This window comes from Pseudomonas sp. HC1(2025) (assembly GCF_058742075.1).
In genome coordinates this window covers 3087185-3144855 of record NZ_CP196017.1, presented here as the reverse complement: position 1 = coordinate 3144855, position 57671 = coordinate 3087185, and the positions used below count along the sequence as shown (strand labels likewise).

Below are 57671 nucleotides of genomic sequence, written 5' to 3'. Positions count from 1 at the left end.
TGGGCTTGACGTAGGGGCTGAGCTGGAAGGCAAACAGGCGGTAGTTGTCGCTATCCTGGCGCCGATTGCCACCGGCCAGCACGAACGGGTTCTCGATCTCGGCTTCGATCCAGCTGCGGCTGGCGCCGATATTCAAGCCCAGGTAATCGCCATATTTGAGGTTGTGCTGGCTGAACAGGGTTTTGGTGACCCAGGTGCTTTCGGCGGTGTAGGGCGCTACCGACTCGGCGTACAACCCATGCCCGGCCGGGAACATCGCCGGCAGGCTCAACCAGCCGTAGTAGTTGGAGTATTGCGCGACGCCCGGTTGGCCGATCCACGCGCCATTGCCGCCGGCCGGGTTGGCACCGGTCAGGCCCAGCAGGTCGCCGGGGTTCTTGCCGGACGGGTTTTGGGTCAGGTCATAGGCGTTGATGGTCGAGCCGAAGCTGTTGTTGGCGGCAATCGACTGGTTGGACTCACGGCGGTAAATCAGCCCGCTGTTGCTGTCATCGCGCAGGGTCCAGGGGCCGAGGCGGGTTTCATTGCGTGAGCGAAACTCAAAGCGGTTGTCGAAGATATTGTCCTTGGACTGCACCTGGAACGCACCCACCGCGTTGGTGGTGTCCCGGGAGCGCTGGTAGAACGTGCTGTTGGCGACGGTGATGGTCGGCGACAGGTCGGCCTCGATGCGCAGTTGCGTGGTAAAGCGCCGGGAGCTGCTTTCGTCCTCCTTGCGTTGCCCGGTTTGCGACGATAACGAGCGTTCGCCATTGCCTGCCAGCGTGGGGTCATATACCCAGCCGCGCAGGCTGCCGGGGTTGGCCTGGGTGTTGGGCGAGGCATTCTGGAAGCTGCCGTCGACCACGGCGTATTGGCCCTGGGCATTGCGCTGGCGCTGCACCCAGCCCAGGGTCGGGGCATCGGCGGCCCCCGAGGCCAGGACCGGCGACCACAGGGTGTTGCCGTTCTGGATAATCGGTGTGGCGCGGCCGGCGTAATACTTGCCGTGGTCCACCAGGTCCTGGGTTGCGCGGTTCCAGCCGTGGGTGATGTTGTAGTCGTAGTAATCGTCGTAGCTGGCGTTCCAGTCCACCCGCACATTGTCATTGCGCCAGGCCAGGGCACCGTAGAACGCGTCGAAATTGTTGTCGACGTTGTCGTAGAAGTCCTCCTGGCGCTGCTTGGTGATACTCAGGCGATAGGCCAGGTTGTCGCTGAGCGGGCCGGTGTTATCGACACTGAACTTGCCGCTGCTGCGTGAGGTGCCATCGGGTATCCACGAGCCCACTTCGCCGCTGAGCCTGGTCTTGAACTGGTTGAAGTCGGGTTTCTTGCTCAGGTAGTTGACGTAGCCGCCACTGCCGGACACCGAGCCATAGGTCACCGACGAAGGCCCGGCGACGATATCGGCGCCTTCATAGGCGTTGAAATTGGCCGGATGGCGCACGCCATAAGCGCGTTGGCCATCCTGGAACACTTCCGAGCCCTGGGCGCGGAACTGCGGGGCAATCCCGGCGTTCTGCCCACCGCCGCGGGTGATGCCGGGGGCATATTTGACCAGGTCGTCGGCGCTGCGGATCGAGTCGTTGGCCAACTGCTCGGCATTGATCTGCACAACTGAGCGTGGCGTGTCGAGCACCTTGGTTTCGGTGCCGCCATAGACCGAGGTCGGTGGGCGGGTGGGCAGGGCGTCGTCCTCGGACGCGCTGGCACTGGCCTGCACGGTCACGGTTTGCAGTTGGGTATCGGCGGCAAAGGCCTGGATTGGCAGGCCTGCCGCCAGCAGCAGGGGTAAACGCAAGGCGATAGCGTGCATGGCAAAAATGCCTCATCAAAAAATAAAAGGATGGCCCCCTGTAGGAGCCGGCTTGCCGGCGATGAGGCCCTTGAGGTTTGCTGTGTTTTCAAGGACGCCATCGCCGGCAAGCCGGCTCCTACAGGGGCGTCAGGCGCTGTCTTTGAGCCAGAGTTTTTCAAAGCGCCAGGTGCTGAACAGCGACTCTTCGGCCTGTGCGCCGCCAACGCGGGTGGACACGCCGTCGAGCAGGTCGGCATAGCCCCAGATCAACATGCCACCGCGCTCGTACTGGATCTGCTGCACCTGATGCACCAGTGCCTTGCGTTTTTCCAGGTCGGGCTGGGCCATGGCGGCCAGGAACAGTTCGCTGAACTGCGGGTCGTGGAAGTGGGTTTTATTGGACACTGCAAACGGTGCATCGGTGTGAATCGCACTGGCGAGGAACGGCGCGCCGATGCTGCCGCCGGTGCTCAGCGCCCAGTCGTTTTTCTGCGGGCCCTGGAAGGTCGCCAGGTCCACCTGCTTGACCTTGAGGGTCACGCCAATGCGCTTGGCTTGTTCGGCCAGCACCAGGGCCGAACTCAAACCGGTGCCGGGCGTGGTGATCAGCTCCACTTCAAGGTTCTCCTGGCCCGCTGCCTTGAGCAGTTGTGCTGCCCGTTGCGGGTCGTAGGGGCGCGGGCCGAGGCTGTGGTTGAAGGTCGGGTCGCTGGGCGCATACAGGTCATTGGCCACCCGGCCCTGGCCGTTGAGGGCGCGGCGCACCAGTTCTTCGCGGTCGGCCATCAGGCGCAAGGCTTCGCGCACCCTGGGGTCGTTGAACGGCGGCTTGTCCAGGTTCATATCGAACGACAGCCAATTGCCGCTCACCGATTTGATCACCTGCAGGCGCGGGTCCTTGGCCAGGATCGGCAACTGCTCGGTGGGCAGCACGTTGGCCATGTCGATCTGCCCGGCGCGCAGGGCGGCCAGGCGTGACACCTGATCCTTGAAGTCGATGATTTCCAGCTCGTCGGCGTAGGGCTTGCCATCCTTGTAGTAGTTCTCGAAACGGGTAAACAGCGAGCGCTGGCCGGGGGTGAAACTCTTGAGTTTGTAGGGCCCGGCACCCACCGGGTTGGTGACGGGGTGGTAATCCACCGGCACGATCCCGCCGAAGTTGACCCAGGTTTCCGCCAGCGGCAGGTAGCTGCGCCCGTCGCGAAAGCTCAGGCGCACGGTACGGTTGTCGAGCTTGACCAGGTTGTCGCGGTCCACCCAGTGCAACAGCGCGGCATAGGGCGAAGCCAGCTGCGGGTCGGTGAGGCGGCGGATCGAGAAGATCAGGTCATCGGCGTCGATGGTCTTGCCATTGTGAAACTCCAGGCCCGGGCGCAGGCGCAGGGTCCACGCGCTGGCGTCGGCATTCGGCTCTGCCAGCTCGGCCAGGGCCAGGCGCGGTTGCATCTGCTCGTCCCATTCCCACAGTTTGCTGTACAGCGCAAAGCCGCGCACGATGCCGCTGCCAATGGGCTTGTGGGCATCGAGGTTGCCGCTCTGGTTGCCGTCGAGGATCCCCAGGCGCAGGCGCCCACCGTAACGCGGCTGGTCATTGGCAATGCCGGCTGCCGGTGTGTCGGCGGGACCGCAACCGGCCAGCAGCAGGCCCCCGCCGACGGTGGCGCTGTAGCCGAGAAAGTCCCGGCGGCTGAGCAGTAAGGTCATGGTGTCAGGCTCCGCCATTGGCCGAGTGCAGCGCGCGCACGGGTTCCGGGGCGCGGCTTAGTTCGGCGCGTTCATTGCGAAAGTGCGGCAGGATGTGCTCGCCCAGGCGATAGGCCTCTTCCAGGTGCGGGTAGCCGGCAAGGAAGAACAGGTCGATGCCAATGGCGTTGTACTCACGGATCCGCGCCACCACGTTCTCGTAGCTGCCCACCAGCGCGCAGCCAGGCGGGATGCCGATGTAGCCGAAGCCAGTCCACACATTGGGATGGATAAAAAAGTCCTCGAAGCCCTGGGTTTCGTTTTTCTCGGCAAAGCCTTGCTCGTAGCTCAACTTGCGCGCGGTGCGCAGGCCCGCGTGGGCGGCCACGGCCTTGACCGCGCCACGGGCGATGCCCTCGTCGAAGAAACGCTTGGCTTCGGTGCGCGCCAGTTCCTCGGTTTCGCGGGTGATGACGTCAATCGATAGGCCAAAGCGGATATCCGTGCGCCCCCACCTCAAGGCGCGCTCGCGCAAGTCTGCGATCAATGCCGCGATTTCATCGGGATGCTCGGCGCGCATCAGGTAGAAATCGGCATGCTTGGCGGCAAACTCGCGGGCGGCAATGGACGAGCCGGCGGTGCAGATCAGCGGCAGCTCGGCCTTCTTCAACGGCCCGCGCAGCCCGCCACCATCGGCCTTGTAGAACTTGCCGTCGTAGTGGAAGGTCTCGTTGTGCCAATAGCCCTTGACCACATCCATAAACTCGGTGGCGCGCTCATAGCGTTCGTCGTGGTCGCTGAAATCGCCGACCTGGCGCTGGATGGCGTCCGAACCGCCGTTGATGATGTTCCACACCAGGCGGTTGCCGGTGGCGCGCTGGTAGGTGGCAGCCTGTTGCACCGCGACCCACGGGGTGTAGTGGTAGGGCTGGAACGCCGTGACAAACTGCAGGGTGCGGGTTTCCCGGGCCAGCAGCGAGCACACGGTCCACGGTTCTTCGCCGGTGGGCGCGTTGACCATCAGCGCGCCGCCAAAGCCATTGATTTCGGCGGCCTTGGCGATTTGCCCGAGGTAGTCGATATAAGTGAAGTGATCGCCGACGCTGAAGCCGGACACCGCGCCGGTACTGGCGCCGCCCCGATGCCAGTCGCCACGGTTGCGCGGGTCGCCGGGCAAAAACTGGGTCTCGCCGTGCAGTGGCAGGCGGGTGAAGAATTCGATGCTCATGAAAACCTCCGGCTTATTGCACGCTGGGATTGCAGATCGGCGTGATCGGTTGGTCGTTGATGACCTTGTGGGCGAAAGGCACGGAGTCCTTCAGCGAGGCATTGACCGTCGGGCTATGGCCCAGACCCTTGTACAGGTGGCCCTCGACGATGGAGCCGGCTTTGCACGCGTCCTGCATCAGTGCCACTTGGGTGGACGCCGCCGGGGTCTTGTCCTCGGCGCCGGTGCCGATAAATACCGGCTGTGCGGTTTTCAGGGTGGGGTACGACACTTGCGCCAGCCACGGAGCGAGCTGCTTGCCCTGGTAGTCCTTCTTCGCGTTGGCCGGGGTCAGGCCGATGCCTTCGACGTCGCTGACCAGAGCCGCGAGGCAACTGGTGCGCGCCTGCTCGAACAGCGGCAGGGCCTTGTCGGTATAGAAGTCCCGGGGGTCGATGCTCGGGTCATATTGCTGGGCCGCGAGCAAGGTATAGAAGCCGTAGGCCAGGGACGCGTCGACCTTGTTGGGGTCCTGTTCACCCACGTTTTTCGCGCCGACGGTGTAGATCACCCCGGTGCCGATGCTGCCCTTGACCCCAAGGTCGGGCGCATAGGTGGCGGCATATGCGGCCGAGGCAAACGCGCCGGCGCCGCCCTGGGACTGGCCGACAATCAGCACCTTGTTCGCCAGCCCAGGCACACCCGCCACCACGGCCTTGGCCGCATCGAGAATGCCGTAGGCGGCCATGCGATTGTTCAGCAACGGATGCCCGCCGGGGACGCCCAGGCCCTGATAATCGGTGGCGACCACGGCAAACCCTTCATCCAGCCAGCGGCTGAGGTACTGCACGTCACGGTACGAACGGCCCTGCCACGACGGCGCGCATACATCAGCGACCCCGACCGTGCCATGCCCCCAACTGGCCACCGGCCAACCGCCGGCCGGAGCCTTGCCCTTGGGCAGGAACAGGGTGCCGGAGACCACCACCGGGGTTTTGTTGTCGATGCCATCGGTGGAGGTATAGAGAATGCGCTGGGCACTGGCGGCATTGGGCAGGCTCAGGGTTTTTTCCAGGGGTTCGCTGCGCAGCAGTTTGCCGGGGGTGGCCGGGATGACTTTTTCCCAGGTGTAGAACGCCGAGACACGGCCATCGCCTTGCAGTGGGTCGGGCTTGGGCGCGTGCACGTCGGCCGCCAGGGCGCTCATGGACAGTGCCAGGATGCTGAGGCCGAAGGCGAAGGAGCGGGGCAGATTCATCGGTAATTTCCCTATCAAGGTTGGGTGCTGACCTGGCCACGCAGGGCAGGCCAGTAGTCGGTGAGTTGCAGGTCGATCAGGGCCTGGCGGGTAAAGCCGGTGGCCAGGGACGGGCTGATGTCGTAGTGGTCGCGGATCAGGTGGTTGGCCAGGGCGTAGGCCGTCAGCGCCTGGTAGTGGGCCTTGAGCTGCGCGTCGCTTTTCGGCGCCCAGCGTTCTTGCCAGGCCACCGGGTCGTCCTGGTCGTCACGGCGCAGCACGCTTTCAGCGGTGCCGGCGCGCGAAGACAATTGGTAATAGGCGTCCTGGTTCTGCGTCTGGGAAATCCACCAGGCAGCCTTGACCCAGGCCGTGGCGAGCAATTGGGTGATATCCGGGTGCTGCTGCACAAAGGCGTCGGTGCCCCACAGGTCGGAGATCAGCCGCCAGTCGTTGCTGCCTTGCTTGGTCGACCAGATGATCTTGCCCACGCCTTTGTCTTCCAGGGCATAGGCCTCGCTCAACAGCACCGCTGCATCGACCTTGCCGGCCGACACCGCCGCCGCGCCGACTTGCGGGTTGAGGTTGGCAATCTTGAAGTCGTCGAGCTTGAGGCCCTTGCTCGCCAGGAAGTTACTGAAGGCAAACTCCCAGGGGCGGCCACGGTGCAGGGCCAGGCGCTTGCCCTTGAGGTCTTCGATGCTGTTGGCGCTGGAGCCTGCGGGCACCACCAGGTAGATGTTATTGCCGCTGCCGCCGGGCACGATCAACTTGCCCGGCACGCCACCGGCTCCGGCGATCACCGAGGGCAGGTCACCGCGCACGGCGAAGTCCAGGGTGTTGTTGCTGAAGCCTTCGTTGATCTGCGGGCCGGCGCCGGCGTGGGGCAGGGCGATCCATTGCAGCTTGACCCCGCGCTCGCGCAGTTGCGTTTCCAGCCAGCCATCCTCGATCACCCGCCCGGCGATCCCACCGAATACCGGCTTGCCGCCCTGGGTGTAGGCGACGATGGCGATTTTTACCGAGGCTGGCGGCTGCGCCAGCGCGAGCGTACTGACCAGCACAGCGAACAATGCGGCGATCCATTTATTCATCGAGATTCCCCTGCCAATTTGAAGACCTGCCCTGGTAGAAGCCCGGCTTGCTGGCGATGAGGCCGTTGAGCCTTGCAGCGTTTAACCGCACGCCATTGCCGGCAAGCCGGCTCCTCCAGGGGAGGGTGTTGGCAGGGAGAGAGCAGATTGCATGCCAGCGTCGCTCGAATGCCCTCAGAGCCCCAACAACCGTGGCCTTTAGCGTTTACCGCGGGGCGCTGGCGCACGCCCGGTTGTTGATGGATAGACAGGCAACTGCTGGCCGGTTGCTGCTCCAGCAGCAGCCGTGGCGTGCAGTGTTGGTATATGCGATGTGGGAATATATAAATACGAATTAATAATTAAATGGTCTAGAAAACTTCATGCACTATTGAGCACGCGCTTTTACTGCCAGGAATGCACCATGTCGTTGATCACTCATCCCAATGCCCGCGAATTGACCAAGTCGGTGCGTGCCACCGTGCTGGTGTTCAAGGACCCGCGCTCCCAGGAATTGCTGGCGCGGATCGAGCGCCTGGCGCCCAGCGAGGCCAATACCTTGATCATTGGCGAAACGGGCACCGGCAAGGAACTGGTGGCGCGGCACATCCATAACCTGAGCCGGCGTGGCCGCGAACCGTTTGTGGCGGTGAACTGCGGGGCCTTTGCCGAAACCCTGGTGGAGAGCGAGTTGTTCGGCCATGAAAAAGGTGCGTTCACCGGCGCCACCACCCATAAGGCCGGCTGGTTCGAAGCGGCCAACGGCGGCACGTTGTTCCTCGATGAAATTGGCGATTTGCCGTTGAACATGCAGGTCAAGTTACTGCGGGTGTTGCAGGAGCGCGAAGTGGTGCGCCTGGGCTCGCGCACGCCGATCCCGATCAATGTGCGCCTGGTGGCCGCCACCAACGTCAACCTGGCCGACGCGGTGGTCGCCGGGCATTTTCGCGAGGATCTGTTCTACCGCCTGCACGTCGCGACCATCCGCCTGCCGCCACTGCGCGAACGCCCCGGCGACATCCTGCCCCTGGCGGAGTTTTTCCTCGAAGAACATTGCCAGCGCCTGGGCTACAACCGCGCAAGCCTGAGCCCGGAAGCCGAGCGCAAAATGCTCGAGCACAGCTGGCCGGGCAACATTCGCGAACTGGAGAACGCCATCCACCACGCCTTGCTGGTGTGCCGCAACCAACGGGTGCAGCCTGCGGACCTGCACCTGGTGGACATGCGCTCGTCCGGCATCCGCCAGGACGAAGCCAACCACGCCCTGCCGGCCCCCAGCGGCCCGGTGGACCTGGAAGCGGCGCTCAATGCACTGTTCGAGCAGAACATCCCGGACCTTTACGAGCACATTGAAGAAACCGTGTTTCGTGCAGCGTATCGCTACTGCCATGGCAACCAATTGCAGACCGGGCGCTTGCTCAATATCAGCCGCAATATCGTGCGGGCGCGGCTGGAGAAGATAGGGGAGTTGGGCAAGCCGGCGTTGCTTGAGGGGCAGTGATGAGGTTGGGCCGCCTGGCAGCCGAACCTGTGGGAGCGGGCTTGCCCGCGATGGCGGTATTGGTTGACTGACCGCTATCGCTGGTAAACCCGCTCCTGCAAGAGGGATGCAATTTTGCATTCCCCCAGCCCTCAGAAATCGGCAATAAACTGCACCCCACCCACCACCGCTCCACGGGTTTGCGTCACCCCACCCGGATATTTCACATATTGCAGGTTAGGCCGCACCATCAGCCATTGGGTGGCCTGCACGCCGTAGTTGACCTCGTAGCTGTATTCGCGCCGCTGTTCAGGCAGATCCCCTATGCCCGTCACACCCGTGCGTGCGTTGAGTGCCTGGGTGTTGTCGGTATAGCGGTCACTGACCTTAAGTTTCGACGCACCGACGCCAAAAGTGTCATGCGGCCGCGCGTCGAAGGGGCCTCGGTAGATCAGGCCGACCTGCACCAGGCTCTTGATCATGCTTTTGTCCGGGTCGTTCATGGCAAGGTTGGCAAACACGTTGAGCCCGCGTTTGTCGTTGCCATCGACAGTGGTCAGTTGCTGTTGGCCCGACAACCACCAGCCGGCATTGCTCGAATACATCCGGTAGGGTTTCTGGCTGCTGGCTGCATAGTTGCCGTCAGCGTCCTTGAGCATGTCCTGGGTGTCGGCATTGGCGTAGTAGTAGCCGGCGTGGTATTCCGAACTGAGGCCGCCGATGCGCCCCTTCCAGATGGCTTCGACAGGGAAGCTGGTGCCTTGGGAGCCGCTGATGAACGGCTTGAAGCCATTGCTCGCCTCGGCGTTGCCAGGGTTTTTGTCGTAGGCGCCAACCTGCACCGCGAACACGTCGGTGAACTGGTATTTGGCACGCACCGCCCATTGGCTGATGGGGAAACTGTTCCACACGCCATTCCAGTTGCCTTCCTGGGAACCGCACAGGGTCACGTTCTGGAACTCGCAGGGGAACTGGTCAAAGTCCTCGCCATGGCCGAAGCGCCCCAGTTTCACGGCCAGCTTGCGCTCGAAGAACTTCTGCTCGTACCAGAACTGTGACAGGCGCCAGGCATTGCCGCCGCCGAACACTTCCATGGTCGAGGTCAGGCCGGTGGCGTCGGGGTGATGTACGCGGTCATTGGTAATGTCCTTGCCATGGCGCTCGCCGATGCCGATGCGCAAGGTTGCGTCCTGCCAGCCCCAGAGTTTTTGCAGGTCCATGGTTACGCCGAGGATCAGTTGATCGCTCCAGCGCGCAGTCATATGGGAGTCATAGCCGCCGCCGAGGTTGGAGCCCACTTCGCCGACGTATTTGAGGGTGAAGTCATAGCCCTGTTCGGCGAGTTGCGGGCGCAGGCCGTTCCAGTCGCCGAGCATGGCCGGGGAGCCAGGGTCCAGCAGGCCGGCGCTCAGGGCGCAGGTGGAAACCGTGCTGCATAGCAGGGCCAGGGGGAGGTTGATGCGCATGAGTGCTCCTTGGTTTTATTGTTGTTATCCGGGGTAAAACACAAATTCCAGGTACACACAGACCTCCAGTGTGGGAGAGGGCTGGCTCGCGATGGCGGTGGTTCAGTGATGAATCGGCTGACTGACACACTGCTATTGCGAGCAAGCCCGCTCCCACATTGGATCTTTGGTGTGTGGGGGCGGTGTCGGGGGTTACTGCAAGTTGACGAACAACCCGCCATCCACCAGCAACGAGGCGCCGGTTACGTAGCGCGCCATGTCCGAGGCCAGGAACACGATCGGCCCGGCGACGTCGTCCGGTTCGCCCAGGCGGCCCAGGGGTGTGCGGGAGGTCATGTAGGCGAGTTTTTCTGCGTCAGCCAGGTCTTGCTTGTTGATGTCGGTGGCGATGGTGCCCGGCAGTACCGAGTTGCAGCGAATGCCATAAGGCCCCAGGGCGATGGCGCAGGATTGCATCAACGAATGCAGGCCGGCCTTGGTCGGGGTGTAGTGGGTCTGCATGCCGCCACCTACCAGGGCGCTGATGGAACTGACGGCAATGATCGCGCCGCCACGGCCCTGGTTCTTCATCTGGTTGGCCGCCGCCTGCACGGCGAAGTAGGCGCCGTTGAGGTTGGTATTGACCGTCTTGAGGTAGACCTCGCGCGGCATGTCGAGGAACGAATGGAACGGGCAGATCCCGGCGTTGTTGACGAACACATCGACACTGCCGAAGGCCTCGACTGCCCCCGCCACCAGCTTGTCGCCGGTGTCCGGGTCGGCGGCATCACCGCCTACTTCAATGGCCTGGCCACCGAACGCGCGGATCTCCTCGATCAACGACAGCGCGGCCTGGGTGCCTTGCGTGCTGGCGCTATGGCCGATCACCACACGGGCGCCCTGGCGTGCACATTCGCGGGCGGCAGCGCGGCCGATGCCACGGGAGGCGCCGGTGATGATCACGGTTTTGTCTGCTAGCAACATGGGAAATCTCCTGGAAAAAATATAACGCTGTTGTAGGAGCAAGCTCGCCCCGACAAAAAGGCATTGCGGCCTCAGCCGAGGTAATTACCGTAGCCAACCATGGCAATGGCGCCGAGGATCACCGCGATCCCGGCCACCAGCACGCCCTTGTTGGCCGTGCTGGTGCCGTGCCATTCGCGAAAGTAGAGGCCCCAGCAATTGGACACAATGATGATGAAAGACATGTGCAACACCCACGAGCTGGCGTCGTTCTGCAGGCGGCTTTCGCCCATGCCGTAGAAAAAGAATTGCAAGAACCACAAGGTCCCGGCGCACGCCACCAGCAGGTAGTTGCGCAATAGCGGGGCGTTGCGGTCGGTGTAGTTGTGGAACGTGCGGTTGCGCCAGTTCAGCCACAGGCACCAGATGCCGTTGGTGGTCAGGCCACCCCACATGATCACCATGAACGTCACGTTGTTCTGGAACAGGCTGTTGGCGCCATGTTCCACGGCGGCGGCGGCCAGTGGGCGCCCGGCGGAAATACCGTAGCTGAAGCAGGCGCTCAACACCCCGGAAATCACCGCCACCAGCATGCCCTTGCCCAGGGCGAACTCGCTGACGCTGGCGAACTTTACCGCCTGGGACACTTCCCGTTCCTTGATCAGCCCGGCCTTGCCGCACACCGCGATGCCGATCAGCGACACGGCCACGCCCCACAGCACCCAATGCCCGCCTTGTGAGGCAAGCATCGAGGTCAGGGTGCCCTCTGTCTCGTGGGTGAACAGGTCGCGGTACAAGGCGGGCATCAGGGCGCCGAGGGCCGAGGTCAGGCCCATGATCAGCGACATGCCCAAAGACAGCCCCAGGTAGCGCATGGTCAGGCCGAACGTCAGCCCGCCGATGCCCCACAGCACGCCGAACATATAGGTCCAGAGCAGGGTGCTGGTGTCGGCGTTGCGCAGGATTTCGACCCAGCTGGGTACGGTCAATTGCGCGGCAATCAGCGGCACGATCAGCCACGACACCAGGCCGCCGGTGATCCAGTAGCTTTCCCAGGCCCAGCCACCAACTTTTTTGTAGGGGATGTAGAAACTGCCGGAGGCAAAGCCACCGATCAAATGCAGAATCACACCGAGGAGAATGATTTCCACGTGTTCGAATCCTTTTTATTGTTGTGATGAGGAGCCAATGGCTCAGTCGGGCGTAAGGCTGAACATCGGTTCAAGATCCACGCTGACCGGTGCGTTATCCGCGTGGCTGGGCATGATGTCTTGCATGTATTGCCACCAGCGTTGCATCAGCGCGGTACCGGGCAGGGCGTCCAGGCCGTGCTCATCGGTATGGGTCAATACGGCGAACAGCGCGTTGGTGGACGCGTCGAGGAAGATCCGGTAGTCCAGCACGCCGGCATCGCGCAGGGCCTGGGCCAGTTCCGGCCAGATCTGCTCATGGCGCCGGCGGTACTCGGCAGCCATGCCGGGGTTGAGGTTCATGCGAAAGGCACGGGTCGGCATCAGAGGCCTCCAGGTGGCAGTGTCGGGCTGTAGATACGCACGGCGTTGTGCAGGAAGAATTTTTCCTGCACGGCCTGGGGCTGATCAGCCATGCAGCGTTTGACCAGGCCCAGGGTGGTGGCGAAATCGGCCAGGTGGTCGCTGTTGGGCCAGTCGCTGCCGAAGAAGCAGCGGTCTTCGCCAAACGCGTCCCACAGCACGGCCAGGCGGTCGTTGTAGAACGCGGTGTCGACGATCAAGCCGTTGGGCCCGTGCTGGGGGATTTCTGCCAGTTTGGCGAACACATTGGGCCGTTCGGCCAAGTGCAGCAGGTCGGCGTGGTAGGCCGCTTCCTGGCCCGCAGGGACCTGGGCATTGGGCAGGTGATCGACAATGATGCGCAGCTGCGGCAGGGCATCGCTCAGGTGCAGCAGGCCCTTGATCAATCGTGGCTCAGGGTTGGCGCTGTCCAGGCACCGCCCGCAATCGGCGAGCTGGCGCAGGCCGTCGATGAACCCTGGACGGGTTTGGTCCACCAGCAAATCACGCTGCCACAGGTTGCCGTAGCGCAGGCCCAGGAACAGCGGCTCGTAGGCGAGCGCGGCAAGGTCGCCGGCAAATTGTGGGTGCAGTGGGTCGAGGTTGCCGACAAAGCCAAGCATCCGAGGGTCACTGCGCAGGGTTTGCAGCAACCAATGGTTGTCGTCGCGCCACGGGCTGGCTTCCACGGCGATTGCGCCGATCACCTGGTGTTCGGCGGCCAATGCCCAGTAATCCTCGGGCAGATGCGCGGCGTACAAACGGTTGCCCGGCTCGGGCCACGGGATGCCCTGGGGGCGGCGTGGGTCGAACAGGTGCAGGTGGCTGTCGATGATCGGGCCGTTGTAGAGGTTGGCAATGCTCATTGCGTAATCCTTGTTGGAAGGGGTGGTTGTTGGGGCCGGCACTCGCGTGTCGGCGCCCGTTGCCCCACCTCAGCTCTGCAGGTACACCACATGGGTATGGGTGTATTCGTACAGGCCGTGCTTGCCATCGGCGCCGCCGATCCCGGATTTGCGCACGCCGGCATGGAAGCCCTGCATCGCCTCGAAGTTCTCGCGGTTGACGTAGGTTTCGCCAAAGGCCAACTCGCGCACCGCATGCATGGCCTTGCCCAGGTCACGGGTGTAGATCGAGGAGGTCAGGCCATAGTCGCAGTCGTTGGCCAGGGCGATGGCTTCGTCGAGGTCGTCGATGATTTGGACGGGCAGCACCGGACCGAAGATTTCTTCGCGCATGATATCCATGTCGGCGCGGCCACCGGCCAATACCGTGGGCTGGAAGTGAAAGCCTGCGCCGAGGTCGGCAATCTGTCCGCCCGTGACCAGGCTTGCGCCCTGGGCGAGGGCGGTGCGCACCTTGCGGTTGACGTTGTCCAGGCCCTGGCGGTTGATCAGCGGGCCCATCTCCACATCGGCCTGGGCCAGTGGGTCGCCGTAGCGGGTGGCGGCCATCGCCGCGCTGATGCGCTCGATAAACTGGTCGGCGACGCTGCGCTGCACGTACACCCGTTCGGCGCAGTTGCATACCTGGCCGCTGTTGATGATCCGCGAATCACGGATGGCCTTGACCGCCAGTTCCAGGTCGGCATCGGCCAGGACAATCGCCGGCGCCTTGCCACCCAGCTCCAGGTTGAGCTTGGTGATGTTGGGTGCTGCGGCGGTCATGATCCGCGAGCCGGTGGCGACGCTGCCGGTAAAGCTGATCATGTCCACGCCCTTGTGGGTGGTGAGGGCGCCGCCGACCTGGCCGTCGCCACACACCACGTTGAACACCCCCGCCGGCAGGTCGGTCTCGGCCACCAGCCGGGCGAATTCAAAGCAGTTGTTCGGCGTTTCTTCGCTGGGCTTGATCACGATGGTATTGCCGGTCAACAGCGCCGGGGCCATCTTGCGGGCGATGAGGAAGAACGGGAAGTTCCACGGCAGGATCCCCGCTACCACGCCCAGGGGCTTGCGGAACAGGAAGATGTTTTCGTTGGGCCGGTCGCTGGTGATGATCTCGCCTTCGATGCGGCGCGCCCATTCGGCCATGTAGTCGAGGTAGTCGGCGGTGAAGTTGACTTCAACCTCAGCCAGGCTGCTGATCTTGCCCTGTTCCAGAGTGATGGTGCGGGCCAGGTGGGCGACGTTTTCCCGCAGCTTGGCGGCGATGCGCCGCAAGTGCCCGGCGCGTTCGATGGCCGGTTTGCGCGCCCAGTCCTGTTGCGCGGCGCGGGCGGCGGCCAGGGCCTGGTCGACATCCTCGGCAGTGGCGGCCGGCACTTTGGACAGCAGCGCGCCGGTGGCGGGGTTGAGCACGTCGATGTGGGCGCTGCTTGGAGTAAAGCGGCCGTTGATGAAGTTCTGGTAGACCGGAACGGATGACATGGCAGGCTCCTCAGTATGTGCGCGACGGCGCTTTCGCGTCGGCGGCAGGGCGGTAGCGGGCAAGGGTGCTCAGGGCGCTCTGGCGCAGCAGGCTGATATCGATCGCCACCGCAATGAAGCGACAGCCCCACGCCTGGTAGCGGCGCGCGTCTTCTTCATTGGGCGCGAGGATGCCGCAGGCCTTGCCCGCCGCCAGGGTGGCGTTGACCGCGTGCTGGATGCGTTCCTGCACTTCGGGGTGGCCAGGGTTGCCCGCATGGCCGAGGCCGATGGACAGGTCGGCGGGGCCGATAAAGACCGCATCCACCCCTTCGACTGCGGCAATCGCCTCGACGTTTTCCACGCCCAGGCGCGACTCCACCTGCACGATCAGGCACAGCTCCTGGTGGGCGGTGGTGAGGTAGTTCTCGACGCCATCCCAGCGCGTGGCGCGGGTCAGGCCGCCGCCCACGCCACGTATACCGTGGGGCGGATAACGCATGGCGCGCACCAGGGCCTGGGCCTGCTCGGCGGTTTCGACCATGGGGATCATCAGGGTCTGCGCGCCGATATCCAGCAGTTGCTTGATCAGGTTGGCATCGCCGCTGACCGCACGCACCACGGGCGCGGTGTTGTAGGGCGCCACCGCCTGCAATTGGCTGAGCACACTGGGTACGGTATTGGGCGCGTGCTCGCCGTCGATCAGCATCCAGTCGTACCCGGTACTGGCGAGGATTTCCGCGCCGTAGCCGCTGGCGAAACCGGCCCAGATCCCGTATTGGCTGGCGTCCTGGCGCAGGCCGGCCTTGAACGCGTTATGAGGCATGTGCATGGCGAGGCTCCTTAGCGGTTATATGGACGATGCAGTTGGCAATCAGGGTTCAGGTCTACGCCGAAGCCTGGCTTGTCGAGCACCGACAAACGCATGCGGCCATTGACCGGGACCGGTTCGCCGAGCAGTTGCGGGTGGAACATCGGCACCACTTCATCGGCCTTGGGCGCCATCATCAAAAATTCGGCAAACGGGCTGTTCTGGCGGGTGGCGACGAAGTGGTAGCTGTAGACCGAGGAACCGTGCGGCACCACCATGGCGTTGTGCGCATCGGCCAGGGCGGAGATTTTCACCAATTCGGTCAGGCCGCCGCACCAGCCCACATCCGGCTGGATAATGTCGCAGCAGCCCATTTCCAGGAGCATGCGAAAGCCCCAGCGGGTCGCTTCGTGTTCGCCGGTGGTGACCAGCATGCCCTTGGGCACGTTATTGCGCAGGGCCGCATAGCCCCAGTAATCGTCGGGGGACAGGGCCTCTTCAATCCATTTCAGGCCGTATTCGTGGGCGCCAATCGCCAGTTTGGTGGCGTAGTTCAGGTCCAGGCTCATCCAGCAGTCGAGCATCAGCCAGAAGTCCGGGCCGACCCGTTCACGCATGCTCGCCAGCTCTTCGAGGTTCTTGCGCAGGCCTTCCTCACCTTCGGCCGGGCCGTGGTGCAGGGGCATCTTGCCGCCGATAAAGCCCATCTTCTGCGCCAGGTCCGGGCGCGCGCCGGTGGCGTAGAACTGCAATTCATCGCGCACCGCGCCGCCGAGCAATTGATGCACCGGTTCCTGGCGGATCTTGCCGAGCAGGTCCCACAGCGCCAGGTCGACCCCGGAGATGGTGTTGATCACCAGGCCCTTGCGCCCGTAGTACAGGGTGGACTGGTACATCTGGTCCCAGACTTTCTCGATATCGGTCACCCGCGCGCCCTCAAGGAAGCGCGCCAGGTGTTTCTCGACGATATAGGCCGCAGGCTCGCCGCCGGTGGTCACGGCAAACCCGACAGTGCCGTCGCTGGCTTCTACTTCCACGACCAACGTGCCGAGCACGTTGATGCCGAAACTGCGGCGGCTCTGGCGGTACTCGGGGTATTTGCTCATGGGTGTGGCGATGTGGTCGTCGATCCAGTGGCCGTCGGCCTGGTCGTGGTAATCCGCGCCGCCGCCACGCAAGACAAAGGCGCGCACGTGTTTGATGGTGATGTTGCCCATGGTGTGACTCCTGGAGTTAAACAGTGGCCGGCGTGTTCGACGCTGTGTGGCCGGGGGAGTGGATACCCAGCACCAGCAATGCAGCCAGTACCGTGGTGGCAGACAGTAGGTACAGGCCGGCTGCCGGGGAGTGGAAGGCGGTTTCCGCCCAGTTTTTCAGGACCGGCGCGATAAACCCGCCCAGTGCGCCAAAGGAGTTGATCAGGGCAATGCCCGCCGCCGCCGCGCTACCGGCCAGGTAGCTGGAGGGGAAGGTCCAGAACACCGGCTGCACCGCGATGAATCCGCTGGCGGCAAAGCACAGGGCGAGCATGCCCAGCAACGGGTTGGCGAAGGTGACCGAGCAGGCGATGCCGGCGGCGGCCATCACCAGGGTCAGGGACGCGGTACGCCGGCGCTCGCCGCTGCGGTCCGAATAACCGGGGATCCACCACGCGGCGAACAGCGCGCAGACCCAGGGAATCGCCGAGACCAACCCGACCATCAGGCCGACCTTGGTGCCGAGCAGGCCACTGACCTGGGTTGGCAGGTAAAACACCACGCCGTAGACACTGGCCTGGATCAGCAGGTAGATCAGGCACAGGTACAGCACCGACGGCTGGCACAGCACGCCGAGCAGGCTGCGGCCATGGGAGCCTTTGTGCTGGTCTTCTGCATCCAGCAGGTCCTGGATCTGGCGGCGCTCTTCAAGGCTCAGCCACTTGGCGTCGGCGGGGCGATTGTCCAGGTACCAATAGGCCCAGATGCCCACCGCCGAAGCCATCAGGCCTTCCACGGCGAACAGCCACTGCCAGCCGTGCAGGCCGCCGAAGCCGTCCATTTCCAGGAGCAGGCCAGACAGCGGGCTGCCAAAAATAAAGGCCAGGGGCGCGCCAAAATAGAAGAAGCCCATGGCCTTGCCACGCGCGGCCTGGGGAAACCAATAGGTGAGGTAGAGGATCACGCCGGGGAAAAACCCGGCTTCGGCCACGCCCAGCAGGAAGCGCAGGATGTAGAAGCTGGTTTCGTTATGGGCAAACACCATGGCCGCCGAGACCAGGCCCCAACTGACCATGATCCGGCACATCCACAGGCGGGCGCCGACGCGATGCAGGATCAGGTTGCTCGGTACTTCGAGCAACGCGTAGCCAACAAAAAACACCCCGGCGCCAAAGGCGAAGGCGGCGTCGCTCAGACCGGTGTCGGCCTGGAAGGCTTGTTTGGCGAACCCGACGTTGGCGCGGTCGAGGAAGGCCATGATGTACATCAGCAGCAAGAAGGGCAGGAGCCGCCAGGAAATCTTGGCGAGCAGGGACGCGGGCAGGGTGGTCATCTGGAAATCCTTTTGTAAGGCTTTGTTCTTATGGGCCGGACTGTACGGCGGCCGAGCAATGCGCTACAAATCGAATCTCGCTTACAAGCGATAACCTCAGGGTATCGATAACAAGGAAAAAAATGAGTAGTCCGCTGATTTCCCGCAGCCTGTTCAACCGCCTGCGCTACAAGCATCTGCATATGCTGGTGGCCTTGAGCTCCAGCCAGAACCTGCACCGTGCCTCCCAGGCCCTGAACATGTCGCAGCCGGCTGCCACCCGCATGCTGCGCGAGATCGAGGACATGTTTGCCTGTGACCTGTTCGAGCGCCTGCCCCGTGGCATGCGCCCGACGGCGCTGGGCAAGGAGTTGATCCGCTTTGCCGAATCGGCCCTCAGTGGCCTCGACCGCTGCGCCGAAGACCTGATGGCGCGCCAGCAGGGCGGTTATGGCTACCTGGCAATCGGCACCATCATGGGCGCCGCGCCGGACCTGGTGATGGACTCGATTGCGCAGATCAAATCCCTCAACCCGCAACTGCGCATCCGCATCATGGGCGACACCAGCGACCAGGTGATCCAGTTACTGGAACAGGGGCGCATCGACCTGGCCATCGCCCGGCGCAACGCCGCCACCGACAGCGAACACTACAGCTTCGAGCCGCTGGGCAACGAGCGCTTGCTGGTGGTGGTGCACGCCGGGCACCCGCTGGCGCAGCGTGCGAGCCTGCCGTTGGCCGAGTTGGTCAGCGACTGGCCGTGGATCCTGCAACCGGAAAGCAGCCCGGCACGCATCGGTTTTGACGAAGCGTTGCAGCACCTGGCCCTGCCGCTGCCGGCGGACATCATTGAATGCAGCTCGGTGTATTCCATGCAGCAACTGATCCAACTGACCGACGCGATCATGGTGCTTTCCGAAAGCGCACTGCGCGATTACCTGAAGATGGGCCTGGTGGTGCAGTTACCGGTGGAGCTGGAGGTGACGCTTGCGCCATTTGGCATCTTGCTGCGCAAGGGTGAACCGGTGAGCCGTGAGTTGGGGTTGTTTATAGATTTGCTGCGTTACAAGGCCAGGGCGCTTGATTAACCGCCTCCGCCCGTCTATCCGGGAAAAAGAACATGGTATGCGCCAGGGATATTAAATAGAATGAATCTCATTTGAGACTCACTCGCGCCGCCCAGGGTTCGCTTGCCATGAATGATGCTGTATCGCCAACGATCACCGCCGAACCCAGCCTGAGCACCTTGTACCGCGACCACCGCAGCTGGCTGGAAAGCTGGCTGCGCCGGCGCCTGGGCAATGCCTGGGATGCTGCCGACCTGAGTCAGGATACGTTCCTGAGGGTACTGGCCAGCGCCCAGCCGGTGGCGCAATTGCAGGAACCACGGGCCTATCTGGTGACAGTGGGCAAGCGCCTCCTGGTCAATTTTCATCAGCGCCGCAGCCTGGAGCAGGCGTACTTGAATGCCCTGGCACGCTTGCCCGAAGACTGCGCTCCCTCGCCGGAGCAGCGTTGGTTGCTGCTGGAAACCCTGCACGCCCTGGACGAACTGCTCGACGGCCTGGCGGCCCCGGTGCGCCGGGCGTTCCTCTGGAGCCAGCTCGAAGGCCTGGGCTATCGGGAGATTGCCGAGCGTCTCAAGGTTTCGGAACGTACGGTCAAGCGTTATATGGCCCAGGCCTACGAACATTGCCTACTGGTGGAACTGTGAGCCGCACCGCACCGGATGTAGCGCGGGCAGCCGCGCAGTGGTTGGCGTTGCTGGAATCCGGCACGGCCGGCGAGCGTGACCATGACGGTTTGCAGCAATGGCGCGACAGTCACCCCCAGCACGAACAAGCCTGGCAAAAGGCGCAGTTGCTGCGCCAGCGGTTTGCCGAGTTGCCATCCTCCCTGGCCATGGCCAGCCTCGACCGCCCGCAACCTGGCCGGCGCGCGGTGCTCAAGCGCGCCCTGGGCGTGGCGGCACTGGTGCCGGCGGCCTGGTTGCTCAGTCGCCAGTTGCCCATCGACGTGTGGCGTGCCGACCTGCATACCGCCACCGGCGAGCGCAAACGCGTGCCGTTGGCCGATGGCAGCGCCCTGCAACTGAACACCGCCAGCGCGGTGGATGTGGACCTTCCTCGGCGACGCCTGACCCTGGTCGATGGCGAGATGGCGCTGAATGTGCCTGGCCCGTCGGCGCTGACCGTACACACCCGCTATGGCCAGGTCATCGCCAGCCAGGCCGAGGTTTGCGTGCGCCAACTGGCGGACGCGTGCCTGGTGTCGGTGCTCAAGGGCCAGGTGCAAGTGCAAGATGGATCGGGGCGTAGTACCTGGCTGCACAGCGCGCAACAAATACGCTTACAACCGTCGGGGTTGGGCGCGCCGCTGCCGTTCGACGTGCTGCAACTGGGCTGGCGCGATGGGGTGCTGACCGCGCAGAACCAAGGGCTGGGCGATTTCCTGCGCGAGCTGGATCGCTATCGCCCGGGCGTGCTGCGTTGGGACCCGCGCCTGGAAACCCTGCGCGTGACCGGCAGCTTCCGCCTGGACGACACCGACCGCATCCTCAGCCTGCTGGCCACCACCCACGGGCTACACGTGCAGTTCCGCACCCGCTATTGGGTCACGCTGGCATCGCGCAAAACTCCGGTTTGACCAGGCCCCAATGTGGGAGCGGGCTTGCCCGCGATCGCGGTGCATCAGTCACCCCATGTATCGACTGACACTCAGCCATCGCGGGCAAGCTCGCTCCCACAGGGTAAGACCGTGTCCCTTTTTTTCGTCTCGCCTGTCATCCAAGGCAAGTGAACGAAAACAGAGAGCCTTTTAATGCCCGTCGTCCCGCCATCGTTGTTGCGCCTGAGTCTGGTGCTGAGCCTGAGTGCCAGCCCGTTGTTCATTCCTGTGAGCTGGGCCGAGGACGCGGCCCGGCGCAGTTACCAAGTGCCCGGCGGCAGCCTGGGCAGTGCCTTGACCCGCTTTGCCGGGTTGGCCGGGGTCAATCTGTCGGTGGACCCGGCCCTGGTCAGTGGCCGCCAAAGCGCCGGGATCTCTGGTGAGTTTGCCGTCGAGGAAGGTTTTGCCCGGCTGCTGCAAGGCTCAGGCCTGCAATTGCAGGCAGTGGGGGAGCGTGCCTACACCCTGATCCCCGCCCCCCAGGGCGATGCCTATCAGTTGCCAGCCACCTCGATTCTTGGGCTGGCGAACACACCCGTCGCCCAAACCTACGCCGGTGACCAGGTCACGCGCAAAGGTGCGCAGGGCATGCTCGGCGACGGCGATTTTATGGATACGCCGTTCAACCTCACCTCCTATACCGCCAAGGCCGTGAAAAACCTGCAGGCGCGCACCCTCGGCGAGATGGTTGCCAGTGACCCTTCGGTGCGCATCACCAACCCGGCGGGTGGGCGTTTCGAGCAGTTCTCGGTGCGCGGTTTCAGCTTGTTCAACAGTGATGTGTCCTACGGCGGCCTGTACGGCGTGCTGCCGACCTACGCCATCGACATGGAAATGGTCGAACGCGTCGATATCCTCAAGGGCCCCGGTGCCTTGCTCGGTGGCATTGCGCCCCGGGGCAGTATCGGCGGCGGGATCAATATCGAGCCCAAGCGCGCCGCCGACACACCGCTCACCGAGTTCACCGGCAGTTATGCCTCGGCCGGGCAGTTCGGTGGCGCGGTGGATATCGGCCGGCGGTTTGGCGATGAGCAGCAGTTTGGCGTGCGCTTCAATGGCGTGAAGCAAGCCGGCGATACCGAGTGGGACCATCAGGAGGTTGACCGCGAAATGACGGTGATCGGCCTCGACTATCGCAAGGAGCGGGTGCGCCTGTCCCTCGACCTCGGGCGCCAGGAACGCACCGCCGATGCACCCCAGGAACGCGTGGAGATCGCCAAGGGTAGCGTGATGCCCAAGGCCCGCGATATCCGCGACAACTTCGCCCAGTCCTGGACCTATTCCCATACCAAGGACACTTTTGGCGCGGTGCGTGGCGAGTTCGATGTCAGTGATTCACTGATGGTCTACGCCGCTGCCGGCGCACGCAAAGGCAACTACGACTTCCTGCGCCATGGCGTGCAGGCGACCCAGAGCAATGGCGACTTCACCGTAGTGCCGCGCAGTTTCCGCCGCGACGAAGACGTCAAGACCGTCACTGTCGGTGCGCGCAGTTGGTTCGACACCGGCCCGGTGGGGCACACCCTCAATGTCAGCCTCAATCAGTTCAACATGGATTTCGACAATGCCGGCGAGCGCTACACCCCCGGCAAGAGCAATCTCTACCACCCGGTGGTCTTGCCCCACCCAGGCCAGGCTGTGCGCTGGGACACCAGCACCCACACCGAAAACCGCTTCACCAGCCTGGCCCTGGCCGACACCCTGGCGTTGTTCGATGAGCGCGTGCTGCTGACCCTCGGCGCGCGCCTGCAAAAGGTCCAGGTCACCTCCTGGAGCAACGGCATCAAGGATCAGCCGGAGTACGACGAACAGGCGACCTCGCCGGCCCTGGGCCTGGTGGTGAAAGTCACCGACCAGTTGTCCCTGTACACCAACTACATGGAGGGCTTGAGCCAGGGCGAGACCGCGCCTTCGAGTGGGGTGCGCAATGAAAACGCGATCTTCCCGCCGACCAAGAGCAAGCAGGTGGAAGTCGGCGCCAAGTACGACATGGGCAGCTTTGGCCTGACCGCCAGTGTGTTCCAGATCAAGCAGCCGGCCTATGGCATCGACAGCCAGGGCTTCTTCAAACCCAACGGCGAGTTGCGCAACCAGGGTGTGGAATTGAACGTGTTTGGCGAGCCCCTGGCAGGCGTGCGCCTGCTCGGCGGGGTGATGCTGCTCGACAGCGAGCAGACCAAGACCGCCCAGGGCCTGACTGACGGCAAGCGCGGCACCGGCTCGCCGATTGCCAACGTCAACCTGGGGGCCGAATGGGACATCCCGCGCCTGCAAGGCCTGACCCTGACCGCCCGGGCGATCCACACCGGCGCGCAGTACCTGGATGCAGCCAACCAGCAGAAGATCGATGGCTGGGAACGCTATGACCTGGGGGCGCGCTATACCTTCAAGGTCAAGGAAAACCCGGTGACCCTGCGCGCTACCGTGGAGAACGTGCTGGACACCACCTATTGGGCCTCGGCTGCAACCTCCAGCGACAGCGCGCCTGGCCTGACCCTGTCTACGCCGCGCACATGGCTGGTGTCGGCAACAGTAGGTTTTTGACCAAACCCATGTAGGAGCCGGCTTGCCGGCGATGGCGTCCTTGAACTCAGCACATGATTCACGGGCCCCATCGCCGGCAAGCCGGCTCCTACAGGGTTTCTCATATGTTTATATGGAATAAATAAATAGTTATTTATTCCTTTTGTTGTTGGTGGGAATGGCGCATTTTGAGGGCCTGCGCATTCGTGCGGATTGACCCAACCGTAAAAGGAAAACCGACATGACCATCAAAGCGATCAACGTGCGCAACCAGTTCAAGGGCGTGATCAAGGAAATTCTGCTGGGCGAGGTGGTGTCCGAAATCGACGTGCAGACCGCGTCCGGGATTGTCACTTCGGTGATCACCACCCGTTCGGTACGCGACCTAGAATTGAAGGTGGGCAGCGAAGTGATTGCCTTCGTCAAATCCACCGAAGTGTCCATCGCCAAGCTCTGAACCCAAACCTGCGCATACCTTTATAGGCGCCGGCAAGCCTGCGCCTACACGGGTCTTCAGCGGTTTTTCAGGCTGCGTTCCAGGCGTGAAATACCTTCTTCGAGCAACGCCCGCGGGCAGCCGAAGTTCAAGCGCACGAACTGCTGGCTGTCATCGCCAAATTCCACGCCTGCACTCAAGCCTACCTTGGCCTGCTCCAGGAAAAACCGCTGCGGGTCTTCCAGGCCCAGGGCGCTGCAATCGAGCCAGGCCAGGTAAGTGCCTTGCGGGGCATGCATGGTCACCCCCGGCAGGCGTTTTTGCACTGCATCCAGCAGGTAGTCGCGGTTGCCTTGCAAGTACGTCAGCAACGCCTTCAACCATTCACCGCATTGGCTGTACGCCGCCCAGGTGGCTTCCAGGCCCAGGGGGCTGACACTGTCGACCATGCCGCAGCGCGCCTTGTTGAAGCGCTCGCGGATGACTGGATCCTGGACAATCGCAAAGCAGGTCTTCAGGCCGGCGACGTTGTAGGCCTTGCTGGCCGACATCAGGGTAATGGTGCGCCGCGCGATCTCTGCGCTCAGCGATGCGGTGGGGATATGCCGGCGCCCGTCAAAGCACAGCTCGGCATGGATTTCGTCAGAGATAATCAGCGTGCCCTGTTCCAGGCAGGCAGTGGCCACCGCCAGCAATTCCTCGCGGGCGAACACCTTGCCCAGGGGGTTGTGGGGGTTGCTCAACAGCAAGGCACCGGCACCTTTCAAGGCCTGGCGCAAGGCGGGCAGGGGGGTGAGGTATTCGCCCTGGGCGCTCAGTTCAAACGGCACTTCGATCTTCGGCAGGTTCCAGTTGCCGGCCGCATGGCGCAGCGGCGCGTAGTTGGGAGTCTGCAAGACCACCGACTGGCCCGGTTGGACGAAGGCGTGCAGGGCCATGTTGAAACCCGGCTCGACGCCCGGCAGGAATAACAGTTCATCGGGCTGCACGCGCCAGGCGTACTTGTCCCACAGGTCGCTGATGATCGCTTCGCGCACTTCTGGCCGGGCAACGCTGTAGCCGAGCATTTGCTGGTCCAGGCGCGCGTGCAGGGCCGTGAGGATCGCCGGTGGGGCGGCGATGTCCATGTCGGCAATCCACATCGGCAAGACGTCTTCGGGGTAGCGGCTCCACTTGGTGCTGCCGGTGCCGAGGCGAGGGTGGATCGTGTCGAAATCAAAGCTCATGGGGGCGCTCGTGTCAGGAAGGCGGGCGAAGAATCGCGTCGATTCTAAGTCAGCCGGCCTGATAGGTCATCAACTGCTCCTCGCACAGGATGCGGATGGTGCGCCGTTGCACCTCGATCAGGCCGGCGTCAACCAAACGATGCAGAATCCGCGAAAACGTCTCTGGCTGAATCCCCAGTTTGGAGGCTACCAGGCGCTTGGGCACTTGCAGCACCACATCACCACTGGCCAGATCGCGCTCCTGGACCAGGAAGTTGATGACCCGGCGACTGGCATTGGCCAGGCTCAGGGTGTCGATGTCCTTGAGGCGCTGATGCAGGTGGATGCTCATGGTGCCGAGGATCGCCAGGCAGATCTGCGGCTGGTCCTCCAGGGCCTTGCGGTAATGATGGCCCTCGATACTCACCAGCACGCTGTCCTTGAGCGCCGTGGCACTTACCGGGTAGGCCTTGGCCTGGCTGAACAGCAGGGCTTCGGCAAAGGTCTGGCCGGGGCGAATGACCTCCACCAGATGTTCCTGGCCTTCGCCGGTGACCCGGTGCAACTTGATCTGGCCGCTGACCAGCAGGAAAAACCGCTCGGCGGGGTCGCCCTGGTGCATCAAGGTGATGTGGGCGGGCAAGCGCTTGAGATTGGCCAGGGTGCAGATGTCCTGGAAAATCTTCTCCGGCAACGGGCTGAACAGATGATGCCGGCGTAGGGTTAAAACGATGGATGGGTGGGTCAGCATGGCGTACCTCCGCTCCCGTCCATGGTAGAGCGTGAGGCCTGTGGGGCCTATGCCTCGTTGGAGGTAGCCCCGTGGAGGCAGTGGCCCTGCAGCAGCGCCGAAAATGCATCGCGCGCCGGATGGCAACCTGCGTTGGCATGCCAGTAAAACCGGTTGTCGATGCGCTTCAGTTCCGCGAACACATGGCCTTGCCAGTTGGCGCCCTGGCGATATTGCTCGTAGATCCCCCGGGGCACCAGCGCGGCGCCGCTGCCGGCACTGACACAGCCGATAATCGTGCCGTAGCTGACGATGCTGATGGCGTGGGTGATATTGGCGCAGCGGCCTTCGGTGATGGTGATGGTGGGGACGGTGAGTGGGGGCGTTGACGGTGAAAGCGAGGCGGCCTTAGAGCCGATCTGATCTTCAAATCGTACGCGTGCTCCTGTGGGAGCGGGCTTGCTCGCGATGGTCGTTAACGATGAAAAATGAATACCTGACACTCTGATGTTTTCTTGCGGGCGCCATCGCGGGCAAGCCCACTCCCACAGGGGAATGGCTTGCCCGCCGGGCCTGGGCCAGGCTCCGAGTGGTGGGGCAAGAGCGCTTTGCTTCCTTTGGCGCTCTTCCAAAGTGAGCCGCCGTAAGGGCGGAACCAATAGTAGCCGTGACCGCAGCAACGGATATGTACACAAACCTGAGAATCACTAAAGAGATGTGTAGATACCTATGCTGCGATGGCGGTGCATCAGTCCCTACCCAGCCTGACGCAAATGCTCCATCGCCCAAACCGCCGCTTCCACCCGCGAGCGCAGCCCCAGTTTGTGCAGCAGATTCTTCACATGCACTTTCACCGTGCCCTCGGTAATCCCCAGCTTGTGCCCGATCACCTTGTTGCTATAGCCCCCGGCAATGGTCTTCAATACCTGCCGCTCGCGTTCGGTCAGTTCCACTGCCGCGTGGGGCTGGGGCGAGCGCAAGGCCTGGGCCAGCACCCGGGTCAGGCCGGGGCTGATCACCAGGGCGCCGTGCAGCGCATCGCGGATGTACTGGATCAGCAGTTCCGGCTCCATGTCCTTGAGCAGGTAGCCGTTGGCATCCAGGCGCAGGGCGTCGCGGATGTCGTCTTCGGCATCGGACACGGTAAACAGCAAGACCTTGCCGCCATAGGCCATGGCCCGCAGCTGGCGCAGGGTTTCCAGGCCGTTCATCTGCGGCATGTTGTTGTCCAGCAGCACCAGGTCCGGTTGCAGCGACTCGATCAGGCCCAGGGCTTCCTCGCCATTGCCGGCTTCGCCCACCACGTGCAGGTCGTCTTCCAGTTCGAGCATCTGGCGCATGCCGTGGCGCATCATCGGGTGGTCGTCGACGAGCAGGATGCGGTGGCGTACAGATGGGGTGATGAGCGCCGTGTTCATGACAAGCTACCTTCTGGTAAAGAGTGCCCGAGGAATTCCGGGCGAAACAGCAAGTGCACCCGGGTGCCCTGAGGCTCGCGGGAGGAAATGTCCAGTTGACCGTGCAGGCTGCGAGCCCGTTCGTCCATGATGGTCAGGCCGTGGTGTTCGCGCTGGTCCACCGGCTCGCTGAAGCCGCGGCCATCGTCTTCAATGCTCAGGCTCACGGTTTCGCCGTTCTGGCGCAGTTGCAGCCAGGCGTTTTCGGCGTGGGCATGGCGCAGGCAGTTGGACAGCGCTTCGCGGGTTACCTGCAACAGGTGGATCTGTTCACTGGCCGACAGTTGGAAGGCCAGGGCATCCACATGCAGGTGCACCTGGAACTCGCCACGCCGCGAGAACTCCTCGGCGGTGTCTTTGAGCTCCTGGACCAGCCCGGCATCGTGGATTTGCAGGCGAAAGGTGGTGAGCAACTCACGCAATTGCCGGTAGGCGTTGTTCAGGCCTTCGCGCAGTTCACCGGTGACGGTTTCCAGGGTGGCCTTGGGTTCGTCGCGGCGCAGCAGGGTCTGCATGCGGCTGACTTGCAGCTTCATATAGGACAGGGCCTGGGCCAGGGAATCATGCAGCTCGCGGGCGATGATGGTGCGTTCGTCCAGCAGCAATAAACGGTGGTCCTGCTCGCGCTGGCGCTTGAGGGACAGCGAGGTGCCAATCAGGTTGGCCAGGGCCTGGATCAGTTGTTGCTCCCAGGCTTGGGGGGCATGGCCGTCGACAAAATGCGCCTTGAGTTCGCCCAGTTCCGCGCCCTGGTTGCTGATGCTGAACACCTGGGGCGGGGCCACGTGGTGGCGCTCGCAGGTGGCGCAGTCACCGATGGCGCAGACGTTGCGGCTGTTGCCGCCATGCAGCGCGAGCATCTGCTGCGCCGGGGCGAGGAAGTGCCCTTGCAGGCACAGCGACAGGCGCAGGCCCGGCAGGCGTTTCTGGAAACGCCGGATCAATTCGTCGAGGCCTTCGGCGTTGGCCAGGCGCGTGGCCAGGCTGCGGCTGCTCTCGTAGAGCAGTTCCAGGGCGGCGTTGGCCTGTTGCAGGTTGAGGGTTTTGTGCTGCACCTGGCTTTCCAGGGTGCGATGGGATTGCTCGATGGTTTCGGCCAGGGTGTTGAAGCTCAGGGCCAGTTGCCCCAGTTCGTCCTGGGAGCGGTGATTGACCCGGGTCTGGTAATCACCCTCACGAAAGCGCCGGGTGGCGTCCACCAGTTCCTTCAAGGGCGTGACCACGCCGTACTGCAACTCATACAGCCCCAGCAGCAGGATGATCAGGGTGCTGAACAGCGCCAGGCCCTGGATCAGCTGTTGCCAGCCTTGTTTGTGCTCACTCTGTTGCTGCAACAGGCTGACGAACTGGTTCAGTTGCTCGACAAAGGCCGGTGCGCGCTCGCGAAAGAGCGCGCCGTCGCCGCGCTCGATGGCCGGGCGCAGTTCCTGGTTCCAGTGTTGCTGGATCTGCCGGTAGCTCTGTTGCAGGGCGCTGTGGGGGCCGTCTTCGAGCACCGCTTTCAAGGATTGGCTGTCCAGGCGCCGTTGCAGGCTCTGGGTGATGGCCAGGATCTCGTCGGCGGGGGCGTGGTCGGCGAGTTTCCAGCTCAGGTGGTAGGTCTCCATGCGCACCGAGCCTGCGGTGTTGATGGCCGCGCCGTCGCCCTGGCTGAACCAGGCGATCAGCCCGGCGCTCAGGGAACTGGCCAGGGCCAGGATCGCAATCAGGATCACCGCGACACCGGCGCGTGCGGGCAGGGAGCTGCGCAGCCAGTTAAACATCACGGCGTAATCGAAGGGGTAAGGACAACAGCATGGCGGCACCTGGCATAGGAAACAGTATTGGATTCTGCATTCCCTGGCGCACTACCTCTAAAGAGTTGCCGGCGAACCCTCCCACGGGAAAAAGCCGGCACAAGAGACCAATCCATTGATAAATAAAGACTTTCTCTTGTTATTTGGTCTACCTCTTAAGAGGTAGATGGGCCAAGCATAGGCCAATACCCCCCAGGTGGACGTTGATCTGGGTCAAGTTCCTGGAGGACGTCGCCCCTAACCTGCGCTCATGGAATCACTTCTGGGAGCGCAAACCGTGACTCAACCCCGTGTAAGACAGGGCCTGGTGCTGGGCATGAGTACACTGGCCTTCACCGTGTGCTTTATGGTCTGGATGATGTTCGCCGTGCTCGGCGTGCCGATCAAAGAGCTGCTGCAACTCAACGAAACCCAGTTCGGCCTGCTGGCCGCCACCCCGGTACTGACCGGCTCCCTGGTGCGCCTGCCCCTGGGCCTGCTGACTGACCGCTTCGGCGGGCGCATCGTGTTCTTTGTCTTGATGCTCGCCTGCGTGCTGCCGCTGTACCTGATCACCTACGCCACCGCCTTCTGGCAATTCCTCGTGCTGGGGCTGTTTGTCGGCCTGGCCGGCGGCTCGTTTTCGGTGGGCATCGCCTACGTCGCCAAGTGGTTCGACAAGGACAACCAGGGCTTTGCCATGGGCGTGTTCGGCGCTGGTAACGCGGGGGCGGCGGTGACCAAGTTTCTGGCGCCGGCGCTGATCGCCCTGGGTACCTGGCACCTGGTGCCAAAGGTGTTCAGCGCAATCTTGTTTATCACCGCGCTGCTGTTCTGGTTCCTCACCAGCGAGAACAAGGCCCACCGCAGTGCCGGTGGCGCCACCTTGCGCGAACAACTGCTGTGCCTCAAGGACCCGGCCGTGTGGCGCTACTGCCAGTACTACTCGATTGTGTTCGGTGGCTACGTGGCCCTGGCGCTGTGGGCGACCAAGTACTACGTGCAGGAATACGGCTTCAGCCTGCAAAGCGCTGCGCTGTTGGCCGCGTGTTTTTCCCTGCCCGGTGGCGTGCTGCGCGCTGTGGGCGGCTGGATGTCCGACCGCTGGGGCGCACAGAGCGTGACCTGGTGGGTGTTGTGGGTCAGTTGGATCTGCCTGTTCCTGCTCAGCTACCCGCAGACCCAATTGCAGGTGCAGACCGTCAACGGCCCGCTGGATTTTCATATCGGCCTCAATGCCACCCTGTTCACCGTGCTGCTGTTTGTGATGGGCATCGCCTTCGCCTTCGGCAAGGCCTCGGTGTTCAAGTACATCGCCAATGACTACCCGCAAAACATGGGCGCGGTGTCCGGCATCGTCGGCCTGGCGGGCGGCCTTGGCGGCTTTGTCCTGCCGATCATGTTCGGCGCCCTGGTGGACCTCACCGGCGTGCGCTCCTCCTGCTTCATGTTGATGTACGGCGTGGTCTGGGTATCCCTGACCTGGATGTACTTCAGCGAAATCCGCAAGCAACCGCTGCTTGGTAAAGCGGCGGCCCAGCCTCTCCAAGGAGAATCTGCATGACTATCGCGCAAAAGCCCGACTCGGGCCCGGTGATCCACGACTGGCGCCCTGAAGACCCGGCGTTCTGGGGCGCCAGCGGCAAGCAGACCGCGACCCGCAACCTGTGGATCTCGATCCCGGCGCTGCTGTTGGCCTTCGCTGTGTGGATGGTGTGGAGCACGGTGATCGTGCGCCTGAACGCCATCGGCTTCAGCTTCACTACCGACCAGTTGTTCTGGCTGGCGGCGTTGCCGGGCCTGTCTGGCGCCACGTTGCGCGTGTTCTATTCGTTCATGGTGCCGATCTTCGGTGGCCGCCGCTGGACGGCCCTGAGCACCGCGTCGCTGCTGATTCCATCACTGTGGATGGGCTTCGCGGTACAAGACCCGAGCACCTCCTACAGCGTGTTTGTATTGATCGCGCTGTTGTGCGGCTTCGGTGGCGGCAACTTCGCCTCGAGCATGTCCAACATCAGCTTCTTCTACCCCAAGTCCCAGCAAGGCACGGCCCTGGGCCTGAACGCCGGCCTGGGTAACCTGGGGGTGTCGGTGATGCAGTTCTGCGTGCCGCTGGTGATTACCTTCGGCGTGTTCGGCCTGCTCGGCGGCCAGCCACAGACCCTGGAAGATGGCAGCCAGTTGTGGTTGCAGAACGCCGGGTTTATCTGGGTGCCGTTCATCATCACCGTGACCCTGTTTGCCTGGTTCGGCATGAATGACCTGTCCAGCGCCCGCGCTTCGTTCAGCGAGCAGGCGGTGATCTTCAAGCGCAAGCACAACTGGCTGATGTGCTGGTTGTACCTGGCGACCTTCGGTTCCTTCATTGGCTTTTCGGCCGCCTTCCCGATGCTGATCAAGACCTCGTTCCCAGACGTCAACGCCCTGAAATTCGCCTTCCTCGGCCCGCTGGTAGGTGCCCTGGTGCGCCCATTGGGCGGCTGGCTGGCCGACAAGCTGGGCGGTGCGCGGGTGACCTTGTGGAACTTCGTGCTGATGATCGTGATGGTGTTCGGCGTCCTGCACTTTTTGCCCCTGAACGGCGAGGGCGGCAGCTTCTACGGCTTCCTCGGCATGTTCATGCTGCTGTTCATCACCACCGGCATCGGCAACGGCTCCACCTTCCGCATGATCCCGGTGATCTTCCGCACCCAGCATGAAAAAGCCAGTGCCGGCAAACCCGTCGCCGTGCGTGAGCAAGCCCTCAAGGATGCCAGCAAGGAATCGGCCGCCGTGCTGGGCTTCAGCTCGGCCATGGGCGCCTTCGGTGCGTTCTTCATCCCCAAGACCTTTGGCTCGTCCATGGCCTACACCGGCAGCCCGGCCATGGCGTTCTACATGTTTGTCGGCTTCTACCTGACCTGCATCGTCGTGACCTGGTGGTGGTATGCGCGCAAAGGCGCCGAGACCCCCTGCTGAGTCGACCCCGAATTCAAACCTTGCGTGGGCGGGGCACAGAACCCCGCGGCAAGCCTGAGAGGAAAGCACCATGAGTCATTTACTCGATCAACTGCGGTTCTTCAATCGCAAGCAAGACGAATTCTCCGAAGGTCACGGCGAGACCCGCAAGGAGTCCCGCGACTGGGAGAACGTCTACCGTTCGCGCTGGCAGTACGACAAGATCGTGCGCTCCACCCACGGGGTGAACTGCACCGGCTCGTGCTCGTGGAAGATCTACGTGAAGAACGGCCTGATCACGTGGGAAACCCAGCAGACCGACTACCCGCGTACCCGCAACGACCTGCCTAACCACGAGCCGCGCGGCTGCCCCCGTGGCGCGAGCTACAGCTGGTACATCTACAGCGCCAACCGCCTGAAGTACCCGAAGATCCGCAAGCCATTGCTCAAACTGTGGCGCGAGGCGCGCCTGACGCTGTCGCCGGTCGAGGCCTGGGCGAGCATTGTCGAGGACAAGGCCAAGGCCGACTCCTATAAAAGCAAGCGCGGCATGGGCGGCTTCATCCGCTCCAACTGGGATGAAGTCAACGAAATCATCGCCGCGTCCAACGTCTACACCATCAAGCAATACGGCCCGGACCGCATCGTCGGCTTCTCGCCGATCCCGGCCATGTCCATGGTCAGCTACGCCGCAGGTTCGCGTTACCTGTCGCTGATCGGCGGCGTGTGCCTGAGCTTCTATGACTGGTACTGCGACCTGCCGCCAGCCTCGCCGATGGTCTGGGGCGAGCAGACCGACGTGCCGGAATCGGCCGACTGGTACAACTCCAACTACATCATCGCCTGGGGCTCGAACGTCCCGCAGACCCGGACCCCGGACGCGCACTTCTTCACCGAGGTGCGCTACAAGGGCACCAAGACCGTGGCCATCACGCCTGACTATTCGGAAGTAGCCAAGCTCACCGACCTGTGGCTCAACCCCAAGCAGGGCACCGACGCGGCACTGGCCCAGGCCTTCAACCATGTGATCTTCAAGGAATTTCACCTGGATAAACCGAGCGCGTACTTCACCGAATACGCCAAGCGCTACACCGACTTGCCGGTGCTGGTAATGCTCAAGCCCATGACCGGTTTTGCGCCGGGTGCAGGCTTCCAGCCGGACCGCTTCCTGCGCGCCTCGGACCTGGTGGACAACCTCGGCCAGGACAACAACCCGGAATGGAAAACCATCGCCCTCGACGAAAGCGGCGAACTGGTCTCACCACAAGGCGCCATCGGCTATCGCTGGGGCGAGAAGGGCAAGTGGAACATCCTGGCCAAAGAAGGCGGTGAAGGCCGCGAGATCGACCTCAAGCTGAGCCTGATCGGCGAGGACGTCGCCGAAGTGGCATTCCCGTATTTTGCCGGTGAAGCCCACGACTACTTCCAGCACGTGGCCGGTGACGCCGTGCAGTTCCGTCGGGTGCCGGTGCACAGCGTGACCCTGGCCGATGGCACGGTGGCCAAAGTGGCGACGGTGTTCGACCTGTCGGCGGCCAACCTGGCCATCGACCGTGGCCTGGGCGGCAGCAACGTGGCCAAGGACTACAACGACGCCAGCGTACCGGGCACGCCAGCCTGGCAGGAGGCAATCACCGGGGTCAGCCGCGAGAAGGCGATCCAGATCGCCCGTGAGTTTGCCGACAACGCCGACAAGACCCGTGGGCGCTCGATGATCATCGTCGGCGCGGCAATGAACCACTGGTACCACATGGACATGAACTACCGCGGGCTGATCAATATGCTCATGCTCTGCGGTTGTGTCGGCCAGACCGGCGGCGGTTGGGCGCACTACGTGGGCCAGGAAAAACTGCGTCCGCAATGCGGCTGGCTGCCCCTGGCATTCGGCCTGGACTGGAACCGTCCGCCGCGCCAGATGAACGGCACCAGCTTTTTCTACGGCCACAGCTCGCAATGGCGCCACGAGAAGATGAGCATGCACGACATCCTCTCGCCGCTGGCCGACAAGTCGCAGTTCCCCGAGCACGCCCTGGACTACAACATCCGCGCCGAACGCGCCGGCTGGTTGCCCAGCGCACCCCAACTCAATACCAACCCGTTGCACATCTGCCGCGACGCGGCGGCAGCCGGTATGGACCCCAAAGACTACGTGGTCAAGTCCTGGCAGGACGGCAGCCTGCGCTTTGCCTGCGAGCAGCCGGACAGCCCGGTGAACTTCCCGCGCAACATGTTTATCTGGCGTTCCAACTTGCTCGGCTCGTCGGGCAAGGGCCACGAGTACATGCTCAAGTACCTGCTCGGCACCAAGAACGGGGTGATGAACGAAGACATCGGCCACAGCACCGAATGCAAGCCAACCGAGGCCGAGTGGGTCGAAGACGGCGCCATCGGCAAGCTCGACCTGGTGACCACCCTGGACTTCCGCATGTCCTCGACCTGCGTGTATTCCGACATCGTGTTGCCGACTGCAACATGGTACGAAAAAGACGACATGAACACCTCGGACATGCACCCGTTCATTCACCCGCTGTCGGCGGCGATTGATCCGGCGTGGGAATCGCGTTCGGACTGGGAGATCTACAAAGGCATCGCCAAGGCGTTCTCGGCCATGTCGGTCGGCCACCTTGGCGTGGAGCAAGACCTGGTGACCGTGCCGTTGATGCATGACAGCGTTGGTGAACTGGCCCAGCCGTTTGGCGGCACTGACTGGAAAAGCGCCGGCGTGGCGCCGGTACCGGGCAAGAATGCGCCGAACATGGCGGTGGTGGAACGGGATTACCCGAACATCTACAAGCAGTTCTCATCGCTGGGCCCGATGTTGGAAAAACTCGGCAACGGTGGCAAGGGCATCAACTGGAATACCGACGAGGAAGTCGAGTTCCTTGGCGAACTCAACCACCACGAAGGTGACGCGGGCATCAGCCACGGCCGGCCAAAAATCGACACGGCAATTGATGCGGCCGAGGTGATTCTGTCCCTGGCTCCGGAAACCAACGGCAAGGTCGCCTTGAAGGCCTGGGCGGCGCTGTCGGAATTCACCGGCATCGACCACAGCCACCTGGCGATTTCCAAGGCCCACGAAGCGATCCGCTTCCGCGATATCCAGGCGCAGCCGCGCAAGATCATCTCCAGCCCCACCTGGTCGGGCCTGGAAGACGAGCACGTGAGCTACAACGCCGGCTACACCAACGTCCATGAAAACATCCCATGGCGCACCATCACCGGCCGCCAGCAGTTCTACCAGGATCACCCGTGGATGCAGGCGTTCGGCGAGCAACTGATGAGCTACCGGCCACCGGTCAACACCCGCACCATCGAAGGGGTGAAGGACAAGCGCAGCAATGGCGAGACCGAAATCGTCCTGAACTGGATCACGCCGCACCAGAAATGGGGGATCCACAGCACCTACAGCGACAACCTGCTGATGCTCACCTTAAGCCGTGGCGGCCCGATTGTGTGGCTCTCGGAAATCGACGCCAAGCGCGCCGGGATCGAGGACAACGACTGGATCGAGTGCTTCAACGTCAACGGCGCGCTGACCGCCCGTGCGGTGGTCAGCCAGCGGGTCAAGGAAGGCATGGTGATGATGTACCACGCCCAGGAACGCATCGTGAACGTACCGGGTTCGGAAACCACCAAGACCCGTGGCGGCCACCACAACTCGGTGACCCGCGTGGTGCTCAAGCCGACCCACATGATCGGTGGCTATGCCCAGCAGGCCTACGGTTTCAACTATTACGGCACAGTCGGCTGCAACCGCGATGAATTCGTGGTGGTGCGCAAGATGGTCAAGGTCGATTGGCTCGATGGTTCCAGCGGTGATGATCTGCCGCGTCCATTGCCGACCGATATCGAGGAGAACTGAGATGAAGATCCGCTCACAAATCGGCATGGTCCTGAACCTGGACAAATGCATCGGCTGCCACACCTGCTCGATCACCTGCAAAAACGTGTGGACCAGCCGTGAAGGCATGGAATACGCCTGGTTCAACAACGTCGAATCCAAGCCCGGTATCGGCTACCCCAAGGAGTGGGAAAACCAGGACAAGTGGAAGGGCGGCTGGATCCGCAACGCCAACGGCTCGATCAACCCGCGCATCGGCGGCAAGTTCCGCGTGCTGGCGAACATCTTCGCCAACCCGGACCTGCCGAGCCTGGACGACTACTACGAACCGTTCGACTTCGACTACCAGCACCTGCACACCGCGCCGTTGGGCGAGCACCAACCGACCGCACGCCCGCGCTCGGTGGTGTCCGGCAAGCGCATGGAAAAAATCGAGTGGGGCCCCAACTGGGAGGAAATCCTCGGCACCGAGTTTGCCAAGCGCCGCAAGGACAAGAACTTCGACCAGATCCAGGCCGACATTTATGGCGAGTACGAAAACACCTTCATGATGTACCTGCCGCGCCTGTGCGAGCACTGCCTGAACCCGGCGTGCGCGGCGTCGTGCCCCAGCGGCGCGATCTACAAGCGTGAAGAAGACGGCATCGTGCTGATCGACCAGGAAAAATGCCGTGGCTGGCGCATGTGCATCAGCGGCTGCCCGTACAAGAAAATCTACTTCAACTGGAAGAGCGGCAAATCCGAGAAGTGCATCTTCTGCTACCCCCGGATCGAAGCCGGTATGCCTACCGTCTGCGCGGAAACCTGCGTCGGGCGCATCCGCTACCTCGGTGTGCTGCTGTATGACGCCGACCGCATCAGCGAAGTCGCCAGCACCGCCAACGAGCACGACCTGTACGAGAAGCAGCTGGAAATCTTCCTCGACCCGAATGACCCGGCGGTGATCCGCCAGGCCCTGGCCGATGGTGTACCGCAGTCGGTGATCGACTCGGCCCAGCGTTCGCCGGTGTACAAAATGGCCGTGGACTGGAAGCTCGCACTGCCGCTGCACCCGGAATACCGCACTTTGCCGATGGTCTGGTACGTGCCGCCACTCTCGCCGATCCAGAACGCGGCCGCCGCTGGCACCGTGGGCATGAACGGGGTGATCCCGGATGTCGACAGCCTGCGCATCCCCCTGCGTTACCTGGCCAATATGCTGACTGCCGGTGACGAAAAGCCGGTCAAGCGTGCGCTGAAACGCCTGCTGGCCATGCGCGCCTTCAAGCGCTCGCAGCAAGTGGACGGCGTCGAGGACCTGCAAGTGCTGGCCGACGTGGACCTGAGCGTGGCCCAGGTGGAAGAGATGTACCGCTACCTGGCGATTGCCAACTACGAGGACCGGTTTGTGGTGCCCAGCGCACACCGTGAAGACGCGATGAGCGATGCGTTTGCCGAGCGTTCCGGCTGTGGTTTCAGTTTCGGCAGCGGCTGCAGTGGCAGCTCCGACACCAACATGTTCGGCGCCAAGAAGGCCAACCGCCGCGACGTGCTGAAAACCGTCCAGATCTGGGAGGACTGAGCCATGCGCATTCTTAAAGTGATCTCGTTGCTGCTGGACTATCCCACCGAAACCCTGGTGAATGGCCGCGATGAACTGGAGCAGGCGATTATCGAATCGCGGGAAATCAGCCCCAAGCAACGTGGCGCGCTGTTCGAGCTGTTGGAGCTGATCTGCAGCAATGACCTGATGGATGGCCAGGAGCATTACGGCGCGCTGTTCGGCCGGGGCCGCTCGCTGTCGCTGCTGTTGTTCGAACACGTGCATGGCGAGTCGCGGGACCGTGGCCAGGCCATGGTCGACATGATGGCCCAGTACCAGGAAGCCGGGTTTGCCATTGGCGTCAAGGAGCTGCCGGACTACATCCCGTTGTACCTGGAGTTTTTGTCCACCCGCGAAGACATCGAGGCCCGCGAGGGACTGGCGGATGTGGCGCACCTGCTGGCCCTGCTGGCGGCGCGCCTGGATGAGCGTGAAAGCGCTTACGCCAGTTGTTTCCGTGCGCTGTTGCAGATCAGCGGCGCCGAGCCGCACCAGGCGATTGCCGAGTTGCGTGCCCAGGTTGCCGCCGAAGTACGCGACGACTCCCTCGAAGCCCTGGACAAGGTCTGGGAAGAAGAGGCCGTGGACTTTATGCAGGCCGAGCAGCAGGACCGTTGCAGCGCAATGCCCAGCGCACCGGGCAAGGCCCGCGAAGAAAGTGCGGTGCCCTTGCACTGGGTGGATTTTCAGCACGAGGGGCTGGCCGCCGTGCCAGCCAAGGAGGTGGGTAATGTCTAAGTGGAATTTGCTGGTATTTGGCGTGTATCCGTATGTCGCCCTGGCCATTTGCCTGTTGGGCAGTTGGGCGCGGTTTGACCTGTCCCAGTACACCTGGAAGGCCGGCTCCAGCCAGATGCTCAGTAACCGTGGGATGCGCGTGGCGAGCAACTTCTTCCATATCGGTGTGCTGTTCGTGCTGGCCGGGCATTTTGTCGGCCTGCTGACCCCGGCGTCGATCTATCACCATGTGATCAGCACCGAGCACAAGCAACTGCTGGCGATGGTCTCCGGGGGCTTCTTCGGCCTGCTGTGCCTGGTGGGCCTGCTGATGCTGGTCAAGCGCCGCCTCACCGACCCACGGGTTCGGGCTACGTCGAGCCCGTCGGACATCTTGATCCTGCTGGTGTTGCTGGCGCAGCTGGTGCTGGGCTTGCTGACCATCGTCGCCTCGACCGGGCATATGGACGGCTCGGTGATGGTGATGCTCGCGGACTGGGCGCAGAACGTGGTGTTGCTGCGGCCGGTGGAAGCGGCAGCTTCGATTGCCCCGGTCAGCCTGATCTACAAGTTGCACGTGGCGCTGGGCCTGACCCTGTTTGTGTTGTTCCCGTTTACCCGGCTGGTGCATATGGTCAGCGCGCCGATCTGGTACTTGGGTCGTCGTTATCAAATCGTGCGGCAGAAGTGAGGAGAACGTCATGACTACAGGATGCGGATGTGGTGGCGGCGGTGCTGGCGGTGGCGGTTGCAGTTCTTCGGCCAAGGCTGTGGACGTGGTGGTGCCCGAGGTCGAGGTGGCGGTTGAGCCGCAACTGATCGCCAGCAGCGAGCAGGAATGGCCGATTGTCAGCGTCAACGGGGTGCTGATCACCCCGGAAAATATGGCCCAGGAGTTGCAATATCACCCGGCCGAAAGCCGCGAGGAGGCGGTGTTTCTCGCCGCCCGCGCGCTGGTGATTCGTGAGCTGTTGCAGCAGCGGATCCGCGAGCTGGGTGTGCAACTGGAAGTCGGCGCCGGCGAGAACGAGGAAGAGGCGGCGACCCGTCTGTTGCTGGAGCGCGAAGTCAAGGTGCCGGACTGCGATGAGGCCACCTGTGTGCGCTACTTCGAGAGCAATCGCGGGCGCTTTCACAGCGCGCCGTTGCTGGCCGTGCGGCATATTTTGCTGGAGTGTGTGCCGGACGATGCCGAGGCGCGCCATCAGGCCCATGCCCAGGCCGAGGTGCTGTTGCTGAGCCTGGAAGAGTCGCCCGGTGCCTTTGGCGAACTGGCGCTGAAGTATTCGGCGTGCCCGTCCAAGGCCCAGGGCGGCTCGCTCGGGCAAGTCAGCAAGGGCCAGACCGTGCCGGAGTTGGAGCGCCAGTTGTTCACCCTGGCACCGGGGTTGGCCAGTAAGCCTCTGGAAAGTCGCTACGGCTGGCATGTGATCTGCGTCGATCAGCGCATCGAAGGCCAGCCGCTGCCGTACGAGGCGGTGGCCACGGCGATCCGCACCCAGTTGCAGCAAGGGGTGTGGCAGAAGGCTCTGGTGCAATATCTGCAAACCCTGATTGGCGCGGCCGATGTGCGTGGCATCGCGTTGCAGGGCGCCGACTCGCCGTTGGTGCAGTGACATGAGCCTGGTGGATGGTGTGGGCCGTTCCATTGACTACCTGCGGCTGTCGGTGACCGATCGTTGTGATTTTCGCTGTGTGTATTGCATGGCGAAAAACATGACTTTCCTGCCGCGCCAGCAGGTGCTGACCCTGGAGGAACTGCAACGGCTGGCGACGGTGTTCGTCAGCCAGGGTGTGCGCAAGATCCGCCTGACGGGGGGCGAACCGCTGATCCGTCCGGGCATTGTCGAGCTGTGCCGCCATATCGCTGCGTTGCCCGGCCTGCGCGAACTGGTGATGACCAGCAACGGCTCGCAACTGGGCCGCCTGGCGCGGCCGCTGGTGGAGGCCGGAGTCAAGCGCATGAACATCAGCCTCGACAGCCTCGATCCCGAACGCTTTCGCGCGATCACCCGCAACGGTGACCTGCGCCAGGTACTGGACGGCATCGAGGCGGCGCAGGATGCCGGGTTCGAGCGGGTCAAGCTCAACTGCGTGGTGATGAAGGGACGCAACTTCGATGAAGTCCCGGAGCTGGTGCAGTACGCCATCGACCAGGGCATCGATATCAGCTTTATCGAAGAGATGCCGCTGGGGGATGTGGGGCGCTCGCGGGGCGAATCCTTTTGCTCCAGCGAGCAGGTGCGGGCGGTGATCGCCGAGCATCATGGCTTACTCGACAGCACCGAAAACAGCGGCGGCCCGGCACGCTACGTACGCCTGGCCCGGCATCCGCGCACGCGCATAGGCTTTATCTCGCCCAACTCCCATAACTTCTGTGCCAGCTGCAACCGGGTGCGGATGACAGTGGAAGGGCAGTTGCTGCTGTGCCTGGGGCAGGACAATGCGGTGGATTTTCGTGCGTTGTTGCGCCGCTACCCGCTGGACGACCGGCCGCTGGTGGAGGCACTGCACAAGGCGTTGCGGGGCAAGCCATTGCGCCATGATTTCACCGGGCAGGGCGAGGTGCAGGTGGTGCGGTTTATGAATATGAGTGGGGGGTGAGGAGGTGCTGGAACCCTGTTGCATAGTAGTTCCCGTCATTTTGTATCAAGGGCATTGTGCTGGCCCGCGTGGCTTTTTTCGGTCGTTACCATTGCCGGTTTCTACAACGTGCAATATCGACAAGGAACCCGGAATGAATCGATCAGATGATGGCCTCACCACACCACCTGAGGGATATGGCGACTGGTTGAAAGAACTGAAAAACCGCATCCACTCTGCCCAACTGCGTGCATCCCTGGCGGTAAACCGTGAGCTGGTGCTGCTGTACTGGCAGATTGGCCAGGACATATTGACCCGACAGGCGCAGCAGGGGTGGGGAGCCAAAGTCATTGAGCGTCTGGCGCGGGATTTGCGTTCGGCTTTTCCTGATATGAAAGGTTTTTCGCCGCGTAACCTCAAGTACATGCGTGCATTTGCCGAGGCTTGGCCTGATGTTCAATTTGTGCAACAGGCTGCTGCACAATTGCCGTGGGGTCATAATTTGGTCCTGCTGGATAAACTGCCAGGCCCCGAAACCCGCCGCTGGTACGCCGCCCAAGCCATTGAACACAACTGGTCACGCAACATTCTGGTCATGCAGATCGAGACTCGTTTGCTCGAGCGTAGTGGCAATGCTGTCAGCAACTTCGAAACCCTGCTGCCCAAGCCCCAGTCGGACCTGGCCCGCGAGTCGCTGAAAGATCCCTATCGTTTCGACTTTCTGGGACTGACCCTGGACGCGCAGGAGCGCGAGATCGAAAGCGCACTGATCAGGCATGTCACCGACTTTCTACTGGAGTTGGGGGCAGGCTTTGCCTTTGTCGGCAAGCAGGTGCTGCTGGATGTGGGCGGCGAGGAGTTCTTTATTGACCTGCTGTTTTATCACCTGAAACTGCGCTGTTACGTCGCTATTGAGCTCAAGGCCGGCAAGTTCAAACCAGAACATCTGGGGCAGTTGGGTTTTTACCTCGCGGCCGTGGATGCCCAACTCAAGCACCCACAAGACAGCCCCACCATTGGCCTGCTGCTATGCAAAAGCAAAAACAAGATAGTGGCTGAATATGCCTTGCGTGACAGCGCTCGACCCATCGGGGTGGCGGAGTACCAGTTGGTCGACTCCCTCCCGGCAGAACTCCAAATCAGCTTGCCCAGCATTGAACAGATTGAACGTGAACTGGCCTGTGACGATACGTCTTCGCAAACTTGACCCTGATCAATTGCAAGTCCTCGTTCACTGCGTACCATCACTGCATATTGTGTTTATACGAACTATTAAATCTATATGTAGTGTTTGGAGCCCCCAATGCAGATCACCTCAAGCCCGTTGGTCAGTACCCGCCTACACAAGCGCGATGGCACTCAGGTCGCCTTTGACGCCGAGAAAATCCGCCAGGCGATGATCGCCGCCGGTAACGCCACCGGCGAGTATCAGGACGCCGAGGTCGACCTGTTGTTGGGCGCGGTGCTCGCCCGGTTGCGTGGGATCACCCGGCTGGATGTGGAGCAGATCCAGGACAGTGTCGAGCGGGTCTTGATGGATGCCGGGTACTTTATGGCGATGCGCGCCTATATCGTCTACCGCGAGCAGCATGGGCGACTGCGCCGGGATCGCAAGACCCTGGTAGAGGTCGCTACGTCGATGAACGAGTACCTCGACCGTGAAGACTGGCGGGTGCAGGCCAATGCCAACCAGGGCTATTCCCTGGGCGGGCTGGTGCTTAATGTGTCGGGCAAGGTCACCGCCAATTACTGGCTGGACGAGGTCTACAGCCAGGAGATCGGCCAGGCCCATCGCGAGGCGGACTTGCATATCCATGACCTGGACATGCTCGCTGGCTACTGCGCCGGCTGGTCCCTGCGCACCCTGCTGCACGAAGGCCTCAATGGCGTGCCCGGCCGCGTCGAAGCCGGGCCGCCCAAGCACCTGGGCAGTGCCCTGGGGCAGATGGTCAACTTCCTCGGCACCCTGCAGAACGAGTGGGCCGGCGCCCAGGCGTTCAGCTCGTTCGACACCTACCTGGCGCCCTTTGTGCGCAAGGACCAACTGACGTTCCCCGAGATCCGCCAGGCGGTGCAGGAGTTCATCTACAACCTCAACGTGCCGTCGCGCTGGGGCACGCAAACGCCGTTTACCAACCTGACGTTCGACTGGGTTTGCCCCGAGGATTTGCGCGAGCAGATCCCGATCATCGGTGGCGAAGAAATGCCGTTTGCCTACGGTGACCTGCAAGCGGAAATGGAGCTGATCAACCGCGCCTATATCGAAGTGATGCAGGCGGGTGACGCCAAGGGTCGGGTGTTCACTTTCCCGATCCCCACCTACAACATCACCCATGACTTCCCGTGGGACAGTGAAAACGCCGACCGCCTGTTCGAGATGACCGCGCGCTACGGCCTGCCGTACTTCCAGAACTTCCTCAACTCGGATATGCAGCCCAACCAGGTGCGCTCGATGTGCTGCCGCTTGCAGTTGGACGTGCGCGAGTTGCTCAAGCGTGGCGGCGGGTTGTTCGGCTCGGCGGAACAGACCGGTTCATTGGGCGTGGTGACGATCAACTGCGCGCGCCTGGGTTACCTGTTCAAGGGCGACACCAGTGGCCTGCTGCAGCGCCTGGACCACTTGATGGAACTGGCGATGGAGAGCCTGGAGGTCAAGCGCAAGGTGATCCAGCACCACATGGACGCCGGTCTGTATCCCTACACCAAGCGCTACCTGGGCACTTTGCGCAATCACTTCTCCACCATCGGCCTCAATGGCATGCACGAGATGCTGCGCAACTTCACCGGGGACGAGGAGGGCACGCATACCGCCCGTGGCCGCGAGTTTGCGTTGCAGGTGCTGGACCATGTGCGCGCCACGTTGCTGCGCTTCCAGGAAGACACCGGCCACCTGTACAACCTGGAAGCCACGCCGGCCGAAGGCACCACCTACCGGTTTGCCAAGGAAGACCTCAAGCGCTTCCCCGCGATCCTCCAGGCCGGCAGCCTCGACGCGCCGTATTACACCAACTCTTCGCAACTGCCGGTGGGCTACACCGAAGACCCCTTCGAAGCCCTGGAGCTGCAGGACGAGCTGCAGTGCAAATACACCGGCGGCACCGTGCTGCACCTGTACATGGCCGAACAGATTTCCTCGGCCCAGGCCTGCAAGCAACTGGTCCGCAAGGCCCTGGGGCGCTTCCGCCTGCCGTACCTGACGGTGACGCCGACGTTCTCCATCTGCCCGGTACACGGCTACCTGGCAGGCGAACATGAATTCTGCCCCAAGTGCGACGAGGTTATAGCCCTCGACAAAACCCTGTAGGAGCCGGCCAAGGGCCCAACGTATTCCAACCCCAAGGAGATTCACCATGCAAACCACCCAGCCACAACGCCAACGCTGTGAAGTCTGGACCCGTGTCATGGGTTACCACCGACCGGTTTCGGCCTTTAACCCCGGCAAACAATCGGAGCACCGTGAGCGCGCGCACTTTACCGAAAGTGCCGCTGCGGCCGGGCGCCAATGAGTCGAGCGCTACGGGTCGGGGGCATGGTGCCCCTGACCACCCTCGACTACCCCGGCATGCTCGCCTGCGTGCTGTTTTGCCAGGGTTGTGCCTGGCGCTGTCGGTATTGCCATAACCCGGACTTGATCCCCCCTCGCGGCAGCGATGAGGTGGATTGGCGCCGGGTTTTGCTGTTTCTGCAACGCCGCCAGGACCTGCTGGACGCCGTGGTGTTCAGCGGTGGTGAACCGACCTTGCAGGAAGGCCTGCCGGCCGCCATGGACGAAGTGCGCGAGATGGGTTTTCGTATCGGCCTGCACAGTGCCGGGATCAAGCCCAGTGCATTCGGCCATGCCCTGGCCCATGCCGACTGGGTTGGCTTCGACGTCAAGGCCCTGGCCGAGGACTGCCAGTTGATCACCCAGGTCAAGGGCAGCGGCGCCGCCAATTGGCGCAGCCTCGACCTGCTGCTGCACAGCGGCGTGGACTATGAATGCCGCACCACCGTGCATTGGCACCTGATCGACCCGCAGCGCCTGTTGCAGCTGGCCCAGCGTTTGCAGGAACGGGGAGTCAAGCGCTTCGCCGTACAGTTGGTGCGCACCGCGCGCATGCTCGATGAGCAACTGCCGAGCGTTTCGGCACAGGCCTTGCTGCCTGAACTATGGGAGAAAATGCGGGCATTGTTCCCGGCATTTGTTTTACGGGGCTGATCCCTTCGCGGAGCCCTTTCAAGCGTGGCGATTGAACTCCCACCGGATTATCAAAGATGCTGCCCCTCGTGGGCAGGTATTCATCAGGGAGCTTATGACATGACTCGATTAACCACCGCCCGCCGCATCGCGATCGGCTTTGCCATCGCACCCTTGGCCCTGGCTGGCATGGCGTTCTATGCCTTGCATGACCTGGGCACCCTCAAGCAACAGTCGGAGCTGATCGTGCAGCAGGACTGGCCGAAAATCGCCCCGATCATGGTGATTGCCACCGGTGTGCGCGACAACGGCCGCAACACCCGTGACTTGCTGATCGACCAGGACAACCAGGCCGCGCAACAGGCCATTGCCTCCACCCGGCAACGCATCACCGATGCCTTCACCCAGCTGGAGCCATTGTTCAACACGCCGACGGGCCAGGCGGCCTATGCCGATCTGAAACAGCGCCGCGAAGCCTATGTCGACGCCTTTACCCAGGTGCAGGCGCTGATCCGCCAGGGCGCCCATGCCGAGGGTGTGGCGCAGCTCAAGCAGAACGTACAACCTGCCGAGCAGGCCGTCTTCAAGAGCCTGGAGGCGATGATGGCCCTGCAGGGGCAGATCTTTACCGAGCGCGAACACGCGGCGCAGACCCTGTACAGCGAGGCACGGCGCAACATGCTCGGGCTGTTCCTGCTGTGCGTGGCCCTGGTGGTGGCGGCAGCGGTGATTGTCACCCGCAGCGTGACCCGGCCCCTGGGCGGTGAGCCCGACGAGGCCGCCCGTGTGTTGAGCCAGATTGCCCAGGGCGACCTGACCACCCCGGTACCAACGGCGGGCAGCGCTGATGGCAGCGTGATGAAAAACATGCAGCAGATGCAGCACAACCTCAACGAAATGGTGCGCCAGATCGCCGCGTCAGTGGATCGTGTGGCCAGCTCTTCCGAGGAGTTGAGCGCGGTCAGCAGCCAGACCAGCAGCAGCTTGCAGTTGCAAGGCATGGAGATCGAACAGGCCGCCACGGCGGTCAACGAGATGACGGCGGCGGTCGATGAAGTGGCGCGCAATGCGGTGAGCACCAGTGAAGCCTCGCGCTTGTCGGCGCAGACCGCCCAGTTGGGGCGCGATCAAGTGCAGGAAACGGTCGCCTCGATCAACACCCTGGCCGACGGCGTCAGTGGCACCTCGGTGCGGATCCAGCAACTGGCCGGGCGGGTGCAGGACATCAGTGGCGTGCTGGAAGTAATCCGCAGCATTGCCGACCAGACCAACCTGCTGGCGCTCAACGCGGCCATCGAAGCGGCACGGGCCGGGGACGCCGGGCGCGGGTTTGCGGTGGTGGCCGATGAGGTGCGGGCCCTGGCCCATCGCACCCAGGCCTCGACCCAGGAGATCGAGCAGATGATCGGCAATATCCGCCAAGACACCGAACAGGCTGTGACCGCGATGCAGGGCAGCAGTGACCTGGTACGGGCCACTTTGGGCGTGGCACAGCGTTCGGGCGAAGCCCTGGAAGCGATTACCCAGTCGATCTCGCAGATCAACGAACGCAACCTGATGATCGCCAGCGCCACTGAAGAGCAGGCATTGGTGGCGCGGGAGGTGGATCGCAACCTGGTGGGCATTCGCAACCTGTCCGAGCAGGTGTTGCTGGGGGCCCGGCATACCGATACGGCGGGGCATGAATTGGCACAGATGGCCAGCGAGTTGCACCTGACGGTCGCCAGGTTCCGCGTTTAGCGCTGGGCCTCCCTAATGTCGTTCAGTTAAGCGCAGATCCCCTGTGGGAGCGGGCTTGCTCGCGAAAGCAGTGGGTCAGTCAACATCAATGGTTGCTGGGCCGACGCCTTCGCGGCGATGCGGCGATCCGACAAGCCCGCTCCCACATTTGATCTTCGCTGCTTTGAGCATCGCGTTCGCTTAATTGAACGGTGTTCTACAGGCTCCAGCCCCAGAACTGTAGCCACCAGCCATACGCCACCAGCCCAACAGCCAGTAGCAGGCAAGCCGAGGCCGCGCAGCGTCGCGCCAAGGGTGTGTCGGCCAACTGTTGCCACGCCAGCCACACACACCAAGCGACAGCCCCGGCCAGCAATGCGCCGCGCGCCGGTTGCACCCATTCCAGTAACAACCCTTCATAACGCAACAACTTCACCGTGGTTGCCGACAGCCCGAGGAACAGCCCCGCACCGCCAAGGGGCGTCAAGGTCAGCGCCAGGGCCCAATACCGTGCACGGTCCCCACTCAAGCCTGCGGCCAGGCGCACCAGCCCCATCAATGCGCCGCCGATCAACAGGCTGCTGGCGCCCAGGTACACGACGATGCAAAAGCCATCCAGCCAACTGAAGCTGTCGTTGGCCTGGGGATAATGAGTCAATAACCACCAGGGCGCGCTGTCCTGCAACGGCCATAGCCAATCGTGTTCCACCAGCCACTGTGCGACGAACTGTTTGAACGTGATGAACCAAGGGCTGACGGTCCACTGGAAGGCGCCCATCGCCAGGCCGATCACTCCAAATAGCAACAAGCGCGTATCCCAGGGCTGCGCGGGTTTGCGCGGGGCCTGGAGGATTTCGCTGTTGCATGAACGGGCAATCAACTGCACCGCGCCGCGTTGCCCGCTACAGCGCCCGCACGCGTGGCAATCGCTGGCGCCTTGCAGGCGGCGGATGTCCAGCAGCGGCGCGCAGTTGGGCAAGGGCAGGCGCGGGCCGTCGTTGGCTTTCCAGCGTTGCTCGTCGACCTGGAAGTGCACCGGCGCCAGGCGCGCGAGCAGGGCGAAAACACCGCTGACCGGGCACAGGTAGCGGCACCACACCCGTTTGCCGCGCACAAACAGCAGGCCCACCAGCACTGCGGCCACCGTTGAGCCGCCGAGGATCAGCAAGGCGGCCTGGGCGTAGTCGTACACACTGATCAACTGGCCGTAGAGGGTGGTCAGGCAGAAACCCACGGTGGGCCAGCCGCCCCAGCGGATCCAGTTGGGGATACCCAGGCCGCGGCCATGGTGGCTGGCCCATTCGCTCAAGGAGCCTTCGGGGCAGAGCACGCCGCACCACACACGGCCAAACAGCACGATGGACAGCACCACGAACGGCCACCACACGCCCCAGAACAGGAACTGTGCCAGTAGGGTCAGGTTGTCCAGCAGGCGCGCCTGGCTGCTGGGCAGCGCGAGCAACGCGGGCACGACCAGCAGTCCTGCGTAGAACAGCACTACCGCCCATTGCACGCCGCGAATCAACCGCCCATGGCGGCGCATGCCATCCCCCAGGCGTTGCAGCCAGGGGCTGTTCACAACGGCGCTCGTCGGGCGCGATACAGCCCTTGGCCGACCAGCAGCCAATAGCCTGCCAGCACCAGCAGGGTGACTGCGCTGGGCGTCGCGCGGTACCCGGCAAAGCCGGCGAGCACTGCGCCCAGGCCGTGGCTGTCACTGAGCAGGGCAGTGCTGTCCCACCAGGCTTCGCCCACCAGGGTGTAGACCCAATCGGGCATGTCCATGGCCAACAGCTGCCCGCCAATACGTTCCACGGCGGCCACCAGCAGGGCCGCCGCCAACAGCAGCAACAGCACCTCGCTGAGAGCAAAAAACCGCGACCAGGAGATCAGCCGCCGCGTGCTGCGCAGCAGCATCACCGTCAGCCCGGCCAACACCAGGCCGAGCACGCCGCCAACGGCGAACAGGCCCAGTGCCGGGCCGTGTAGCTGGGCACCGGCACCGTACAGGAACACCACGCTTTCGCTGCCTTCGCGGCTGACCGCCAACAACGCCAGCAACAACAACCCCAGGCCGCCCTGGCGCGCCGCGCGCTGGTCGGCGTCGCGCAGCAGGGTATGGCGCAGGTTTGGCCCGTGGCGGTGCATCCAGAACACCATCTGTACCATCAACAGGCTTGCCAGCAAGGTCATGCCGGCCTGGAACCATTCGCCGCTGGGGCCGCTCATGGCTTCGCCGGCCCACAGCATCAAGCCGGCCAACCCGGCGGAACACAGCAGGCCCAGCGCCACGCCGGCCCACAGGAAGCGCCCCAGGCGCGAGCCCTCGGGCTGTTGGCTGATCCAGGCCTGGAGAATGCCGATCACCAGCAACGCCTCGACGCTTTCGCGCCAGACGATAAACATCGATTGATTCATCAAATGCTCCCGGGCCGTTATTCGGCAAGGATGCTGCCCTCGGGCAGCTGTGAGTTGAATTCGTCGAAAAACGGATAGGCGCCGGGCTTGAGCGGGTGGATCACGACAAAGGTGGTCACCCCCGGCGACAGCACTTTTTCCACGCGCAGCGGCGTGCTCTCGAACTCGGCCGGGCCCTGGCCGATATTCTTCAGCACGATCTTGAAGCGCTGGCCGGCCGCCACCTTGAGTTGTGCCGGGTTGAAGTGGCCGTCTTGCAGGGTTAATTCATAGGTGGGCAAGGGCGCCGCCAGAGCCGTGCCACAGGCCAGCAGCGCGCACAAGGCGAGGGGATTGCGCATTCAGTAACCGCCTTTCTTGCCGATCCCCGCATAGACGAATTCGTAATGCACTTCGCAGCGCTCGAACCAAGGGGCTACGCCCGTTTCCTTGTCGGTATGCCGCCCCAGTGAGCCATGACCGCTGGGCGGCATCACCGTGAAGGTCAGTTGGTATTTGCCAGGGCCGAGCAGTTTGACGTTGTCGCCGTAATGCGGCCCGTCGTTAGCCACCATGGCGTGGAATTCACCGATGATCGGGCTGGCACCGCCTTGTTTCTGCAGGCGGAACGTTACGTTCAGGTAGGGTACGAAACTGCCTTCCTGGAAGCCCTGCTGGTTGTCGGCGGTGGCGCGGATGTCGGCCTCCAGGTGCACATCCGAATCGGCAGTGGCGCGCATCATGCCCGGTGGCGCCATTTCGATTGGTTGCAGATAGACCGCGCCGACTTCCAGGCCGGGACACATTTGTGGCTCGCCGATCGGGTATTCCTTGGCGACGGCCGCGCCAGTCGACAGCAGCAGGGCCAGTGACAGCGTGAAGGGGATGCGCATGGGTGTTTCCTGACAGGGCAAATGAGAAGCCGAGTCTAGAAAGCTTTGCTGTAAATAATAATGATTCCCGTCAAGTTTCCAGGTCTGTGGCCACAACCATTCTTGACGTTGGTCAAGGCTGTGGGCAGGCGCTGGCCGTAGGATCAAATCACCGCCCACCGCTGTGGAGCCTGCTCATGGCCAAGCCGTTCCCGCTCAACCCCAAACACCCCGAGCGTATCTGCTGGGGCTGCGACCGTTATTGCGCGACCACTGCGCTGGCCTGCGGCAACGGCGCCGACCGCACCATGCATCCGGCCGAGATGATCGGTGAGGACTGGTACCTGCATGGCGACTGGGGCATTGAGTTGCCGATTGCCACGGATAAGGTGGCGCAGGGCAACTGACCGCGAAGGAGGCAATGTGCGGCGCCGTTGCCGGGTATGCAGGTGGTGGCGGATAAAAAACGGTTAAATGCAAAAAGAGTTGTCCACGAAAACCGTGGGTATCTCTGTGGATAACCTTGCGTGGCCCCGGCAGCACTGGCGATTCTAGCTGCGGTCAATATTTGATCAGGATCGTTTGCAAGCCTTTTGGCGCGCGGCTTGCGCTTGACACGCATCGTTGAAATCGGTGCCGGATTCGCACTTTTACAGCAAACCCTGCAGTGCCTGGCGATAGCTGCGCCCCCCCAGGCTCAGGCTGTTGTTGTGGCTGGCTCCCGGCACCAGCAGCAAATGCTTGGGCTCTTGGGCGGCATCAAATAATTGCTGGCTGAAACGCGGCGGTACGTAGCGGTCATCGAGGCCGTGTACCACCAGCAAGGGCATGTGGATATCGGCGATTTTGTCGATGGAATCAAACTTCTGCGACAGCAACCAGCGCACCGGCAGCGAGGTGTTGGCCACCGCCGCCGCAACATCGGCCAGGGAGGTAAAGGTGGATTCGATCACCAGCCCACGTACCGGTGGCGGCAGCTGTTGCGCGGCGGCCTGCTGACCCAGTTCGGCCGCGAGGTCGATGGCTACGGCGCCGCCCAGGGAGTGGCCGTAGATCAGGCGCTTGCCCGGCTCCGGTTGCAGCACCTGGAAGCGCTCCCAGGCAATCCGTGCATCCTGGTAAACGCTGGTTTCTGATGGCAGGTCGCCCCGGCTCTGGCCAAAGCCCCGGTAGTCGATGGCCAGCACGGAGTAGCCCTGGGCGTGCAGTTGCTCGATGCGAAACAACTGGCCGGTGAGGTTCCAGCGCACCCCGTGCAGGTAGAGGATCGCCGGCGCGTCTTTTTTCGCCGCCGGCCACCACCAGCCATGCAGGCTCTGCCCGGACTTGAAGCTGGCCGGCTTGAGTTCGAACTCCTGCACATCGCTGGGCAGGCCGCGATACCAACTGGCAGTACCGGGCTCGATACGAAACACCAGTTCCCGCTCCTTGTGTTGCAGCACATTGCACCCCACCGGCAGGCCCAGGATCAGCAGTGCCATGCACAGCAGGGGCAGCCAGCGCAGACGCAGGCGTGAGAGAAAACGTGAGGACATGGCGGTTCCAGGGCGAGCGCAAAGCAGGATTTTTACCAGATGCCTTGCCAGTGAAGGGATTATTCAGACAGCCGTCAGGGAGCGATTGCTTGCAAAGTGTTGCAGGCGGTCTGCACGCGGTTGCGTCCCTGGTCCTTGGCGCGGTACAGCGCCTGGTCTGCCTGGGACAACAGCCGCGACAGATCGTGGCAGCCCGCAGTGGTGGTCACCACCCCGATACTCACACTGAGGAACCCCGGCGCCAGCAGGTCCAGTTCGGCAAACCGCTGGCGAATGCGTTCGGCGACCTGCACGGCGCCTTGCTCATCGGTATCGGCCAGCAGGCAGGCAAACTCTTCGCCGCCGATGCGCGCGAACAGATCGTGCTTGCGCAGGATCGACGAGGTCAGTTGGCTGAAGGCAATCAACGCCTGGTCGCCCATGGGGTGCCCGAAACTGTCGTTGAGGCGCTTGAAATAGTCGAGGTCGCATAACAGCAAAGTCACCGGCTTGCCGTGTTGCTGGCTGTCGGCCAGAAGTTTTTCGCCATGCAGCATGAAGGCCCGGCGATTGCCGATACCGGTCAGTACGTCGGTGAGGGCGGCGGCCTTGAAGTTGAGCTCGGCGCGCTCCTTGACCATCGCCAGGGTGACGTAGGCGATGCCGATCGCATACAGCATCGATTCGAACAACATGAACGAGAAGAACGGCACGCCTTCGCCCACCAGCGTGTTTTCATTCTTGATCGGCATGCCGGGATCGACCACGGCGCGCACGCAGTAAAACGTCGTGTGAAACAGCATCAGCCCCACCGCCGGCAGATAGGCCACTTCCAGGTGTCGGCGATGGCGCCACAACTCCAGCGCCGACAGCACGCCATAGCTGGCGGCTACCAGGGAGTACAGGGTCACCCGGCTGGACATCGAGCCATAAAACGGTGGCACCAGGCACATCACCAGCCACAGCGCCGGGCCTGCGAGGATGCCCGGCAGGTGCGGCTTGCCATGGACGAACAGGCGCATGGCGGTCCAGTTCATGGCGGCGCTGAGCAACAGCACCACATTGCCCAGGACCAGCGCGACAAAATCCACGCCCACGCCGCGCACCACGATCAAGGCGGTGCCGAGGGACGCCAGCAACAGCATCACCCCCAAATAGCCCAGGGTGGGCTCGCGCACACGGTGCCAGGCGTGGACAGTGAGCAGGCCCATCAGGCAAAAAACGAAGACCGCGACCATCAAGAGCGTCGGTATGTGCAGCATCATGTCCTTGACCCCGCAAGATGCACTGTCGAGATAACCCCCGGCAGACACACGCCAAAGCGGTCATCCGGTGCAGAAAGGGCGCAATTGTAGCCGGATAACGCGGATCAATGCTGGCCTAAGGACAGCTTGACGCTGAGCGCACGTCCCCGACATGCTGCGCCCCCCTGCGACCAAAAGGACTTCCCATGGACAACAGCCCCGTACGCATCACCGACGAAGAGCTGCTCTCGGACAACTGGTATCTGCTGAAAAAGTACAGCTTCGATCTGCGCCGCCGCGACGGCAGTTGGCAAGCCCAGACCCGCGAGGTGTACGACCGCGGCAATGGCGCGACCATCCTCCTGTACAACACCTTGCAGCGCACGGTGTTGCTGATTCGCCAGTTCCGCATGCCGACCTTCGTCAATGGCCACGACGGCTACCTGATCGAAACCGCCGCGGGCCTGCTGGACAACGCCAGCCCTGAAGAGCGTATCCGCCTGGAAGCCGAGGAAGAGACCGGCTACCGCATCGGCCATGTCGAGAAAATCTACTCGGCATTCATGAGTCCGGGTTCGGTGACCGAGCGCATTCATTTCTTTATCGGTGAGTACCAGCCTGGCGACCGTGTGGGCGAGGGCGGCGGGCTTGAAGAGGAGGGCGAGGATATCGACGTGCTGGAGCTGGGGTTTGACGAGGCCATCGCCATGGTAACGCGCGGTGAGATTGTCGATGGCAAGACCATCATGCTCCTGCAATACCTGGAGCTGCGGCTGCTCAAGGCGACCCTGACGCTTGCGTAGACGCCGGCTTTCCGGCTCCTGCAGGGGCATTTTCTTCAATACGCACTGGCTACAGGAACGTAGCGTACAGGCCTCGTCCCCCTGTCATTACAAAAAGGAAGTGCAATGAGTGTGCTCATGTCCATGGCCGCCTTCGCCCTGGCGACCTCTATCACCCCCGGCCCTGTCAATATCGTCGCCCTTGGCTCGGGTGCGCGCTTTGGTTTTGTCGCCAGTCAGAAGCACGTGGCCGGCGCGGCGCTGGGGTTCACGGTGTTGTTGGTGTTGATCGGCCTGGGCCTGCACGAACTGCTGGTGCGTTGGCCGATCTTGACCCAGGGCATCCAGTGGGGTGGGGTGGTATTCCTGCTGTACATGGCCTACAAGCTGGCGATCGATGACGGCCGGCTGGATGCCCAAGAGGCCGGCGTTGCGCCGTCGATGTTGTATGGCGCGGTCATGCAATGGCTCAACCCCAAGGCCTGGCTGGCGTGCGTGGCGGGCATGGGGCTGTTTGCGGCCGATGGCGAGGCCACGCGGGTCTGGCAACTGGCGGCGGTGTACCTGGTGATTTGCTACCTGTCGGTGGCGTGCTGGTCGTATGTGGGCACGTTCTTGCGTCGTTACCTGAGCAATGCCCAGGGCATGCACCTGTTCAACCGGGCCATGGCACTGTTGCTGGTGCTCAGTGTGGCGTACCTGTTGCTGGGCTGAGTCAGCCGCGATATTGCCCAGGCGTGGCGGCCAGGTGTTGCTTGAACGTGCGCTGGAAGTGCGCCTGGTCGGCAAAGCCTGCGGCCAGTGCCACATCGGCAATCAACTGGCCGTTGCGCAGTTGGTTGCGGGCAAACTGGATCCGCTGGTTGACCAGGAATGCATGGGGTGTCATCCCGTAAGACTGCTTGAACGCACGGATCAGGTACGACGGCGACAGCTGCGCGGCCTGGCAGATCTCGTCGAGTTTCAGCGCCTCGGTGCAATGTTCGCGGATGTACTCGGCGGCGCGTTCGAGCTTGTGATTGATCTCCCGTAGCCGCGTCGCAGCGGGGTTCAGGCGCAGCTGTACCTCAGTGAAAAAACTCACCACGGCACTGTGTTTGTGCAGCTGTTCGGCGTGCTCGTCGGTCAGCACGGCGTACAGCTCAAGCAGGCCTGCAAACAGCAGCGGGTCATCGGTATGGGTGGTGCTGAAGCGGCGAAAGTCCAAGTCGCAGGCAAACCCCAACTGGTGTTGCAGGTCGGTCAGCCAGGGTGTGTCGATATAAAGCATGTGATACGACCAGGGCTGGTCGTCGATGGGATTGCAGGCGTGCACGTCGCCGGGGTTCATCAGCACCACGGTGCCGGTGTGGATTTGGAACGTGTCCGGGCCATGGATATACAGGCTCTGCCCGGCGGTGATCGCACCAATCGAGAAATGATCGTGGGCATGCCGGGTGTAGCAGACCTTGCGCCCGTCATCGATGGTGCGCGCCTCGATAAACGGCAGGCTGGCATCACGCCAGAAGCGCGGGGCGGCCAGGTCGGGCAGCGACATGATGCAATCTCCGAAGATCTTGTAGGAGCCCGATGATTGCACATAAATACGGAGCCGACCTTATGTAGGATCCGGTTTGCCTGCGATGGCGGTGGTTCAGTCGGGGGATTTGGCGACTGCTCTACCGACATCGCGGGCAAGCCAGCTCCTACATTTTTAGGGGGCGTATCCAGGGCTTAGAAGTCCCAGCGCGTCGCCAGTTGCAGGCTGCGCGGCTCGCCGTAGAAGCCGGTACCGAAGTTGCCCAGGCCGGTGTAGTACTTTTTATCCAGGGCATTTTTCACGTTCAAGGTGGCACTCAGGTGCTCGTTGAAGCGATAGCGCGCCATCAGGTCTACCAGGTAGTAGCTGTCCTGGGTGATGCGTGTGTATTGGCCGAAGTTGACCGTGTCATTCGGGTTGGGCTGGAACACATTGCCGAAGAACTCGCTCTGCCAGTTGACCCCGGCACCGAGGGTTACCTTGTCCAGCGCGCCAGGCAGGCGGTAGGTGTTGAACAGGCGCACCACTTGTTGCGGCGTGGTGGTTTGCAGCACCGAGCTGTAGACGTAATCGTCGTTGGCATCGCGGGTGTGCTGGTAGGTGTAGCCGGCCGAGACATTCCAGCCGTCCAGCACTTCGCCAGCCAGTTCCACCTCAAAGCCCTTGGTGGTGGCACCGGCAATCGGGCGATAGATCGAGTCGCTTTCAAAGCCCGAGACGTATTGCGCGACGTTGTCCTGTTCGATGCGGAACGCGGCGAAGCTGGCATTCAGGCGGCCATCGAAAAAGGCCGCCTTGAGCCCGGCTTCGTAGGTGTCGCCTTCGATTGCGTCGAGCAACTTGCGATCGGCGTCCTTGCTGTTCTGTGGCCGGTAGATCTTGGTGTAGCTGCTGTACACCGACCAGATATCGTTGAGGTCGTAGACCACCCCGGCGTAGGGCGTCACCACCCCGGTTTGCTTGTAGCTGCTGCGGGCGTCGGCGGTCGTTGCAGCGTAGAAGTCGGTGGTGTCGGTGTTGCTGAAATTGCTGACGCGGGTACCCAGGATCACCGACAGGTCATCGGTAGGTTTGAGGCGGGTCGCCAGGTAGGCGCCGGTCTGGCGTTGCACAATATCGTTCTGGCCGCTGCGCGGGATGTCCGGCTTGGCGTATTCGCCACGCCAGTCATAGATGCTGCCGCCCACTGGCGGGTAGATCGAGCCGTAGACCGGCACATCCTGTTTTGAACGGGTCGCCATAAAGCCCATGATCAACTCATGCTCGCGGCCAAACAGGCTGAACGGGCCGTTGAGGTTGACGTCGAGGGTGTTCTGCACCTGGTCGCCCTTGTACTTGCCCATGAACATGTACATGCCTTCGCCGGTAACCTGGTCCGGGTTGCCACCGCTGGCGGAGGCGAGCAGGGTGTCGTGCTGGCTGCGCTTGCGGTCCAGGCTGACTTTGAGCGACCAGTCGTTGGCCAGTTTTTGCTGGACCGAGGCGAAGATCGTCTGGTTCTGGAAGTCGCGGCGGCTCCAGTCGGCAGCCGGGTTGAACGAGCGCGAGAAATTCGTGCGATTGCCATTGCTGAAATACATCGGGAACCCGGTCCAGCTGGCGCCACGGGAGCGGGTGTCCTGCTGGTCTATGCCGAAGGTCAGCAGGGTGTCGGGGGTCAGATCGGCTTCGAGGATGCCGTAGGCAATGTCCTTGGTGTGCTGGTAGTGGTCCAGGTACGACGAGCGATCCTGGTAAACCCCGACAAAGCGCCCGCGCACATTGCCCGACTCGGTCAGCGGCCCGGAGATATCGCCTTCGGTGCGGTAGTTGTCCCAGGAACCCACGGTGCCGGTGACCGAGGCCTTGAAGTCCTTGGTGGGCTTTTTGCGGATCAGGTTGACCGTGGCCGAAGGATCGCCTGAGCCGCTCATCAGGCCCGATGAGCCCTTGATGATTTCCAGGTGGTCGTACACCGCCATGTCGGTACTGGTGGTGCCGTAGTCGTACACACCGTCATAGGTGGAGTTGACGCCGTCGTACTGGAAGTTGGTGATCGGCAGGCCGCGGCTGGAGAACTCCCAGCGCTCGCTGTCGTAGTTCTGCACGCTGACGCCAGGGGCGCGGCGCAGGGTGTCGGCGATGTTGTTGGAACCCTGGTCATCCATCTGCTGACGGGTGATCACGGTGACCGACTGCGGTGTCTCGCGGATCGACAGCGGCAGGCCGGTGGCCGAGGCCATCGAGCCGGTGGTGTAGGAGTGGCTGTCTTCGGTGGTGGCACCCAGGGCCACGCCGGAGATGGTGGTGGCGCCCAGCTCCAGTTCGCCGGTATTGAGCGGCGCCAGTTCCAGCACATAGCCATTGTCGCCCTGGGGCTGGGCCTGCAAACCACTGCCTTGCAATAACCGCTGCAACCCGGCGGCCGGGGTGTAGCTGCCACTGAGTCCAGGGCTGGTCTTTCCGGCTGCCAGGCTGTTGTGGCCGGCGATAAACACCCCGGACTGCTCGGCAAAGCGATTCAGCACGCTGACCAGCGACCCAGCGCCGATGTTGTAGCTGCGCGTGGTTTGCTGGGTAGACGGCGTTTCCACCGCCTGCACATTGAGCGGGCCCAGGCAGAGCAGGGTCGCAGTGATGGCCAGCGCCAGGGGGCGCAGCGTGAAAGCAGCGGGTTGCGGCATGGAAGGTTCCCTACGGATTCGGCGAATGTGAAAGCGTCTGCTGGGTTAACCGAACGAACGTCGAAAAGGGGAACTGCGGGAGTGAAAAAATGTTGCCCCGATCAATCTTTTGTAGGAAGCGGCAAGCCAGCTCCTACAGGGCGGTGTGTCTGGGGCCTACGTTGACCCACCACGGCAGCATTCTGTCTACCTGGATCGGCAACGCCGCCTCCAGCAGCCGCAACGCATGCTCGCTGTCCTTGAGCGGGAACGAGCCCATCA

The 57671-nt window shown here is 62.8% G+C and carries 49 protein-coding genes and 1 pseudogene (2 of these 50 running past the window's edge); 22 read left to right on the top strand and 28 right to left on the bottom strand.

Going from position 1 to position 57671, the window contains the following annotated elements; translation table 11 throughout:
- The 5 genes from ACSSVH_RS14070 to ACSSVH_RS14050 form a co-directional block, all read right to left on the bottom strand.
- On the bottom strand, positions 1–1798 hold the 5' portion of the coding sequence (locus ACSSVH_RS14070) for a TonB-dependent receptor plug domain-containing protein (RefSeq protein ID WP_492633335.1). Its footprint begins 764 nt before the window's first position; only the first 1798 of its 2562 coding nucleotides appear in the window; it begins with the start codon at positions 1796–1798; its stop codon lies beyond the left edge, outside the window.
- A gap of 129 nt (positions 1799–1927) precedes the next feature.
- Positions 1928–3484: an ABC transporter substrate-binding protein gene (locus ACSSVH_RS14065; RefSeq protein WP_432754218.1), complete on the bottom strand. Its 1557-nt coding sequence runs from the start codon at positions 3482–3484 to the stop codon at positions 1928–1930.
- Between the two features lie 4 nt (positions 3485–3488).
- Positions 3489–4691 carry an LLM class flavin-dependent oxidoreductase gene (locus ACSSVH_RS14060; RefSeq protein ID WP_169953158.1) on the bottom strand — a complete coding sequence of 401 codons (1203 nt, stop codon included), beginning with the start codon at positions 4689–4691 and terminating at the stop codon, positions 3489–3491.
- 13 nt (positions 4692–4704) lie between these two features.
- Entirely contained in the window at positions 4705–5928 is a 1224-nt protein-coding gene (locus ACSSVH_RS14055) for an alpha/beta hydrolase (RefSeq protein WP_170041278.1), read from the bottom strand.
- Between the two features lie 14 nt (positions 5929–5942).
- Complete coding sequence (locus ACSSVH_RS14050) at positions 5943–7001, bottom strand: ABC transporter substrate-binding protein (RefSeq protein WP_169953162.1); 1059 nt, start codon at positions 6999–7001, stop codon at positions 5943–5945.
- Positions 7002–7404: 403 nt separating this feature from the next.
- On the opposite strand from ACSSVH_RS14050, the gene ACSSVH_RS14045 reads away from it, so the two are divergent.
- Entirely contained in the window at positions 7405–8481 is a 1077-nt protein-coding gene (locus ACSSVH_RS14045) for a sigma-54 interaction domain-containing protein (RefSeq protein WP_169953164.1), read from the top strand.
- A 131-nt stretch (positions 8482–8612) separates the two neighbouring features.
- Here ACSSVH_RS14045 and ACSSVH_RS14040 read toward each other — a convergent pair whose 3' ends face one another.
- The 9 genes from ACSSVH_RS14040 to ACSSVH_RS14000 form a co-directional block, all read right to left on the bottom strand.
- Positions 8613–9926: a carbohydrate porin gene (locus tag ACSSVH_RS14040; RefSeq protein ID WP_170041280.1), complete on the bottom strand. Its 1314-nt coding sequence runs from the start codon at positions 9924–9926 to the stop codon at positions 8613–8615.
- Positions 9927–10118: 192 nt separating this feature from the next.
- Positions 10119–10889, bottom strand: coding sequence for an L-rhamnose 1-dehydrogenase Lra1 (gene lra1, locus ACSSVH_RS14035; protein ID WP_169953168.1), 771 nt, complete (start codon positions 10887–10889; stop codon positions 10119–10121).
- A 71-nt stretch (positions 10890–10960) separates the two neighbouring features.
- Positions 10961–12019, bottom strand: coding sequence for an L-rhamnose/proton symporter RhaT (gene rhaT, locus ACSSVH_RS14030; RefSeq protein ID WP_170041282.1), 1059 nt, complete (start codon positions 12017–12019; stop codon positions 10961–10963).
- 42 nt (positions 12020–12061) lie between these two features.
- On the bottom strand, positions 12062–12382 hold the full coding sequence (gene rhaM / locus ACSSVH_RS14025) for an L-rhamnose mutarotase (RefSeq protein WP_170041283.1): 321 nt from the start codon (positions 12380–12382) through the stop codon (positions 12062–12064).
- A complete protein-coding gene (locus tag ACSSVH_RS14020) occupies positions 12382–13266 on the bottom strand; it encodes an amidohydrolase family protein (RefSeq protein ID WP_432754216.1) in 885 nt (294 codons plus the stop codon). Before ACSSVH_RS14020 ends, rhaM begins: the two co-directional genes overlap by 1 nt.
- Positions 13267–13335: 69 nt before the next feature.
- A complete protein-coding gene (aldA, locus tag ACSSVH_RS14015) occupies positions 13336–14769 on the bottom strand; it encodes an aldehyde dehydrogenase (RefSeq protein WP_172311559.1) in 1434 nt (477 codons plus the stop codon).
- A 10-nt stretch (positions 14770–14779) separates the two neighbouring features.
- Positions 14780–15580, bottom strand: a complete 801-nt coding sequence (locus ACSSVH_RS14010; RefSeq protein WP_170041286.1) for an HpcH/HpaI aldolase family protein — start codon at positions 15578–15580, stop codon at positions 14780–14782.
- 11 nt (positions 15581–15591) lie between these two features.
- Positions 15592–16776: an L-rhamnonate dehydratase gene (gene rhmD, locus ACSSVH_RS14005; protein ID WP_432754215.1), complete on the bottom strand. Its 1185-nt coding sequence runs from the start codon at positions 16774–16776 to the stop codon at positions 15592–15594.
- A gap of 16 nt (positions 16777–16792) precedes the next feature.
- Positions 16793–18088, bottom strand: coding sequence for an MFS transporter (locus ACSSVH_RS14000; RefSeq protein WP_170041287.1), 1296 nt, complete (start codon positions 18086–18088; stop codon positions 16793–16795).
- Between the two features lie 122 nt (positions 18089–18210).
- Between ACSSVH_RS14000 and ACSSVH_RS13995 the strand changes: the two genes are divergently transcribed.
- The 5 genes from ACSSVH_RS13995 (at position 18211) to ACSSVH_RS13975 (ending at position 23714) form a co-directional block, all read left to right on the top strand.
- Positions 18211–19155, top strand: a complete 945-nt coding sequence (locus tag ACSSVH_RS13995) for a LysR family transcriptional regulator (protein WP_169953178.1) — start codon at positions 18211–18213, stop codon at positions 19153–19155.
- A gap of 107 nt (positions 19156–19262) precedes the next feature.
- Entirely contained in the window at positions 19263–19781 is a 519-nt protein-coding gene (locus ACSSVH_RS13990) for a sigma-70 family RNA polymerase sigma factor (protein WP_169953181.1), read from the top strand.
- Positions 19778–20713, top strand: a complete 936-nt coding sequence (locus tag ACSSVH_RS13985; RefSeq protein WP_169953183.1) for a FecR domain-containing protein — start codon at positions 19778–19780, stop codon at positions 20711–20713. The genes ACSSVH_RS13990 and ACSSVH_RS13985 overlap by 4 nt, the downstream gene beginning before the upstream one ends.
- Positions 20714–20887: 174 nt before the next feature.
- Positions 20888–23278 carry a TonB-dependent receptor gene (locus ACSSVH_RS13980; protein ID WP_170041288.1) on the top strand — a complete coding sequence of 797 codons (2391 nt, stop codon included), beginning with the start codon at positions 20888–20890 and terminating at the stop codon, positions 23276–23278.
- 220 nt (positions 23279–23498) lie between these two features.
- Entirely contained in the window at positions 23499–23714 is a 216-nt protein-coding gene (locus ACSSVH_RS13975) for a TOBE domain-containing protein (protein WP_003173733.1), read from the top strand.
- Between the two features lie 56 nt (positions 23715–23770).
- Here the strand turns inward: ACSSVH_RS13975 and ACSSVH_RS13970 are convergent, their stop codons facing one another.
- From ACSSVH_RS13970 to ACSSVH_RS13950, 5 genes and pseudogenes are all read right to left on the bottom strand, one after another.
- Positions 23771–24919, bottom strand: a complete 1149-nt coding sequence (locus ACSSVH_RS13970) for a MalY/PatB family protein (RefSeq protein ID WP_169953188.1) — start codon at positions 24917–24919, stop codon at positions 23771–23773.
- A gap of 49 nt (positions 24920–24968) precedes the next feature.
- Positions 24969–25649 carry a Crp/Fnr family transcriptional regulator gene (locus ACSSVH_RS13965; RefSeq protein WP_169953191.1) on the bottom strand — a complete coding sequence of 227 codons (681 nt, stop codon included), beginning with the start codon at positions 25647–25649 and terminating at the stop codon, positions 24969–24971.
- 47 nt (positions 25650–25696) lie between these two features.
- Positions 25697–25948: pseudogene (locus ACSSVH_RS13960) on the bottom strand (LysR family transcriptional regulator); the annotation flags it as partial.
- Between the two features lie 435 nt (positions 25949–26383).
- Positions 26384–27031 carry a two-component system response regulator NarL gene (narL, locus tag ACSSVH_RS13955; protein ID WP_169953316.1) on the bottom strand — a complete coding sequence of 216 codons (648 nt, stop codon included), beginning with the start codon at positions 27029–27031 and terminating at the stop codon, positions 26384–26386.
- An 11-nt stretch (positions 27032–27042) separates the two neighbouring features.
- Positions 27043–28848: an ATP-binding protein gene (locus tag ACSSVH_RS13950; protein ID WP_170041289.1), complete on the bottom strand. Its 1806-nt coding sequence runs from the start codon at positions 28846–28848 to the stop codon at positions 27043–27045.
- Between the two features lie 310 nt (positions 28849–29158).
- Between ACSSVH_RS13950 and ACSSVH_RS13945 the strand changes: the two genes are divergently transcribed.
- The 13 genes from ACSSVH_RS13945 to ACSSVH_RS13885 all read left to right on the top strand — a co-directional run bounded on the left by ACSSVH_RS13945 (position 29159) and on the right by ACSSVH_RS13885 (position 46440).
- Positions 29159–30424 (top strand): MFS transporter, encoded by a 1266-nt coding sequence (locus ACSSVH_RS13945; RefSeq protein WP_169953196.1) that lies wholly within the window; start codon positions 29159–29161, stop codon positions 30422–30424.
- A complete protein-coding gene (locus ACSSVH_RS13940) occupies positions 30421–31818 on the top strand; it encodes a NarK family nitrate/nitrite MFS transporter (protein ID WP_492633334.1) in 1398 nt (465 codons plus the stop codon). The genes ACSSVH_RS13945 and ACSSVH_RS13940 overlap by 4 nt, the downstream gene beginning before the upstream one ends.
- A 70-nt stretch (positions 31819–31888) precedes the next feature.
- The gene (locus tag ACSSVH_RS13935) at positions 31889–35662 is read left to right on the top strand and encodes a nitrate reductase subunit alpha (RefSeq protein WP_169953201.1); all 3774 of its coding nucleotides are present in this window, start codon (positions 31889–31891) and stop codon (positions 35660–35662) included.
- 1 nt (position 35663) lies between these two features.
- A complete protein-coding gene (narH, locus tag ACSSVH_RS13930) occupies positions 35664–37202 on the top strand; it encodes a nitrate reductase subunit beta (RefSeq protein WP_029291316.1) in 1539 nt (512 codons plus the stop codon).
- Between the two features lie 3 nt (positions 37203–37205).
- On the top strand, positions 37206–37961 hold the full coding sequence (gene narJ / locus ACSSVH_RS13925; RefSeq protein ID WP_170041292.1) for a nitrate reductase molybdenum cofactor assembly chaperone: 756 nt from the start codon (positions 37206–37208) through the stop codon (positions 37959–37961).
- On the top strand, positions 37954–38631 hold the full coding sequence (narI, locus tag ACSSVH_RS13920; protein ID WP_432754213.1) for a respiratory nitrate reductase subunit gamma: 678 nt from the start codon (positions 37954–37956) through the stop codon (positions 38629–38631). The genes narJ and narI overlap by 8 nt, the downstream gene beginning before the upstream one ends.
- A gap of 10 nt (positions 38632–38641) precedes the next feature.
- Complete coding sequence (locus tag ACSSVH_RS13915; protein ID WP_492633333.1) at positions 38642–39556, top strand: peptidylprolyl isomerase; 915 nt, start codon at positions 38642–38644, stop codon at positions 39554–39556.
- Between the two features lies 1 nt (position 39557).
- Positions 39558–40544 carry a GTP 3',8-cyclase MoaA gene (moaA, locus tag ACSSVH_RS13910; RefSeq protein ID WP_492633332.1) on the top strand — a complete coding sequence of 329 codons (987 nt, stop codon included), beginning with the start codon at positions 39558–39560 and terminating at the stop codon, positions 40542–40544.
- Positions 40545–40677: 133 nt separating this feature from the next.
- Complete coding sequence (locus ACSSVH_RS13905; RefSeq protein ID WP_432755760.1) at positions 40678–41730, top strand: PDDEXK nuclease domain-containing protein; 1053 nt, start codon at positions 40678–40680, stop codon at positions 41728–41730.
- Positions 41731–41826: 96 nt separating this feature from the next.
- Positions 41827–43827, top strand: coding sequence for a ribonucleoside triphosphate reductase (locus ACSSVH_RS13900; protein WP_170041295.1), 2001 nt, complete (start codon positions 41827–41829; stop codon positions 43825–43827).
- 46 nt (positions 43828–43873) lie between these two features.
- Positions 43874–44029, top strand: coding sequence for an anaerobic ribonucleoside-triphosphate reductase (gene nrdD, locus ACSSVH_RS13895; protein ID WP_029291331.1), 156 nt, complete (start codon positions 43874–43876; stop codon positions 44027–44029).
- Entirely contained in the window at positions 44026–44721 is a 696-nt protein-coding gene (locus ACSSVH_RS13890; protein ID WP_262380983.1) for an anaerobic ribonucleoside-triphosphate reductase activating protein, read from the top strand. Before nrdD ends, ACSSVH_RS13890 begins: the two co-directional genes overlap by 4 nt.
- A gap of 99 nt (positions 44722–44820) precedes the next feature.
- On the top strand, positions 44821–46440 hold the full coding sequence (locus ACSSVH_RS13885; protein ID WP_169953215.1) for a methyl-accepting chemotaxis protein: 1620 nt from the start codon (positions 44821–44823) through the stop codon (positions 46438–46440).
- Positions 46441–46636: 196 nt separating this feature from the next.
- On the opposite strand, the gene ACSSVH_RS13880 is transcribed toward ACSSVH_RS13885, so the two are convergent.
- Genes ACSSVH_RS13880 through ACSSVH_RS13865 form a run of 4 tightly spaced genes read right to left on the bottom strand, consistent with a single transcriptional unit; the run spans position 46637 to position 49709 of the window.
- Positions 46637–47962 carry a 4Fe-4S binding protein gene (locus ACSSVH_RS13880; protein WP_492634714.1) on the bottom strand — a complete coding sequence of 442 codons (1326 nt, stop codon included), beginning with the start codon at positions 47960–47962 and terminating at the stop codon, positions 46637–46639.
- Between the two features lie 32 nt (positions 47963–47994).
- Positions 47995–48837 carry an FTR1 family iron permease gene (locus tag ACSSVH_RS13875; protein WP_169953216.1) on the bottom strand — a complete coding sequence of 281 codons (843 nt, stop codon included), beginning with the start codon at positions 48835–48837 and terminating at the stop codon, positions 47995–47997.
- A gap of 17 nt (positions 48838–48854) precedes the next feature.
- Positions 48855–49178 carry a cupredoxin domain-containing protein gene (locus ACSSVH_RS13870; RefSeq protein WP_169953218.1) on the bottom strand — a complete coding sequence of 108 codons (324 nt, stop codon included), beginning with the start codon at positions 49176–49178 and terminating at the stop codon, positions 48855–48857.
- Complete coding sequence (locus ACSSVH_RS13865) at positions 49179–49709, bottom strand: iron transporter (protein ID WP_169953220.1); 531 nt, start codon at positions 49707–49709, stop codon at positions 49179–49181.
- A 176-nt stretch (positions 49710–49885) separates the two neighbouring features.
- Here ACSSVH_RS13865 and ACSSVH_RS13860 point away from each other — a divergent pair, with 176 nt between their 5' ends.
- Entirely contained in the window at positions 49886–50095 is a 210-nt protein-coding gene (locus tag ACSSVH_RS13860) for a DUF3079 domain-containing protein (protein WP_172311545.1), read from the top strand.
- 243 nt (positions 50096–50338) lie between these two features.
- Here the strand turns inward: ACSSVH_RS13860 and ACSSVH_RS13855 are convergent, their stop codons facing one another.
- Together ACSSVH_RS13855 and ACSSVH_RS13850 are read right to left on the bottom strand one after the other, a co-directional pair.
- Positions 50339–51223 carry an alpha/beta hydrolase gene (locus ACSSVH_RS13855; protein WP_492633331.1) on the bottom strand — a complete coding sequence of 295 codons (885 nt, stop codon included), beginning with the start codon at positions 51221–51223 and terminating at the stop codon, positions 50339–50341.
- A gap of 74 nt (positions 51224–51297) precedes the next feature.
- On the bottom strand, positions 51298–52467 hold the full coding sequence (locus ACSSVH_RS13850; protein ID WP_492633330.1) for a GGDEF domain-containing protein: 1170 nt from the start codon (positions 52465–52467) through the stop codon (positions 51298–51300).
- A gap of 185 nt (positions 52468–52652) precedes the next feature.
- On the opposite strand from ACSSVH_RS13850, the gene ACSSVH_RS13845 reads away from it, so the two are divergent.
- Both ACSSVH_RS13845 and ACSSVH_RS13840 read left to right on the top strand, forming a co-directional pair.
- Positions 52653–53249: a GDP-mannose pyrophosphatase gene (locus ACSSVH_RS13845; protein WP_492633329.1), complete on the top strand. Its 597-nt coding sequence runs from the start codon at positions 52653–52655 to the stop codon at positions 53247–53249.
- A gap of 105 nt (positions 53250–53354) precedes the next feature.
- On the top strand, positions 53355–53942 hold the full coding sequence (locus tag ACSSVH_RS13840; protein WP_492633328.1) for a LysE family translocator: 588 nt from the start codon (positions 53355–53357) through the stop codon (positions 53940–53942).
- Position 53943: 1 nt separating this feature from the next.
- Here the strand turns inward: ACSSVH_RS13840 and ACSSVH_RS13835 are convergent, their stop codons facing one another.
- The 3 genes from ACSSVH_RS13835 to ACSSVH_RS13825 all read right to left on the bottom strand — a co-directional run.
- Positions 53944–54765 (bottom strand): AraC family transcriptional regulator, encoded by an 822-nt coding sequence (locus ACSSVH_RS13835; protein WP_172311539.1) that lies wholly within the window; start codon positions 54763–54765, stop codon positions 53944–53946.
- A gap of 176 nt (positions 54766–54941) precedes the next feature.
- Positions 54942–57410: a TonB-dependent siderophore receptor gene (locus ACSSVH_RS13830; protein WP_170041301.1), complete on the bottom strand. Its 2469-nt coding sequence runs from the start codon at positions 57408–57410 to the stop codon at positions 54942–54944.
- Positions 57411–57543: 133 nt separating this feature from the next.
- Positions 57544–57671 carry the 3' end of a FecR domain-containing protein gene (locus tag ACSSVH_RS13825; RefSeq protein ID WP_492633327.1) on the bottom strand. The gene runs 841 nt beyond the window's last position, so the window shows 128 of its 969 coding nt (coding positions 842–969); its start codon lies off the right edge, out of view; it ends in the stop codon at positions 57544–57546.

Coding starts and splice junctions, on each gene's coding strand:
- ACSSVH_RS14065 (WP_432754218.1), bottom strand. CDS start 3,484: ATGACCTTACTGCTCAGCCGCCGGGACTTTCTCGGCTACAGCGCCACC.
- ACSSVH_RS14060 (WP_169953158.1), bottom strand. CDS start 4,691: ATGAGCATCGAATTCTTCACCCGCCTGCCACTGCACGGCGAGACCCAG.
- ACSSVH_RS14055 (WP_170041278.1), bottom strand. CDS start 5,928: ATGAATCTGCCCCGCTCCTTCGCCTTCGGCCTCAGCATCCTGGCACTG.
- ACSSVH_RS14050 (WP_169953162.1), bottom strand. CDS start 7,001: ATGAATAAATGGATCGCCGCATTGTTCGCTGTGCTGGTCAGTACGCTC.
- ACSSVH_RS14045 (WP_169953164.1), top strand. CDS start 7,405: ATGTCGTTGATCACTCATCCCAATGCCCGCGAATTGACCAAGTCGGTG.
- ACSSVH_RS14040 (WP_170041280.1), bottom strand. CDS start 9,926: ATGCGCATCAACCTCCCCCTGGCCCTGCTATGCAGCACGGTTTCCACC.
- lra1 (WP_169953168.1), bottom strand. CDS start 10,889: ATGTTGCTAGCAGACAAAACCGTGATCATCACCGGCGCCTCCCGTGGC.
- rhaM (WP_170041283.1), bottom strand. CDS start 12,382: ATGCCGACCCGTGCCTTTCGCATGAACCTCAACCCCGGCATGGCTGCC.
- ACSSVH_RS14020 (WP_432754216.1), bottom strand. CDS start 13,266: ATGAGCATTGCCAACCTCTACAACGGCCCGATCATCGACAGCCACCTG.
- aldA (WP_172311559.1), bottom strand. CDS start 14,769: ATGTCATCCGTTCCGGTCTACCAGAACTTCATCAACGGCCGCTTTACT.
- ACSSVH_RS14010 (WP_170041286.1), bottom strand. CDS start 15,580: ATGCACATGCCTCATAACGCGTTCAAGGCCGGCCTGCGCCAGGACGCC.
- rhmD (WP_432754215.1), bottom strand. CDS start 16,776: ATGGGCAACATCACCATCAAACACGTGCGCGCCTTTGTCTTGCGTGGC.
- ACSSVH_RS14000 (WP_170041287.1), bottom strand. CDS start 18,088: ATGACCACCCTGCCCGCGTCCCTGCTCGCCAAGATTTCCTGGCGGCTC.
- ACSSVH_RS13995 (WP_169953178.1), top strand. CDS start 18,211: ATGAGTAGTCCGCTGATTTCCCGCAGCCTGTTCAACCGCCTGCGCTAC.
- ACSSVH_RS13990 (WP_169953181.1), top strand. CDS start 19,263: ATGAATGATGCTGTATCGCCAACGATCACCGCCGAACCCAGCCTGAGC.
- ACSSVH_RS13980 (WP_170041288.1), top strand. CDS start 20,888: ATGCCCGTCGTCCCGCCATCGTTGTTGCGCCTGAGTCTGGTGCTGAGC.
- ACSSVH_RS13975 (WP_003173733.1), top strand. CDS start 23,499: ATGACCATCAAAGCGATCAACGTGCGCAACCAGTTCAAGGGCGTGATC.
- ACSSVH_RS13970 (WP_169953188.1), bottom strand. CDS start 24,919: ATGAGCTTTGATTTCGACACGATCCACCCTCGCCTCGGCACCGGCAGC.
- ACSSVH_RS13965 (WP_169953191.1), bottom strand. CDS start 25,649: ATGCTGACCCACCCATCCATCGTTTTAACCCTACGCCGGCATCATCTG.
- ACSSVH_RS13950 (WP_170041289.1), bottom strand. CDS start 28,848: ATGTTTAACTGGCTGCGCAGCTCCCTGCCCGCACGCGCCGGTGTCGCG.
- ACSSVH_RS13940 (WP_492633334.1), top strand. CDS start 30,421: ATGACTATCGCGCAAAAGCCCGACTCGGGCCCGGTGATCCACGACTGG.
- ACSSVH_RS13935 (WP_169953201.1), top strand. CDS start 31,889: ATGAGTCATTTACTCGATCAACTGCGGTTCTTCAATCGCAAGCAAGAC.
- narH (WP_029291316.1), top strand. CDS start 35,664: ATGAAGATCCGCTCACAAATCGGCATGGTCCTGAACCTGGACAAATGC.
- narJ (WP_170041292.1), top strand. CDS start 37,206: ATGCGCATTCTTAAAGTGATCTCGTTGCTGCTGGACTATCCCACCGAA.
- narI (WP_432754213.1), top strand. CDS start 37,954: ATGTCTAAGTGGAATTTGCTGGTATTTGGCGTGTATCCGTATGTCGCC.
- ACSSVH_RS13915 (WP_492633333.1), top strand. CDS start 38,642: ATGACTACAGGATGCGGATGTGGTGGCGGCGGTGCTGGCGGTGGCGGT.
- moaA (WP_492633332.1), top strand. CDS start 39,558: ATGAGCCTGGTGGATGGTGTGGGCCGTTCCATTGACTACCTGCGGCTG.
- ACSSVH_RS13905 (WP_432755760.1), top strand. CDS start 40,678: ATGAATCGATCAGATGATGGCCTCACCACACCACCTGAGGGATATGGC.
- ACSSVH_RS13900 (WP_170041295.1), top strand. CDS start 41,827: ATGCAGATCACCTCAAGCCCGTTGGTCAGTACCCGCCTACACAAGCGC.
- nrdD (WP_029291331.1), top strand. CDS start 43,874: ATGCAAACCACCCAGCCACAACGCCAACGCTGTGAAGTCTGGACCCGT.
- ACSSVH_RS13890 (WP_262380983.1), top strand. CDS start 44,026: ATGAGTCGAGCGCTACGGGTCGGGGGCATGGTGCCCCTGACCACCCTC.
- ACSSVH_RS13885 (WP_169953215.1), top strand. CDS start 44,821: ATGACTCGATTAACCACCGCCCGCCGCATCGCGATCGGCTTTGCCATC.
- ACSSVH_RS13880 (WP_492634714.1), bottom strand. CDS start 47,962: ATGCGCCGCCATGGGCGGTTGATTCGCGGCGTGCAATGGGCGGTAGTG.
- ACSSVH_RS13875 (WP_169953216.1), bottom strand. CDS start 48,837: ATGAATCAATCGATGTTTATCGTCTGGCGCGAAAGCGTCGAGGCGTTG.
- ACSSVH_RS13870 (WP_169953218.1), bottom strand. CDS start 49,178: ATGCGCAATCCCCTCGCCTTGTGCGCGCTGCTGGCCTGTGGCACGGCT.
- ACSSVH_RS13865 (WP_169953220.1), bottom strand. CDS start 49,709: ATGCGCATCCCCTTCACGCTGTCACTGGCCCTGCTGCTGTCGACTGGC.
- ACSSVH_RS13860 (WP_172311545.1), top strand. CDS start 49,886: ATGGCCAAGCCGTTCCCGCTCAACCCCAAACACCCCGAGCGTATCTGC.
- ACSSVH_RS13855 (WP_492633331.1), bottom strand. CDS start 51,223: ATGTCCTCACGTTTTCTCTCACGCCTGCGTCTGCGCTGGCTGCCCCTG.
- ACSSVH_RS13850 (WP_492633330.1), bottom strand. CDS start 52,467: ATGATGCTGCACATACCGACGCTCTTGATGGTCGCGGTCTTCGTTTTT.
- ACSSVH_RS13845 (WP_492633329.1), top strand. CDS start 52,653: ATGGACAACAGCCCCGTACGCATCACCGACGAAGAGCTGCTCTCGGAC.
- ACSSVH_RS13840 (WP_492633328.1), top strand. CDS start 53,355: ATGAGTGTGCTCATGTCCATGGCCGCCTTCGCCCTGGCGACCTCTATC.
- ACSSVH_RS13835 (WP_172311539.1), bottom strand. CDS start 54,765: ATGTCGCTGCCCGACCTGGCCGCCCCGCGCTTCTGGCGTGATGCCAGC.
- ACSSVH_RS13830 (WP_170041301.1), bottom strand. CDS start 57,410: ATGCCGCAACCCGCTGCTTTCACGCTGCGCCCCCTGGCGCTGGCCATC.